The sequence below is a fragment of the Mitsuaria sp. GD03876 genome, assembly GCF_029840635.1.
Lineage (GTDB): Bacteria > Pseudomonadota > Gammaproteobacteria > Burkholderiales > Burkholderiaceae_C > Roseateles.
In genome coordinates, this window is sequence record NZ_JAOCCU010000045.1 from 1 (window position 1) to 50,662 (window position 50,662).

Annotated in this window: 46 protein-coding genes; 24 read left to right on the forward strand and 22 right to left on the reverse strand. The window is 70.9% G+C overall.

Annotation, left to right across the window (positions count from 1 at the left end):
• Positions 1-56 precede the first annotated feature (56 nt).
• The 4 genes from N5D62_RS22595 to N5D62_RS22610 all read left to right on the forward strand — a co-directional run bounded on the left by N5D62_RS22595 (position 57) and on the right by N5D62_RS22610 (position 5,039).
• A complete protein-coding gene (locus N5D62_RS22595; RefSeq protein WP_279760154.1) occupies positions 57-923 on the forward strand; it encodes a LysR substrate-binding domain-containing protein in 867 nt (288 codons plus the stop codon).
• Positions 924-1,066: 143 nt separating this feature from the next.
• Entirely contained in the window at positions 1,067-2,794 is a 1,728-nt protein-coding gene (locus N5D62_RS22600) for an ABC transporter permease subunit (RefSeq protein WP_279760155.1), read from the forward strand.
• Positions 2,795-2,804: 10 nt separating this feature from the next.
• Entirely contained in the window at positions 2,805-4,130 is a 1,326-nt protein-coding gene (locus N5D62_RS22605) for a nitrate/sulfonate/bicarbonate ABC transporter ATP-binding protein (RefSeq protein ID WP_279760156.1), read from the forward strand.
• A gap of 75 nt (positions 4,131-4,205) precedes the next feature.
• A complete protein-coding gene (locus N5D62_RS22610; RefSeq protein ID WP_279760157.1) occupies positions 4,206-5,039 on the forward strand; it encodes a HEAT repeat domain-containing protein in 834 nt (277 codons plus the stop codon).
• Here the strand turns inward: N5D62_RS22610 and N5D62_RS22615 are convergent.
• The gene (locus N5D62_RS22615) at positions 4,997-5,587 is read right to left on the reverse strand and encodes a DUF4411 family protein (RefSeq protein WP_279760158.1); all 591 of its coding nucleotides are present in this window, start codon (positions 5,585-5,587) and stop codon (positions 4,997-4,999) included. The two genes, N5D62_RS22610 and N5D62_RS22615, sit on opposite strands and share 43 nt — an antisense overlap.
• Before the next feature lies 1 nt (position 5,588).
• Positions 5,589-6,410: a hypothetical protein gene (locus N5D62_RS22620; RefSeq protein ID WP_279760159.1), complete on the reverse strand. Its 822-nt coding sequence runs from the start codon at positions 6,408-6,410 to the stop codon at positions 5,589-5,591.
• A gap of 291 nt (positions 6,411-6,701) precedes the next feature.
• On the opposite strand from N5D62_RS22620, the gene N5D62_RS22625 reads away from it, so the two are divergent.
• The 9 genes from N5D62_RS22625 (at position 6,702) to N5D62_RS22665 (ending at position 15,947) form a co-directional block, all read left to right on the forward strand.
• The gene (locus N5D62_RS22625; protein WP_279760160.1) at positions 6,702-7,616 is read left to right on the forward strand and encodes a LysR substrate-binding domain-containing protein; all 915 of its coding nucleotides are present in this window, start codon (positions 6,702-6,704) and stop codon (positions 7,614-7,616) included.
• A gap of 169 nt (positions 7,617-7,785) precedes the next feature.
• On the forward strand, positions 7,786-9,465 hold the full coding sequence (gene mdcA, locus N5D62_RS22630) for a malonate decarboxylase subunit alpha (RefSeq protein WP_279760161.1): 1,680 nt from the start codon (positions 7,786-7,788) through the stop codon (positions 9,463-9,465).
• Between the two features lie 76 nt (positions 9,466-9,541).
• Positions 9,542-9,865 (forward strand): malonate decarboxylase acyl carrier protein, encoded by a 324-nt coding sequence (gene mdcC / locus N5D62_RS22635; RefSeq protein ID WP_279760162.1) that lies wholly within the window; start codon positions 9,542-9,544, stop codon positions 9,863-9,865.
• Positions 9,862-10,890, forward strand: a complete 1,029-nt coding sequence (locus N5D62_RS22640) for a biotin-independent malonate decarboxylase subunit beta (RefSeq protein WP_279760163.1) — start codon at positions 9,862-9,864, stop codon at positions 10,888-10,890. The genes mdcC and N5D62_RS22640 overlap by 4 nt, the downstream gene beginning before the upstream one ends.
• 93 nt (positions 10,891-10,983) lie before the next feature.
• Positions 10,984-11,685 carry a biotin-independent malonate decarboxylase subunit gamma gene (locus N5D62_RS22645; RefSeq protein ID WP_279760165.1) on the forward strand — a complete coding sequence of 234 codons (702 nt, stop codon included), beginning with the start codon at positions 10,984-10,986 and terminating at the stop codon, positions 11,683-11,685.
• 12 nt (positions 11,686-11,697) lie between these two features.
• Entirely contained in the window at positions 11,698-12,378 is a 681-nt protein-coding gene (mdcG, locus tag N5D62_RS22650) for a malonate decarboxylase holo-[acyl-carrier-protein] synthase (RefSeq protein ID WP_279760166.1), read from the forward strand.
• 23 nt (positions 12,379-12,401) lie between these two features.
• Positions 12,402-13,370, forward strand: coding sequence for a triphosphoribosyl-dephospho-CoA synthase MdcB (gene mdcB / locus N5D62_RS22655; RefSeq protein WP_279760167.1), 969 nt, complete (start codon positions 12,402-12,404; stop codon positions 13,368-13,370).
• A gap of 56 nt (positions 13,371-13,426) precedes the next feature.
• Positions 13,427-14,356, forward strand: a complete 930-nt coding sequence (locus tag N5D62_RS22660; RefSeq protein WP_279760169.1) for an acyltransferase domain-containing protein — start codon at positions 13,427-13,429, stop codon at positions 14,354-14,356.
• Positions 14,357-14,573: 217 nt separating this feature from the next.
• A complete protein-coding gene (locus N5D62_RS22665; protein ID WP_279760170.1) occupies positions 14,574-15,947 on the forward strand; it encodes an SLC13 family permease in 1,374 nt (457 codons plus the stop codon).
• A gap of 180 nt (positions 15,948-16,127) precedes the next feature.
• Here the strand turns inward: N5D62_RS22665 and N5D62_RS22670 are convergent, their stop codons facing one another.
• Entirely contained in the window at positions 16,128-16,493 is a 366-nt protein-coding gene (locus N5D62_RS22670) for a DUF3331 domain-containing protein (protein ID WP_279760171.1), read from the reverse strand.
• Positions 16,494-16,584: 91 nt separating this feature from the next.
• Here N5D62_RS22670 and N5D62_RS22675 point away from each other — a divergent pair, with 91 nt between their 5' ends.
• Positions 16,585-17,289 (forward strand): helix-turn-helix domain containing protein, encoded by a 705-nt coding sequence (locus N5D62_RS22675; protein ID WP_279760173.1) that lies wholly within the window; start codon positions 16,585-16,587, stop codon positions 17,287-17,289.
• Here N5D62_RS22675 and N5D62_RS22680 read toward each other — a convergent pair.
• Entirely contained in the window at positions 17,264-18,268 is a 1,005-nt protein-coding gene (locus N5D62_RS22680) for an MBL fold metallo-hydrolase (protein WP_279760175.1), read from the reverse strand. The two genes, N5D62_RS22675 and N5D62_RS22680, sit on opposite strands and share 26 nt — an antisense overlap.
• Positions 18,269-18,513: 245 nt before the next feature.
• Between N5D62_RS22680 and N5D62_RS22685 the strand changes: the two genes are divergently transcribed.
• Together N5D62_RS22685 and N5D62_RS22690 are read left to right on the forward strand one after the other, a co-directional pair.
• Positions 18,514-19,503 carry a LysR family transcriptional regulator gene (locus N5D62_RS22685; protein ID WP_279760177.1) on the forward strand — a complete coding sequence of 330 codons (990 nt, stop codon included), beginning with the start codon at positions 18,514-18,516 and terminating at the stop codon, positions 19,501-19,503.
• Between the two features lie 227 nt (positions 19,504-19,730).
• Positions 19,731-20,222, forward strand: a complete 492-nt coding sequence (locus N5D62_RS22690) for a thioredoxin family protein (protein WP_279760217.1) — start codon at positions 19,731-19,733, stop codon at positions 20,220-20,222.
• Positions 20,223-20,332: 110 nt separating this feature from the next.
• On the opposite strand, the gene N5D62_RS22695 is transcribed toward N5D62_RS22690, so the two are convergent.
• Positions 20,333-21,079 carry a response regulator gene (locus N5D62_RS22695; protein WP_279760179.1) on the reverse strand — a complete coding sequence of 249 codons (747 nt, stop codon included), beginning with the start codon at positions 21,077-21,079 and terminating at the stop codon, positions 20,333-20,335.
• A gap of 205 nt (positions 21,080-21,284) precedes the next feature.
• Here N5D62_RS22695 and N5D62_RS22700 point away from each other — a divergent pair, with 205 nt between their 5' ends.
• Together N5D62_RS22700 and N5D62_RS22705 are read left to right on the forward strand one after the other, a co-directional pair.
• Positions 21,285-21,893 carry a 2-hydroxychromene-2-carboxylate isomerase gene (locus tag N5D62_RS22700; RefSeq protein ID WP_279760181.1) on the forward strand — a complete coding sequence of 203 codons (609 nt, stop codon included), beginning with the start codon at positions 21,285-21,287 and terminating at the stop codon, positions 21,891-21,893.
• Positions 21,890-23,269, forward strand: coding sequence for an ATP-binding protein (locus N5D62_RS22705; RefSeq protein WP_279760183.1), 1,380 nt, complete (start codon positions 21,890-21,892; stop codon positions 23,267-23,269). The genes N5D62_RS22700 and N5D62_RS22705 overlap by 4 nt, the downstream gene beginning before the upstream one ends.
• 495 nt (positions 23,270-23,764) lie before the next feature.
• Here the strand turns inward: N5D62_RS22705 and N5D62_RS22710 are convergent, their stop codons facing one another.
• The 8 genes from N5D62_RS22710 to N5D62_RS22745 all read right to left on the reverse strand — a co-directional run bounded on the left by N5D62_RS22710 (position 23,765) and on the right by N5D62_RS22745 (position 34,845).
• A complete protein-coding gene (locus tag N5D62_RS22710) occupies positions 23,765-24,250 on the reverse strand; it encodes a RidA family protein (RefSeq protein WP_279760185.1) in 486 nt (161 codons plus the stop codon).
• Between the two features lie 134 nt (positions 24,251-24,384).
• Positions 24,385-25,242 (reverse strand): PAS domain-containing protein, encoded by an 858-nt coding sequence (locus tag N5D62_RS22715; RefSeq protein ID WP_279760186.1) that lies wholly within the window; start codon positions 25,240-25,242, stop codon positions 24,385-24,387.
• A 61-nt stretch (positions 25,243-25,303) separates the two neighbouring features.
• Positions 25,304-26,632 (reverse strand): MFS transporter, encoded by a 1,329-nt coding sequence (locus tag N5D62_RS22720; protein ID WP_279760187.1) that lies wholly within the window; start codon positions 26,630-26,632, stop codon positions 25,304-25,306.
• Positions 26,629-28,170: a hypothetical protein gene (locus N5D62_RS22725; protein WP_279760189.1), complete on the reverse strand. Its 1,542-nt coding sequence runs from the start codon at positions 28,168-28,170 to the stop codon at positions 26,629-26,631. Before N5D62_RS22725 ends, N5D62_RS22720 begins: the two co-directional genes overlap by 4 nt.
• A 17-nt stretch (positions 28,171-28,187) precedes the next feature.
• Positions 28,188-30,488 (reverse strand): TonB-dependent receptor, encoded by a 2,301-nt coding sequence (locus N5D62_RS22730; protein ID WP_279760190.1) that lies wholly within the window; start codon positions 30,486-30,488, stop codon positions 28,188-28,190.
• A 225-nt stretch (positions 30,489-30,713) separates the two neighbouring features.
• Positions 30,714-32,306, reverse strand: coding sequence for a hypothetical protein (locus tag N5D62_RS22735; protein WP_279760192.1), 1,593 nt, complete (start codon positions 32,304-32,306; stop codon positions 30,714-30,716).
• Positions 32,303-34,012, reverse strand: a complete 1,710-nt coding sequence (locus tag N5D62_RS22740) for a hypothetical protein (protein ID WP_279760193.1) — start codon at positions 34,010-34,012, stop codon at positions 32,303-32,305. Before N5D62_RS22740 ends, N5D62_RS22735 begins: the two co-directional genes overlap by 4 nt.
• Before the next feature lie 245 nt (positions 34,013-34,257).
• On the reverse strand, positions 34,258-34,845 hold the full coding sequence (locus N5D62_RS22745) for a MarR family winged helix-turn-helix transcriptional regulator (protein WP_279760195.1): 588 nt from the start codon (positions 34,843-34,845) through the stop codon (positions 34,258-34,260).
• Positions 34,846-34,996: 151 nt separating this feature from the next.
• Between N5D62_RS22745 and N5D62_RS22750 the strand changes: the two genes are divergently transcribed.
• Both N5D62_RS22750 and N5D62_RS22755 read left to right on the forward strand, forming a co-directional pair.
• Positions 34,997-36,175, forward strand: a complete 1,179-nt coding sequence (locus tag N5D62_RS22750; protein ID WP_279760197.1) for a mandelate racemase/muconate lactonizing enzyme family protein — start codon at positions 34,997-34,999, stop codon at positions 36,173-36,175.
• On the forward strand, positions 36,172-37,161 hold the full coding sequence (locus N5D62_RS22755) for a D-2-hydroxyacid dehydrogenase (RefSeq protein ID WP_279760198.1): 990 nt from the start codon (positions 36,172-36,174) through the stop codon (positions 37,159-37,161). Before N5D62_RS22750 ends, N5D62_RS22755 begins: the two co-directional genes overlap by 4 nt.
• Before the next feature lie 91 nt (positions 37,162-37,252).
• Here the strand turns inward: N5D62_RS22755 and N5D62_RS22760 are convergent, their stop codons facing one another.
• The gene (locus tag N5D62_RS22760; protein WP_279760199.1) at positions 37,253-38,482 is read right to left on the reverse strand and encodes an aminotransferase class V-fold PLP-dependent enzyme; all 1,230 of its coding nucleotides are present in this window, start codon (positions 38,480-38,482) and stop codon (positions 37,253-37,255) included.
• A 296-nt stretch (positions 38,483-38,778) separates the two neighbouring features.
• Here N5D62_RS22760 and N5D62_RS22765 point away from each other — a divergent pair, with 296 nt between their 5' ends.
• The gene (locus N5D62_RS22765) at positions 38,779-40,002 is read left to right on the forward strand and encodes an NAD(P)/FAD-dependent oxidoreductase (RefSeq protein WP_279760200.1); all 1,224 of its coding nucleotides are present in this window, start codon (positions 38,779-38,781) and stop codon (positions 40,000-40,002) included.
• Between the two features lie 112 nt (positions 40,003-40,114).
• Here N5D62_RS22765 and N5D62_RS22770 read toward each other — a convergent pair whose 3' ends face one another.
• The 4 genes from N5D62_RS22770 to N5D62_RS22785 form a co-directional block, all read right to left on the reverse strand.
• A complete protein-coding gene (locus N5D62_RS22770; RefSeq protein ID WP_279760201.1) occupies positions 40,115-40,630 on the reverse strand; it encodes an Rrf2 family transcriptional regulator in 516 nt (171 codons plus the stop codon).
• 29 nt (positions 40,631-40,659) lie between these two features.
• A complete protein-coding gene (locus N5D62_RS22775) occupies positions 40,660-41,385 on the reverse strand; it encodes an NAD(P)-dependent oxidoreductase (RefSeq protein WP_279760203.1) in 726 nt (241 codons plus the stop codon).
• Between the two features lie 72 nt (positions 41,386-41,457).
• Positions 41,458-42,087: an NAD(P)H-dependent oxidoreductase gene (locus N5D62_RS22780; protein WP_279760205.1), complete on the reverse strand. Its 630-nt coding sequence runs from the start codon at positions 42,085-42,087 to the stop codon at positions 41,458-41,460.
• The gene (locus N5D62_RS22785) at positions 42,084-42,611 is read right to left on the reverse strand and encodes a GNAT family N-acetyltransferase (RefSeq protein WP_347881831.1); all 528 of its coding nucleotides are present in this window, start codon (positions 42,609-42,611) and stop codon (positions 42,084-42,086) included. The genes N5D62_RS22780 and N5D62_RS22785 overlap by 4 nt, the downstream gene beginning before the upstream one ends.
• A gap of 149 nt (positions 42,612-42,760) precedes the next feature.
• Between N5D62_RS22785 and N5D62_RS22790 the strand changes: the two genes are divergently transcribed.
• Positions 42,761-44,317 carry a PLP-dependent aminotransferase family protein gene (locus N5D62_RS22790; RefSeq protein ID WP_279760207.1) on the forward strand — a complete coding sequence of 519 codons (1,557 nt, stop codon included), beginning with the start codon at positions 42,761-42,763 and terminating at the stop codon, positions 44,315-44,317.
• On the opposite strand, the gene N5D62_RS22795 is transcribed toward N5D62_RS22790, so the two are convergent.
• On the reverse strand, positions 44,301-44,891 hold the full coding sequence (locus N5D62_RS22795) for a helix-turn-helix domain containing protein (RefSeq protein WP_279760209.1): 591 nt from the start codon (positions 44,889-44,891) through the stop codon (positions 44,301-44,303). The two genes, N5D62_RS22790 and N5D62_RS22795, sit on opposite strands and share 17 nt — an antisense overlap.
• A gap of 91 nt (positions 44,892-44,982) precedes the next feature.
• On the opposite strand from N5D62_RS22795, the gene N5D62_RS22800 reads away from it, so the two are divergent.
• Positions 44,983-45,450, forward strand: coding sequence for a nuclear transport factor 2 family protein (locus N5D62_RS22800; protein WP_279760211.1), 468 nt, complete (start codon positions 44,983-44,985; stop codon positions 45,448-45,450).
• Positions 45,451-45,493: 43 nt separating this feature from the next.
• On the opposite strand, the gene N5D62_RS22805 is transcribed toward N5D62_RS22800, so the two are convergent.
• The gene (locus tag N5D62_RS22805; protein WP_279760212.1) at positions 45,494-46,423 is read right to left on the reverse strand and encodes a helix-turn-helix domain-containing protein; all 930 of its coding nucleotides are present in this window, start codon (positions 46,421-46,423) and stop codon (positions 45,494-45,496) included.
• Positions 46,424-46,546: 123 nt separating this feature from the next.
• Between N5D62_RS22805 and N5D62_RS22810 the strand changes: the two genes are divergently transcribed.
• On the forward strand, positions 46,547-47,836 hold the full coding sequence (locus tag N5D62_RS22810) for a 4-hydroxybenzoate 3-monooxygenase (protein ID WP_279760220.1): 1,290 nt from the start codon (positions 46,547-46,549) through the stop codon (positions 47,834-47,836).
• 27 nt (positions 47,837-47,863) lie between these two features.
• Here N5D62_RS22810 and N5D62_RS22815 read toward each other — a convergent pair whose 3' ends face one another.
• Positions 47,864-48,889: an NUDIX domain-containing protein gene (locus N5D62_RS22815; RefSeq protein ID WP_279760213.1), complete on the reverse strand. Its 1,026-nt coding sequence runs from the start codon at positions 48,887-48,889 to the stop codon at positions 47,864-47,866.
• A gap of 73 nt (positions 48,890-48,962) precedes the next feature.
• Positions 48,963-50,660, reverse strand: a complete 1,698-nt coding sequence (locus N5D62_RS22820; RefSeq protein WP_279760215.1) for an NAD+ synthase — start codon at positions 50,658-50,660, stop codon at positions 48,963-48,965.
• Positions 50,661-50,662 lie beyond the last annotated feature (2 nt).

Genomic DNA, 50,662 nt, shown 5'->3' on the forward strand with positions numbered 1-50,662 from the left:
CCGCACCATGGCTTCCTCCCGGAATTTCCACGCCGATCCATCGACGGCGTCTATATATGTCGGCCGCCAAGCTCCGCGCCTTCCTCGCCGTCGCCCGCCATGGCAGCTTCAGCGCCGCCGCGCGGGCCTTGGGCCTGTCGCAGCCCACGCTGACGACGCAGGTCCAGGCGCTGGAGCTGCAGCACAAGGTCGCGTTGTTCCATCGGCGCGGCCACCGCATCGAACTGACCAGCGTCGGCCATCAGCTGCTGCCGATCGCGCGGCAACTGGCCGCGCTGGAGGTCGAGGCCTACAACCTGCTGCATGACTGCGGCGAACTGACGCGGGGCCAGTTGAAGCTGGGCGCGGTCGGCCCCTTCCACGTGATCGAGATGGTCGACGCCTACCGCCAGCGCTATCCGAAGGTGGACGTGTCGATCCGGCTGGGCAACTCCGCGCAGGTCTTCGGCGACCTGGAGAACTACGTCATCGACGTCGGCGTGCTGGCGCGTTTCCACGACGCGCCCGGCTTCGAGACCATGGCCTACGCGCGGCACGCGATCATCCTGTTCGTGCACCTGGGCCACCCGTTCGCGACGCGCGAGACGGTGACGCTGCAGGACCTGGCCGACCAGCCGCTGCTGCAGCGCGAGGACGGGTCGAGCACGCGGCGCGCGCTCGAGTCCGCACTGCGCCAGGCCGGCGTGACGCCGCGCGTGGCGATGGAGATCGGCAGCCGCGAGGCGCTGCGCGAGGCGGCCGCGCGGGGCATCGGCATCGGCGTCGTGTCGGAGGCGGAGTTCATCCCCGACGCCCGCTTCCGCCCGGTCCGCATCCAGGGCGATCCGGCCTACACCGAGACCCATCTCTATTGCCTGAAGGAACGCCGGGACAGCCTGCTGCTGACCTCGTTCTTCGACGTGGCGCAACAGCTGCGGCGCTGACAGACTCGGGCCAGACACCGGACAGGTTTCTGAAGGGCCGCCCAGGCATCCTGCGCAGCTTCGCCGGGGGGCCTGGGAGGCCGTCTGTTTCCAGGGGAGCGATGTCCTGCCCCCCCGAATCCATGCACGACAAGAGAGCAGCCATGGATCGCCGCCACTACTTTCCTCGTCCGTCCATCGAGGCCGGCACCAACCGCTGGGACTGGGCGCTGCTGCCGCTGGTGCTGGGCCTGCTCGTGCTGCTGGCCTACGGCGCCGCGCAGATGGCCCGGCCGTTCGCGCTGGGCGACCCGCTGCCGCTGTCGCTGGACCCGTCCCACCTGCCCTACTACCTGCTGCGCACCAACCTGCGCATGCTGGCGGCGATGGCGCTGGCGCTGCTGTTCAGCGCGGTCTTCGCGGTGCTCGCGGCCAAGGTCCGCGCCGCGGAGAAGGTGCTGGTGCCGATGCTGGACATCCTGCAGTCCATCCCGATCCTGGGCTTCCTGTCGATCACGGTGACCGGCTTCATCGCGCTGTTCCCCGGCAACCTGCTGGGCGTGGAATGCGCGGCGATCTTCGCGATCTTCACCTCGCAGGCCTGGAACATGGCCTTCAGCCTGTACCAGTCGCTGCGCACGGTGCCGTCGGAGCTGGACGAGGCCGCGCGCGTGTTCCAGCTCTCGGGCTGGCAGCGCTTCTGGCGGCTGGAGCTGCCGTTCGCGATGCCCGGGCTGCTGTGGAACATGATGATGTCGATGTCGGGCGGCTGGTTCTTCGTCGTCGCGTCGGAGGCGATCTCGGTGTCCGACCAGAGCATCAAGCTGCCGGGCGTGGGCTCGTACATCGCCATGGCGATCGAGGCGCGCGACCTCGGCGCGATCGGCTGGGCGATCGTGGCGATGCTGGTGGGCATCCTGATGTACGACCAGCTGGTGTTCCGCCCGCTGGTGGCCTGGGCGGACAAGTTCCGCTTCGAGGACAGCGGCACCGACACCGCCCCCAACTCGTGGATGCTGAACTGGCTGCGCCGCACCGCGCTGACGCGGCGCGTGGCGGCCTGGATCGTGGACCGGCTCGAGGGCAGCCTGGTCTGGTTCCGCCGCCACCATGACGGCACCTCGATCCGCGCCCGGCCGCGCATCGCCGGCGCGACCTGGCAGCGCGCCTGGGATGCCGTCATCGCCGCGGCGGTGATGGTGGCGCTGTACCACCTGATCCGTTTCGTCCACACCGAGGTCGGCTGGGGCGAGGCCGGCCATGTGTTCGGCCTGGGCCTGCTGACGCTGGTCCGCGTGCTGGTGCTGATCGCGCTGGCGGCGCTGGTCTGGGTGCCGGTGGGCATCTGGATCGGCCTGAACCCGCGCTGGTCGGGCCGGCTGCAGGCGGTGGCGCAGTTCCTGGCGGCGTTCCCCGCCAACTTGCTGTTCCCGGTGGTGGTGGTGCTGATCGTGCGCTGGAAGCTGAATCCGGACGTGTGGCTGTCGCCGCTGATGATCTTCGGCACGCAGTGGTACCTGCTGTTCAACGTGATCGCCGGCGCCTCGAGCATCCCGGCCGAGCTGCGCCACGCGGCGCGCAACCTGGGCCTGAGCGGCTGGCTGAAGTGGCGACGCTACCTGCTGCCGGCGGTGTTCCCGAGCTTCGTGACCGGCGCGATCACCGCCAGCGGCGGGTCGTGGAACGCGAGCATCGTCGCCGAGTACGTGTCCTGGGGCGACACCACGCTGAAGGCCCACGGGCTGGGCAGCTACATCGCGGAGATGACGGCGAGGGGCGACTTCCCGCGGATCGCGCTGGGCATCGGCGTGATGTGCATCTTCGTGATGGGCCTGAATCACTTCGTCTGGCGCCGCCTGTACCGGCTGGCCGAGGACCGCATGCACCTGTGAGGAGACCGGCATGACCGCATCCATCATCGAACTCCATGGCGTCGGCAAGCGCTTCCGCTCGGCCGACGGCCATCCGCGGCCCGTGCTGGAGGACGTGGACTTCCACCTGCGCCAGGGCGAGATCGTCGCGCTGCTGGGGCAGTCGGGCTCGGGCAAGAGCACGCTGCTGCGCATCATGGCCGGGCTGGTGCCGGCCGACGCCGGCCAGGTGCGGTACCGCGGCCAGCCGCTGTCGGGACCGGCGCGCGGCGTGAGCATGGTGTTCCAGTCGTTCGCGCTGTTCCCGTGGCTGACGGTGCAGCAGAACGTCGAGCTGGGGCTGGAGGCGCGCGGCGTGCCCAAGGCCGAACGCGAGGCCAAGGCCGAGGCGGCGATCGCGCTGATCGGGCTGGGCGGCTTCGAGGGCGCGCTGCCGCGCGAGCTGTCGGGCGGCATGCGCCAGCGGGTGGGCATCGCCCGGGCGCTGGTCACCGATCCGGACGTGCTGCTGATGGACGAGGCGTTCTCGGCGCTGGACGTGCTGACCGGCGAGCGGCTGCGCGAGGACATCCTGGAGCTGTGGGACGGCGGGCACATGCCGACGCAGGCGATGCTGGTGGTGTCGCACAACATCGAGGAGGCCGTCATGATGGCCGACCGGGTGCTGATCTTCGCCAGCGATCCGGGAAGGATCCGCTGCCAGCTGTCGGTGCAGCTGCCGCGGCCGCGCGATCCGGAAAGCGCCGACGTGCGGGCGCTGATCGACGAGGTCTACGCGCTGATGACGGCCGGCGCGACGCGGCCGGCGCGCGCCGCGGGCACGGCGGACGCGGCGGCGGCCCCGGCCCCGCTGGCGGAACGGCTGCCGGCGGCCGACGTCGCGCGGATGGACGGCTTGCTGGAGCTGCTCGCCGAGCCGCCTTTCGACGGCCGGGCCGACCTGCCGCAACTGTGCGAGGAGGCGGGGCTGCCGGACTCGGAACTGCTGCCGGTGGCGCACGCGCTGGCGCTGCTGGGGCTGGCCCAGCTCGATCACGGCGACCTGCAGCTGACGCCGCTGGGACGGCGCTACGTCGAGGGTCCGCACGGACTGCGGCGCGACCTGTTCGGGCAGCAGCTGATGACGCATGTGCCGTTGATCGCGCACATCCGCCACAGCCTGGAGCAGGAACCCAACGGCGTGATGCCGGACAAGCCGGTGCTGCGCCTGCTGAGCGAGCACCTGGACGACACCGAGGCCGATGCGGTGCTGCAGACCGCGGTGACGTGGGCGCGGCATGGCGAGGTGTTCGAGTACGACTACAACACCGGCGCGCTGCGGCTGCCGACCGGCGAGGACGAGGCGGCGACGCGCTGAGGTGGGTAGAGTCGGGGCTTCGCGTCTGCGAGGTCGCCTCCGATGAAACGCTTCGTCCGTCACCGGCTGAGGTCCGTGAGCACCGATCAGTTGCTGCGCCACGCGCTGCGGCATTGGCATGCCGATGCCGGATGGCGCGCGGTGCAGGAGCTGCAGATGCGCGGCTCGCCGGCGCTGCTGGCGACGATCACCGCGATGTGCGCGAGCCCGCGGGCGCGGCGACGCGCGGTCGGGCTGTCGGTCGCGGGCCAGCTGATGCATCACGCGGACGGCGAGTGCGCGATGTACGCCGAGGAGGCGACGCAGCAGCTGTTGCTCCATGGATTGGCGGATCCGCATCACGACGTGGTCCGGGCGGCGGTGAGCGGCCTGGGCCACCGCCCGCATGCGGCGAGCGTGCAGGCGCTGCTGCGCTTGTCGACGAGCGGCGACAGCCAGATGCGCTGGCAGGTGGCGGTGGCGCTCGGGTCCTACGAGGAGCCCGAGGCGATCGAGGGCTTGATCCGGCTCTCCTCCGATCCATCGAACGAGGTGCGGGACTGGGCCACCTTCGGCCTGGGCACGCTGCGCGACGACGACTCGCCGGAGATCCGGGCGGCGCTGCGCCGCAACCTGAGCGATACCGACCAGGACGTGCGCGGGGAGGCGCTGGTCGGGCTCGCCCGACGTGGCGACGACGGCATCGTCGAGACGCTGATCACGCTGCTGACGCCGGATTGCCACGTCTACGAACTGGATGCGGCGGAGGCGTTGGCGGATGCGCGCCTGGTCGCACCGCTGCAGGCGCTGTCGAAGACCGCTGGGCCGTCGTCCGGGAACGCGTACTGGCAGGCGAGGCTGGATGAAGCGTTGGAGGCGTGTGTGACTCAGGCCGTGCCCGTCGGAATCCAGCAGAGCAACGCCTCCTGACTGTCCGCCGCCGTCTGTTGTTCCGGATCGACATGCGCCCAGCCAGAACCTTCATAGGGCTCATGGACGGGGCCGAGGACGAAGCGGGCTTGCAGTTCGCGCAGCATCACATGAGGTTTGATGCAACGGACATTGAAGTCCTCGCAGGCATCCGGGATCTTCACCTTCTTCTTCGACCCGGACGAACGCTCCATCGTCACCACGACATGCCCGTGCGCCATGGCATAGGCGACCAAGGCGATGTCGGCTGACTTCAGGAACTCTCGCATGGCCTCTGGCGTGTACTGCATGTCGCGGGCCCATAGCTCAATGGCCTGACGTGCGCCGACAGCCTCTGGATCCGCTGCCAAGAAGAAGTCCGGCGACTGGACCGCCACCCAAGGGGAAATCTCGGGATCGGTCAGTTCATTTCGAACCTCGACGACGCTGAATACCCTGCCGCCCGCGTGGCTCTCGCTCAGCCATCGCCAGAAGGCAGGACAGAAGTCCATGCCGTAGTGCTGGTTCTTCGCTTCCAGAAGTACGTTGGCGTCCAGGAGATAGGCCATGTCAGATCTCGATATCCAGTGATCGACCGATCGCGTTGAAGGCGTCGGTGGAGTTGATGCCCAGCAAGCGGAAGGCCTCTGTGAAGGTCGTCCGCCCCTCCAGCGTGTGGTTGATCAGTGACCAGGTGAATCGGCGGCTCGCCCGCGAGACAACGCGCGCGCAGAAGTCCACCTCGGGTGGCCGCTCCAGGAGCAGTTCCCTCTTGTCCACCAGCCTGCTCAGCAAGTCGATCGCCTCGTCAGCCACGCTGTCGCACCAGCGGCCGACTGCATTGCCGGCCTCGGCCGCGCCGCCGGACCGGCCGACCGCGGAGACACCCAGCCACAGGAGAGCGAGGTGCCTCGCCAGGACACGCAGTCGCACGGCAGAGGGCAGCCCTTCATTGACAAGGATCGTGGGCGCCCATCCGTCAGCCAAGGTGATGCCGTGGACAGAGCGCGCGTCAGGCATCTCTCGCACGTCGTCCGACATCACGGGGCCGACCATCACCAGGATGCCGGCGGACTCAGCCAGTTCTACAACGGCCTCGAACAGGTTTCCACGCCGCTGCGGGCCGTACAACGAGCGTCCGGACGCGCTCAGCAAGGCCCGGATCGATCCGGCCGCGAGGCCAGGCCGGGCACCCAGCGTCACGCTCCCCACGAATCCGAGTCGATCCTCGTCCGTCTCGGCCAGATAGTCCCGATACCACTCCTGACGCACCTCGCAGCGATGCAAGGTGGCTTCCAGCCTTCGTTCCAGACTCGGTCGAACACTCGCTGGCGTCGCGACGGCGTGACCGAAGGTCCAATGCGAAGGGGCTGCTTGTTGAATGCGCTGCATGACGCCCATTGCACAGCGCCATCGTCCGCGAGGCGATCCTCTATCCATTGAGACTTTCGCTTCGGGCACCGAATGCAGATTCGAGTGGAAGACGACAGCCGCCATCCCCGATCGGAGCGGTGTCGACTGGCTTGGTCCCGCCATGGCTTCGCCCCCCGGACCGGTTTCGGCGAACACTCTTGATCGCCGACACGCCACCGCCGTCCCGGCGCCCCTCCTCAGAACCTGCACCCCGCCTTCGCTGCCCGCACAATGGACGGCTTCCGCCACCGCGCGCCCGCCGCACCGCCCATGCTCCCCCGCATCAGCGAAGAGATCACCTTCCGCAAGCTCGAGATCCTGATCACCTTCCTCGAGAGCGGCAGCCTCGCCCGCGCCGCGGAGCGGCTGGGCACCAGCGCCGTCAGCGTGCACCGCGCGCTGCATTCGCTGGAGGCCGGCACGCGCTGCGCGCTGTTCCGGCTCGAGGGCCGCAACCTGCAGCCCACCGACGCCGCCCACGCCCTGGCCGACGTCGCCCGCGAGATCCTCCAGCGCATGGACGAAGGCATCAACGCCACCCGCGCCATCGCCGGCTACGGCGCCGAACGCATCCGCATCGGCTCGCTCTACTCGCTCACCAGCGGCACCGTCCCGTCGATGATCATGGCGCTCAAGGCCCGCAAGCCCGACGTGCAGGCCGAACTGATCCTGGGCTCCAACTCCGACCTCACCCAGCGGCTGCGCGACGGCACCCTCGACGCCGCCGTCATGGGCCAGCCCGAGTCCGCCACCGACCTCGAGACCCACGCCCTGTTCGAGGACACGATCTACTTCGCCGCCCCCGCCCAGTCGCCCTACGCCAGCCGCGAGGCGATCGACCTGCGGGACTGCGCCGAGGAACGCTTCGTCAGCCTCCAGGAAGGCTTCGTCACCTACAGCCGCTTCGTCGACGCGTTCCGCATCGCCGGCTTCGAACCGCAGATCGTGATGAAGACCAACGACATCTTCTCGCTCATGAACCTGGTCGGCGGCGGCATCGGCTGCACCCTGCTCCCCGGCCGCGTCCGCGGCGTCCTGCCGCCCAGCGTCCGGCTCATCCCGCTCGAGGACCGCTACGCCGTGCGCCAGACCATCGCCCTGTGCTTCCTGCGCGCCCGCGAGCGCGACCCCAACCTGCTCGCCCTGCTCGCCGCCAGCCGCACGCTGCGCCTGGGCGGCGGTTGACCCGTCGACGACCGCCCATCGTCGTCCTGGCGCCCTCGCCTTCGCCTTCGCCTTGGCCATCACCGCGGCGCGCGCTGTCGCCGCCATGACGCGACCGTTCCGCCACGCGTAAGCGTCGGACGCCCGGGTTGATTGATCCGCCCCGGGCGGGCCCGTACCGTCCACGTCCATGGACCGCATGAACATGGACACCAAGGCCCGCGACCGCGCCGACCGGCTCGCCGCGGCGCGCGAGGCGCTCGGCGCGCGCCTGTCCGGCAAGCGCGTGGACACCGACGCGATCGTCGACCTGCTGCACGCCGTGCTGCACCCTGGCGACCGCGTCTGCCTGGAGGGCAACAACCAGAAGCAGGCCGACTTCCTGGCCAAGGCGCTGGTGCGGCTCGACCCCGCACGCATCCACGACCTGCACATGGTCCAGTCGGTCATCGCCCTGCCCGAGCACCTGGACGTCTTCGAGCGCGGCATCGCCAGCCGCCTGGACTTCAGCTTCTCCGGCCCGCAGGGCGCCAGGCTCGCGAAGCTGCTCTCCGCCGGGCAGTTGCGCATCGGCGCCATCCACACCTACCTCGAGCTGTTCGCCCGCTACTTCGTCGACCTGACGCCCAAGGTCTCGCTGATCGCGGCGCAGGCGGCCGACATCCACGGCAACCTCTACACCGGCCCCAACACCGAGGACACGCCCGCGATCGTCGAGGCCACCGCGTTCTCCGGCGGCCTGGTCATCGCGCAGGTCAACGAGCTCGTGCCCGAAGGCACCGCCCTGCCCCGCGTGGACGTGCCGGCGGACTGGGTCGACGTGGTCGTGCTGGCGCCGACGCCGCATTTCATCGAGCCGCTCTTCACCCGCGACCCCGCCCAGATCAGCGAGATCCAGGTGCTGATGGCGATGATGGCCATCAAGGGCATCTACGCCGAGTACGGCGTGCAGCGCCTGAACCACGGCATCGGCTTCGACACCGCCGCGATCGAGCTGCTGTTGCCGACCTACGGCGAATCGCTGGGCCTCAAGGGGAAGATCTGCCGCCACTGGGCGCTCAACCCGCATCCGGCGCTGATCCCGGCGATCGAGGCGGGATGGGTCGAATCGGTGCATTCGTTCGGCTCCGAGCTCGGCATGGAGGACTACCTCCGCGCGCGCTCCGACATCTTCTTCACCGGCCCCGACGGCAGCCTGCGCAGCAACCGCGCGTTCTGCCAGGCGGCGGGGCATTACGCCTGCGACCTGTTCATCGGCTCCACGCTGCAGATGGACCTGCAGGGCAACAGCTCGACAGCGACGCTGGGCCGGATCGCCGGCTTCGGCGGCGCGCCCAACATGGGCGCCGACGCCCGTGGCCGGCGCCACGCCAGCCCCGCCTGGCTCAAGGCCGGCGAGGAGGCGCGGCGCCACCAGACCGGAAGCGCGGCAACGCCGCGCGGCCGCAAGCTGGTCGTGCAAATGGTGGAGACCTTCCGCGAGCACATGCAGCCGGCGTTCGTCGAACGCCTGGACGCCTGGGAGCTGCAGCGCCAGGCCGGCCTGGAACTGCCGCCGATCATGATCTACGGCGACGACGTCACCCACGTCCTCACCGAGGAAGGCATCGCCAACCTGCTGCTGTGCCGCGACGACGAGGAACGCGAGCAGGCGATCCGCGGCGTGGCGGGCTACACGGCAGTGGGACTGGCGCGCGACCGGCGCGCCGTGGAGGACCTGCGCGACCGCGGCGTCATCCGGCGTCCCGAGGACCTGGGCATCGACCCGCGCGACGCCACCCGCAACCTGCTGGCCGCGCGCTCGATGCGCGACCTGGTGCGCCTGTCCGGCGGCCGCTATCGGCCACCGAAGCGCTTCCGCAACTGGTGACGCGACGAGCCGAGACACCCCGCGACGCCATCGCCATCGCCAGAGCCAACGCCCACGACAACGCCCGAGACAGCCCATGACGCCCATTCCTCCGGGTCTCGAGACCCTCGACTTCCGATTCGCCGGCACCGCGGCGGTGCCGCCATTCGCGCCGGTGCTCGTCGGCGTGGTCGGCTCCGGCAACCTCGAGGTGATGCTCGAGCCCGAGACCGGCGGCGACTGCGCCGTCCGCGTCCAGACCTCCGCGCGCGGCTTCGCGCCGATCTGGCGCGCGGTGCTCGACGACTTCCATCGCCGCCACGGCCTGGCCGGCGTGCGCGTCTCCATCAACGACATGGGCGCGACGCCGGCCGTGGTCAGCCTGCGCCTCGACCAGGCCGTGCAGGAGCTGCGTCCATGACGACGTCCCACACGAGTGCCCACGCGGTGTCGTACGCCGAATGCGCCGCGCGCGAGCGCGTGGCGCGCTTGCTCGATCCGGGCAGCTTCCATGAATGGCTGCCGCCGGCGGAGCGATTGACCAGCCCCCACCTGGCGCAGCTGGGCGTGCCGTCGGCCTTCGACGATGGCGTGGCGATCGGCCGCGCCACGTTGGCCGGCCGACCGGTGTTCGTCGCCGCGCAGGAAGGCGCCTTCATGGGCGGCGGCGTCGGCGAGGTGCATGGCGCCAAGCTCACCGGACTGCTGCGGCGCGCCGCGCGCGACAAGCCGGCGGCGGTGCTGTTGCTGCTCGACTCCGGGGGCGTTCGACTGCATGAGGCCAACGCCGGGCTGATCGCGGTGTCCGAAGTGATGCGCGCCGTGCTCGACGCGCGCGCCGCCGGCGTGCCAGTGATCGCGCTGATCGGCGCGGACAACGGCTGCTTCGGCGGCATGGGCATCGTCGCGCGCTGCACCGACCTCGTGGTCATGAGCGATGTCGGGCGGCTGGCGATGTCCGGGCCCGAGGTCATCGAGGCGTCCCACGGTGTCGAGGAGTTCGACGCCCGCGACCGCGCGTTGGTCTGGCGCACCACCGGCGGGAAGCATCGCTGGCTCACCGGCGACTGCGACGCGCTGGTCGAGGACGACGTGGCCGCCTTCCGCCAGGCGGCGATCGATGCGATGACCGCGTTGCCGGCGGCACGGTCCGTCAGCGTCGAGGCGCTGGAGGCGGAACACGCGTTGCTGGCGCGGCGCCTCGCGCTGCTTGAAGCGCCCGACGACAGCCCAGTTGCGGGACCGGCCAACGGCGGCGGCGGCAGCAGCGGCAGCAGCGGCAGCAGCGGCAGCAGCGGCAGTAGTGGCAGCGGAGGCGGAGGCGGCGGCGACGGTCGTGGCGATGACGCGATCGCGCTGTGGACGCGGATGGGCGTGGCGGACGCGGCACGCGTTCCGGACCTCGACGTGGCTGAGGTCGTGCCGCTGCGCGCATTGGCGCGCTGACGCCTGGCGATCGGGCCGCGCGCCGAAGCACGCGAACGACACGAGCATTTGCCAAAGGCATCGACCACACGAGGACATCTCGGAGAACGGACCATGGACTGGAAGACCCTCGCCACGACGCTGTTCGGCACGGCCGACACCCTGACGCTGGACGGCGATTTCCTGCACGGCAGCGCCGAGCTCGACGGCCAGGCGATCGCGGTGATCGGCACGACGAACCACGCACCGATCGGCGTCGCGCTCGCGCTGGCGCAGGCGCGCGTCGTGCTCGACACCGTCACCACCCATCCGGGCCGGCCGATCTTGCTGCTCATCGACACGCAGGGCCAGCAGCTGCGCCGCCGCGACGAGCTGCTCGGCATCAACCGCGCGATGGCGCACCTGGGCATGACGATCGACTTGGCGCGCCGGCGCGGTCATCGCGTGCTGGGGCTGGTTTACGACCAGGCGCTGTCCGGCGGCTTCATCACCTCGGGCCTGATCGCCGATGCCTGCGACGCGCTGCCCGAGGCGGAAATCCGCGTCATGCGCATTCCGGCGATGTCGCGCGTGACCAAGCTGCCCGAGGAGATGCTCACCGCGCTGTCGGCGTCGAACCCGGTGTTCGCGCCGGGAGTCGAGAACTACGTCGCCATGGGCGGGGTGCGGCGGCTGTGGACCGGTGACTTGCGCCAGGCCTTGCGGGAGGCGCTGGCCGATGCGCCGGTCGACGACCGTCGGGCGCTGGATGGCGCGGAGCGTGGCGGGCGGCGTCTGGCGGCGTCGGTCATGCAGCGCGTGCTCGACGCGGCCTGATGGAACGACGACATGACCCGCCTTCATCGCCATCAACTGGTCCATCCGACGCCGGCCGCCTGGGACCGGTTGCGCGCGATCGCGCGTGACGCCACCGAGCGCGACTGCCTGACGCTGTGGGCGGCGCGTGGGCTACCGCTGGTGGTGACGCAGCAGCGTTGCGACGCGAGCGCGCAGCCGGAGTGGATCGCGATGGGGCTGTCCGCGCCGCTGCGTTGGGAAAGCCGCCGCATCGGCGTCAGCGTCGCGCGGCGCGAGGTGATGTTCTTCGACGAGTTCCCGGCCGCGCGTGCGATCACGAAGCTGATTCCCGCCGCGTCGCGCGTGGCGTGGGACACGCTGTGTCGCGATGCGGGCGCCAGCGGCGTCCAGCCACGCGTGTACGGCAGCTACGGGTGGCAGGCCCTGTCGGCGATGGCGCATGTTCGGGCGGACTCCGACGCGGATCTCTGGATGGGGGTGAGCGGCGCAGAGCAGGCGGACGAAATCGCCGCGCTGTTGGCCAACGCCGACATCCCGGGAATGCGGCTCGACGGCGAGCTGGTCTTCGATGGCGACAGCGCGGTGTCGTGGCGCGAGTGGCTGACCTGGCGCGCGGGCGGAACGCGCTCGATCCTGGTGAAGTCGATCGGCGGCAGCCGGCTCGCGAGCGAGCTCGGCGAGATCGTGCGCGACGTCAGGGCGGCGGCCTGAAGACGTGGCATGAAGGGGATCGCATGAACAACGCGGCGGTTGCTTCGCGATCAATGACCCCGTCGGCCACCGACATCGGCCGCGCGGCTGCCGTCGCGCTGCACGACGAGCTGGTGCTGTCGCCGAAGCCGGGCCTGGTGACGCTGACCAGCACCGGCAGCCATCGCGACATGGACGCGCGCACCTTCATCCGCAGCATCTCGTCGCTGCGCGGCTACTTCGTGCGCATCGCCCATCTCGGGATGGGCGATGCCGCGTTCCCAGCGCTCGAGCGCGCCGGCATCGAGGCCGAGGCACGCATGCTCGAGGCCACCGGCGGCGTCAACACGCATCGCGGCGCGATCTTCCAGTTGGGGCTGCTCTGCGCGGCCGCGGGCGCGGTCGTCGCATCGGGCCGAACGATGACACCGGCCGCGATCCGGTCCGCGCTGATCGCGCACTGGGGTGAGGCGCTCAGGCACAGGGCGCAACGGCCATCGACGCTTCCGGGTGGCATCGCGGCGCGCCGGCTCGGACTGCGCAGCGCGTCCGAAGAGGCGGCGCTCGGCTTCCCGGCCGTCTTCGAGGTCGGCGTGCCGGCGATGCGCGCGGCGATCGCTCGTGGGCTGACACGCGAGCGGGCGCAACTCGACACGCTCTTCCACCTGATGGCCGCGCTCGACGACAGCAACCTTGCGCATCGCGGCGGACTCGAAGGCTTGCGCTTCGCGCAGCGTGCCGCGAAGGCGTTCCTCGAAGGAGGCGGCGCGGCGCATCCGGCAGCGATCCATCGCGCCGAGGCAATCGCACGCGACTTCGAGGCGCGAAGGCTCTCGCCGGGCGGGTCCGCCGACATGCTCGCGGCGGTTTGCTGGATGCAGCGACTCGGCGCGATCGAGATGAACTCGGACGGCACGGCCGAAGCACGCGCACCCGCACCCGCACCCGCATCCGCATCGGCATTCGCATCGGCATCGGCACCCGCATCCGCATCGGCATCGGCATCGGCATGAGCGTCGCCATCGTCTTCAGCGGCCAAGGGAACCAGCATGCCGCGATGCTGCCTTGGTTGCTCGACGACCCGTTGATCCACCAGATGACCATCCTGCTCGGCTTGGTCACCAGCGCCGAGAACGGCGGCTCCGCAGGTGCAAGTGCAGGTGCAGGTACAGGAGTTGGAGCCAACGGTGGCGACTGGCGCGAGGCGCTTGGCGATGCGGCCTGGGCGCGCGCGAATGCGCATGCGCAGGTGGTGATCACCGCGACCGGGCTCGCCGCGTGGGCGCAGCTGTCCCGCGCGTTGAGCGCCGCGGCGGTGGAGGTCGACGCGGTCGCCGGCTACAGCGTCGGCGAAGTCGCGGCCTGCGCCGCGGCGGGCGTCTTCTCCGCGGACGACGCGATCGCCCTCGCGCGACGTCGCGCCGCGCTCATGGACGAGGCGGGCCGGCAGGCGGCAGGCGGGCTCTGCGGCGTGACCGGCCTCTCCTCCGCGGCGTTGGAGCCGTTGTTGACCGGATCGCCGGTGAGCATCGCCATCCGCAATGGCGAGGACAGCGTCGTCCTCGGCGGACCGCTGGAGGCACTCGATCGCGTCGAGGCCATCGCGGCGGCGCGTGGGGCGCGATGCACGCGGCTCGCCGTCGCGGTGGCTTCCCATACGCCCTTGATGCGCGACGCCGCGGAGGGCTTCGACGCGGCGTTGGCATGCGTGCCGATGCAGGCGCCATCGCGGGTGCTCATCGACAGCCGCGGCAATCGCGTCTGGCGCGCGCAGGATGCTCGCGCGGGCCTCGCGCGACAGATCGCGAGCACGGTGCGCTGGGACGAGGTGATGGACCAACTCGCCGCGCGCGGGCCGTCGTGCGTGCTGGAGATCGGCGGCGGCCAGGCGCTCGCGCGGCTGTGGCAGTCGCGCCATCCGGCAATCCCCGCGCGCTCGGCGGACGAGTTCCGCACCCTCGACGGCGTGGTGGACTGGATCGCGCGATCGACGGCGTGAGCGCCAGCGCCGCAATGGCATGTCCGGCGACGGGTGCGGGCGCATCCGCGTCGCGCGCGCGGTGGCGCGCCCGGGTTCACCCTCGATCGTTGCGGCGCGCGTAACGGTCCGCGCGACTGCTTGATTGAAGCGCTCCGTCTCCCCCGATACCGTGCGCCCCAACCGATAACGAGGCGGCCGACGCTCGACAGCCGGACCGCCGCAACAGGAGACAACGATGACCGTTCACTGGATGTCGATCCTTCCGCTCGCCGCCATGTTCGTCGTGGCGACGGCGCTGCCGATCAACATGGGCGTGCTGGCCTTCGTCGGCGCGTTCCTCGTGGGCACGCTGGTGGCCGGCATGAGCGCCAAGGCGATCATGGCGGGCTTCCCGGCGGAACTGTTCCTGACGCTGGCCGGCATCACCTACCTGTTCGCCTTGGCGCAGAACAACGGCACGATCGACTGGCTGGTGCGGCTCGCGGTGCGCGGCGTGCGCGGCCGGATCGCGGCGATCCCGTGGATCATGTTCCTCGTGGCGGCGTTGCTGACCTCGGTGGGCGCGGTCAGTCCCGCCGCGGTCGCGATCATCGCGCCCATCGCGCTGGGCTTCGCCGCGCGGCACGGCATCAACCCGTTGATGATGGGCTTGATGGTCATCCATGGCGCGCAGGCGGGCGGCTTCTCGCCGATGAGCATCTATGGGGGCATCACGAACCGGATCGTCGCCAAGGCGGGGCTGCCGCTGAGCGAGGTGACGACGATGCTGGCGAGCTTCGGCGTGAACTTCGCGGTGGCGCTGGGCTTGTTCGTGGCGCTCGGCGGCGTGCAGCTGCTGCGCCGCGGCCGGGTGCGGGAGGACGAGGCGGACATCGCGCCGATTCCGCCGGTCGCGCGGCCGCAGGGCGGTCCGCAGGTCTTCGGCGGCGCGGAGGCGGAGTCGTACGGCGAGGGTCGGCGCGTGGCGGCGAGCAGGAGCTCGATGCTGGGCCAGGTGCAGACGCAGACCTTCCCGCGGACGGATTTCCATCAGGTGGTGACGGCGCTGGGCTTGTTGCTGCTGGCGGTGCTGACGCTGGGCTACAAGTTGGATATCGGGTTCGTGTCGATCACGATCGGGCTGGTGCTGAGCCTGATGCAGCCGCGGTTGCAGAAGAGCGCGCTGGGTCAGGTGTCGTGGCCGGAGATCATGTTGATCGTGGGCGTGAGCACGTACGTGGGGGTGATGGAGAAGATGGGGACGATCGACTACGTGGGGCACAGCGTGGCGAACCTGACGTCGCCGTTGATGGCTGCGCTGCTGCTGTGTTTCGTTGGTGCGGTGGTGTCGGCCTTCGCGTCGTCGACCGCGGTGCTCGGATCGCTGATTCCGCTGGGTGTGCCGTTCCTGACGGGTGACAACGCCGGCATGGCGATTGGTTTCATTGCTGCGATGGCGGTGTCATCGACGATTGTCGACGTGAGTCCGTTCTCGACGAATGGGGCCTTGGTCCTGGCGAATGCGAAGGGCATGGACCGCGACCGTTTCTTCCGACTGTTGTTGCTCTACGGAGCTGCCGTGACGGTGATTGCGCCGGTGGTGGTCTGGTTCCTCTTCGTAGTCCTCTAACGGAGGACCCTAGCGATCTGCTTCGAGGGCGAGGCCGGGGCCGGCGGCGAAGCCGAAGCCTCCAGGACTGACCAGGCGCGTTCTGTTTGAACGGAGCGAGCCGGAGGTGAGCGGAGTGAGTTGAGCGCCGAGGGCTTCGGCTTCGCCGCCGGCCCCGGCCTGGCCCGGTGATCGCAGACGTCAAGCGTCCACGTACGCCACCGCGATCATTTCCCCGGCGTTGATGGGCGAGGGTTCATCCACCCGAGGCGTGTAGATCATGTCCCCGACGCGGATGGTGCTGCCGCTGAGCACGCAGGTCCCATCGCGTTTGGAGGGGAGCATGTCCCAGATTTGGTAGCCGTAGTGGCAGGCGCCGGGGTCGGACCAGGAGATGGCGGCGGTGCGTGGCGTGGGCCGGTCGAGCACGTGGATGGTTGGGGCGATGCGTCGGGCGGAGTTGGAGGCTGGTTGGGGTTGGGGTTCGGGAATGCCGCCGTTGCCGAGCCAAGAGACTGTGCGGAGCCAACCGTCGCGGGTTGGGTCGCTTGCGAGATCCGAGTGCATTTGCCGCACCGCCTTTCACGTCCGCCGACAATCCGGCGTCGAAGCCTGAAATAATTCAACGGGTGATGAATATAGCAAAGGCGACCGTCGGATGAACAAGACCCCGAAGGCTACCGGGGCGCCTCGGCGGCGCGGGCGGCCGAGCGCGGACTGTGCACCGGGCGCGGACCATTTGCTGCGGACGGCGCGACGGATCTTCGCGCTGCGCGGCTATGAGGCGACCAGCGTGCGGGAGATCGCGCGGGAGGCGGATGTCGACGCGGCGCTGATCGCGCATCACTTCGGATCTAAGGAGGCGCTGTGGCTGGCGGTGGTCGAGCAGATCAAGGTGCTGCTGGATCCGATGCTGGCGACGGCGGTCGCGCTGCGGGCCGATGCGTCGCTGGGTCCGCGGGAGCGGGTCGAGCAAGGCTTGCTCGCGTTCATCGACCGGGTCTTCGAGCACCCGGACATCGGGATCTTCTTTTCGACCGCCGCGACCGAGGAAGGAGAGCGGCTGAACGTGCTGGTGACGTCGATCGTCCGGCCGTTCCACGAGGTCTACCTGCCGCTGTTCAACGACGCGATGGACGCGGGCGAGCTGCACCGGTGCGACCCGGCGCTGCTGTTCTCGGTGCTGATGCAGGGCATCAGCAAGACGGTGGCCTACGGCCACGTGCTGCGCGCGGTGTCGACGCTGCCAGACGAGCCGGAACGCTTCAAGCGCGAGCTCACGGACGTGGCGCTGCACCTGCTGCGCGCCGCCGCGCCGGAGCCACCGCCCCCGCCTGTCACTTCGCGACGTAGAAGTCGTTGACGTAGGGCATCGGGATCCAGCGGTAGCCCTTGCCGTCGGCCTGCAGGTGACCCACCCCCGGGAAGGTGACGTGGTCGCCGGCGACCCAGTAGCCACCCTTGAGCGCGTCCGCGAAGACCCGCTTGCGCATCGCCATCGCGGCCTTCGGGTCGACGTCGAAGACGACCGTCACCTCCGGATGCGGGAGCTGCACGTCGGCCACGTGCACCAGGTCGCCGAGGAACACGAGCTTCTCGCCTTTGCTCTCGAGCACGTAGGAGGTGTGGCCCGGCGTGTGGCCCGGCGTCGGCCACGAGCGGATGCCGGGGAACAGCGCCGTCTCGCCATGGAAGGTCTTCACCTTGCCGGCGTCGACATACGGCTTGACCTTCGCGACGGCCTGGTCGAAGTAGACCTTCAGACCTTCGGGCGCCTTGGCGCGCTGCTCGGCGCTCAGCCAGAAGTCGACTTCCTTCTGCTCGAGATGGAGGGTGGCGTTGGGGAAGACCATCCGCGAGCCGTCCATCAGGCCCCCGGTGTGGTCCGTGTGGATGTGCGTCACCAGGATGTCGGTGATCTGCTCGGGCGAGGTGCCGGCGGCCTTCAGGCTGGCGGAGAGCTTGTCGAGCTTGGGGCCGTAGAGCTCGCCGGTGCCCGCGTCGATCATCACCAGGCGATTGCCGGCCTTGACGAGGAAGGCATTGATCGAGGCCTCGACCTGCGGGGTCTGGAAGGCGCGCGCCAGGCTCGACGCGACCTGGCCGGGCTTGGCGCCGGTCAGGACCTGCTCGGCGGGAATCGGCAGCGTGCCGTCGGACAGCGCGATCACCTCGACGTCGCCGATCTTGAAGTGCTGGTAGCCGGCCTGGATGCGGCTGAGCTTGGGCGCGTTGTCCTGCGCCAGCGCCGGCGCGACGGGCCCGGCGAAGGCGGCGGCGACGGCCACCGTGAGCGTGAGGAGCGTGGGGGTCAACGAGAAACGGGAGTTCTTGGCGGTCATGGATGGAGGTCGGTGTTGAGGTCGATGTTGATGGCGGGATTCGAGGGAAATGACGTCACAGCCATCCGGATTCACGATGCCTTGATCGACAATCGCCACCATTCATCGTGGCGGGAGTCGTCGATGAAACGGCGTCGTGACCGAGGCCACTCGGCGCATGGCGCCTTCGACGGACCGAAGCGTAGGTCGGACCGGGCCGCGAGCGTGAGTCGCTTGTTTCAATGGGAGGTATCGGAATCGTGGATATGAAACGCTCGGAACTGCCGCTGCTCATCTCGCTGGACACCTTGCTGGACGAGCTCAACGTGACGCGCGCCGCGCAGCGCCTGCACATCAGCCAGCCCACGCTGTCCGGCCATCTGGCGCGCTTGCGCGAGCTGTTCCAGGACCCGTTGCTGGTGCCATCGGAAACCGGTCGGGGCATGGTGGCGACGGAACGCGCGCTGGCGTTGCATCCCAAGCTCGCGCAGGCCTTGGGGCAGCTGCGCGAGGCGGTGACGAACCCGGAGGGATTCGATCCGGCGACCTCGGCGCGCAGCTTCGTCGTCGCGGCCAACGACAGCGTGTTCACCATCCTCGCGCTGGACGTGATGGCCGAGTTGATGGGCTACGGCAATCCGGCATTGCGCATGGCCGTCGTACCGGCCCATGACGACGCGCTGGTCGAGCGGATGGCCAAGGGCGAGGTGGACCTGTTCCTCGGCGACATCCACAAGATCCCGCAGACGCTGAAGGCGCGATTCCTGCTCAGCGCCGAGTTCGCGCTGGCGCAGCGGCGCGGGCATCCGCGCGGGAAGGCGCCGCCCAGCCTGGACGAGTACTGCGCGCTCGCGCACGTGGTGGTGTCGTCGCGGGCGGAGTTCTCGACGCCGGTGGACGGGATGCTCGCCACGCTCGGCCGCGCGCGGCACGTCGTCAGCGCGGTGCCGAGCTACAACCAGGTCGGGCTGGTGCTGTCCGGCACCGACGGCGTGGCGACGCTGCCGCGGCAGCTGCTCGAGCGCTACGCGTCGCTCGTGGACCTGCTGCCCCTGCCCTTCGAGGTGCCGCCGTTCCAGCTGGCGATGGCCTGGCATCCGCGCGCGCATGGCGACGCGGCCGGGATGTGGCTGCGGGAGCGGTTCCTGCGGCGGTCGGAGGGACGGTCGGAGGGACGGCCGGACAAGGCGCCGAAGGGGCGCTCGCCGGCGCGCGCGAAGGCCGTGACGGCCAGGAAGAAGCCCGCGGGGCGTTGACCGGCCCGCGCCGAGCATCGAATCGTCTTTCCTTCCCCCGCTGGATACACAGGCATACGCAACCCGTATCGCGAATCGGCGCGGACTCGAAGAATCCACTCCATCGCAGCTTGCGCTGCTCGACTGGAAAGGACTTCCCCATGCGATCGATCCTCAAGCGTTCCCTGTTCCCGCTGGCGCTCGCCGGCGCCGCCACCGTGGCGACGGTGCTGTTCTCGCTGCCGCCGATGTCGACCGACGCGGCCGCGGCGTCGCTGCTCGGCGGCGCGGGCATGGACGGCAAGCCCGCGCCGGCCTTCACCGGCATCAACACGTGGATCAACAGCCCGCCGCTGACGGTCGACGGGTTGAAGGGCAAGGTGGTGCTGGTGGACTTCTGGACCTACACCTGCATCAACTGCCTGAACCAGCTGCCCTACGTGAAGGCCTGGCATGAGAAGTACAAGGACCAGGGGCTGGTCGTGGTCGGCGTGCATTCGCCGGAGTACGACGAGGAGCGCTCCACCGCCGGTCTCAAGGATGCGATCGCGCGCCTGGGCATCCACCACGCGGTGGCGCAGGACAACGACTTCAAGACGTGGAAGGCCTACAGCAACCGCTACTGGCCAGCGCTGTACCTGATCGACAAGCAGGGCAAGGTCGTCTACTCGCACTTCGGCGAGGGCTCGTACCAGCAGACCGAAGCGAGGATCCAGGCCCTCCTCCAACAACCCGGCTAAGCGCCGTCGCGCGGTGCCGGAAGGTGGCCAATCCAGGCGCAAAGCACAGCCGTAGCAGCGCTACGGCGAGCATTTGCAACGACGAGTGGTCGCCTTCTGGCGCCGCGCGCTCAGTCGCGCCCTTCAACGCCCATTGAGAGCACATAGCCCTCGCTGCGGACCGTCTTGATGTAGCGCGGCTCCCGCGCCCCGTCCCGCAGGCGCTGGCGCAGCCGGCTCACCAGCAGGTCGATCGAGCGCTCGAAGAGCTCCGCCTCGCGCCCCTGCGTCAGGCTCAGCAGCTGGTCCCGGCTCAGCACCCGTTGCGGGTGGTCCAGGAACACGCGCAGCAACCGGTACTCCGCGCCGCTGAGCGGCACCACCGTGCCCTCCTGGTCGACCAGGTGGCGCTCGACCGTGTCCAGCACCCATTCCCCGAAGGCCAGCCGCGGCGACTCCTCGGTCGAGCGCATGTTGGGCGGCAGCATCCGCGCGCGGCGCAGCACCGACTTGATCCGCGCCAGCAGCTCGCGCGCCGCGAACGGCTTGGCGAGGTAATCGTCGGCGCCCATCTCCAGCCCGAGGATCCGGTCCGCCTCGTCGCCCCGGGCGGTCAGCATGATCACCGGCGTCGCCTTGTGCTTGCCCGCGCGCAGGTCGCGGCACAGCGACAGCCCGTCCTCGCCCGGCAGCATCAGGTCCAGGATCACCAGGTCGAAGGGCCCGGCGGTCTCCATCGCGACGCGCATGTGGCGGCCGGTCGGCACCGCGGTCGCCCGCAGGCCGTTGCGGGTCAGGTAGGTGGTGAGCAACTCGCGGATCTCGCGGTCGTCGTCGACGATCAGGACGTGATCCAGGGTGGGCGCGGTCGTCTGCATGGCTGGGGCGGAGGGCTTCAACGGGATGACGCGCAATGTACCGGCCCAAGCCCGGCCCCGGGCCGCGCGAGGCAATGTTGTGTCTCCGCCCCGCGCCGCGGATACACGCGAATACAAAGCCGCCCACAAGCGCGCCGCGCCCGCCTATAAACCTGCCTGCGGCGTCCGATGCCGCCCCTCCCCCTCGCTTCCCCCGGAGATTCCCGTGAGCCGCGTCATCGACTACTTCCTCGCCCCGCACAGCCCCTGGACCTACCTCGGCCATGAGCGCTTCGCCGCCATCGCCCGCGAGGCCGGCGCCACCGTGCGGCTGATCCCGATCGACCTGCTCAAGCTGTTCGAGGTCTCCGGCGGCCTGCCGCTGGCCCAGCGCCCGCCGCAACGCCAGGCCTACCGGCTGCTGGAGCTGCGGCGCTTCTCCACGCACCTGGGCATGCCGATGCATGTCGAGCCGACCCACTTCCCGGTGGTGCCGCACAAGGCCGCGCGGCTGGTCATCGCGGTCGACCAGGCCGACGGCGCGGACGCCGCGATGCGGCTCACCGGCGCGCTGCTGCGCGCGGTCTGGGAGCAGCAGCGCGACATCGCCGACGACGCGACGCTGACCGCGATCCTGGCCGAGCACGACCTGCCGGCCGCGCGCCTCGCCCGCGCGGCGGAGGACGACATCGGCGCCCGGTACGAGGCCAACACGCGGCGCGCGATCGAGGCCGGCCTGTTCGGTGCGCCGAGCTACGTCATCGACGGCGAGCTGTTCTGGGGCCAGGACCGGCTGGACTTCGTGCAACGCGCGCTGAAGGACGCACGCGCATGAACCAGGCCGTCCTGCCGGCGCCCAAGCCGCGCCGCTTCCCGCCGCGCACGCTGTTCGCGCGCGTGTTCTGGCTGATGGTGCTGGGCATCGCGATCGCGCAGGCGCTGGCCTATGTCGCCATCCGGCAGGAGCGCTCGATGGCGCTGCGCGCGCTGATGATGTCGGGCGTCGAGCGCGACATCGCCACCGGCGTCGCGGTGCTGGACCGGCTGCCCGCGGCCGAGCGCGCCGCCTGGCTGGACCGGCTCGAGCGGCCGAACTACCGCTTCGCGCTCGGCGACGAGATCGACCGGTCCGCCGGCCCGGTGGACGAGGCCGAGTTCAGTGGCATGTTCGTCGACGCGCTCAAGCAGGCGATGCAGCCGTTCCGGATCGAGCGCACCGCCCAGATCACCGCGCGCCGCTACCAGCTTCTGGTGCGGCTGGGCGACGGCTCGCCGCTGACCGTCAACGCGCGCCGCGTCGACATGCCGATCCCCGAATGGGTGACGTGGGTGCTGGGCGCGCAGCTGATCGTGCTGGCCCTGTGCACCTGGACCGTGGTGCGGCTGGTGACGCGGCCGCTGCATGCGCTGGCGACCGCGGCCGACGACCTGGGCCCGGACCTGACGCCGCGCCTGATCCCCGAGGACGGCCCGGCCGAGGTGTCCCGCGCGGCCCGCGCGTTCAACGCGATGCAGCAGCGCATCGCCGGCTACACGGCCGAGCGGGTCGAGATCCTGGCCGCGATCTCGCACGACCTGCAGACGCCGATCACCCGGATGCGCCTGCGGGCCGACCTGATGGCGGACGAGGCGCTGCGCGACAAGTTCCGCGGGGACCTGGACGCGATGCATGCGCTGGTGCGCGAGGGCGTGACCTACGCGCGCACGCTGCACGGCACGTCGGAGCCGGCCGCCCGTCTCGACGCCGACGCGCTGCTCGCGAGCATCGTCGGCGACTACGAGGACGCCGGCGAACAGGTCAGCCTGAGCGGCGAGGTCGGCGCGCCGATCGCGGCGCCGCCACAGGCGCTGCGGCGCATCCTGGTCAACCTGATCGACAACGCGCTGGCCTTCGGCGACCACGCCGAGATCCGCGTCGACCGCGATCCCGCGCAAGACCCGGCCCCGCGGATCAGCATCACCGTGCTGGATCGCGGCCCCGGCATCCCCGAGGACCAGTTGCAGGAGGTCTTCAAGCCCTTCCACCGGCTGGAGACCTCGCGCAACCGGGACACCGGCGGCACCGGGCTCGGGTTGGCCATCGCCCAGCAGCTTGCCACCGCGATGGGGGGCACGCTCACGCTGCGGAACCGTCCCGACGGGGGCCTCGAAGCCCGCCTGAGCCTGCCGGCCACGCTTTCCACGACTTCTGTGGACAAGTCTGTTGGCTGAGCGGGCAGGGATGCCGCAAGCCGTTGATTCGTCACGGAATTCATTGCAGTGCCGCGAAATGAGGCAGTGATCCGGACGGGCCATCCCGCGGCGATTTCCACGGCGGCCGGGCTATCCCCGCCCGCTGTGGACAAGTCTGTTGGCTGCCTCTGCAGGGGGACGGCAACCCATTGTTTTCACAGGGGAAACCTTGCCATGCCTCAAAAGAAGGCATCGGGAAAAGCGGGGCGAGGACCGCGCGCCAGGTCTTGACACCCCCTCCCCGATCCGACAGGCAAGCGGCGTTCCCTGGCTGGAGTTGCTCACAGTGCCCACCGGTTGTGCACCGAGGGTCCGGACTGTCCACGGCCTCTGTGGACAAGTCTGTTGGCTGCCCGGGCAAGGATGCGGCAAGTGCTTGTCACGGCAAGGAAATGATTGAGATGCCACGGAATGAGGCACACCCCCTCGCCGGAACGCGTCCGCGCGGTGGATCGCGCGCGGTGTCGACGAGCGCTAGGCGTCGCGCAGCAGCAGTTCGCCCTCGATTTCCACCGGGATGTTGAAGGGGAGTTCCGCCATGCCGACGGCGCTGCGCGCATGGCTGCCGCGTTCCGGGCCGAAGAGTTCGAGGATCAAGTGGGAGAAGCCGTTGATCACCGCCGGCTGCTGATGGAAGCCCGGCGCGGAATTCACCATGCCGAACACCCGCGACCAGGCCTGGATGCGGTCCAGGTCCCCCAGCGCCCGCTTCAGGCTGCCCAGGATCGCCAGGCCGGCCAGCTCGGCGGCGCGGTAACCCTGCGCCACCGTCAGCTCCGCGCCGACCTTGCCCAGCGGCCCCGCCACCGTGCCGTCCGGCTGCAGCGGTCCGTGGCCGGAGATCAGCACCCGCGATCCCTGCACCCGCACGAACGGGAACGGCAGCGCGCCGGGCGGCGACTGGATCGGGGCGGGAAGCGACAGGCCGCGTTCGGCCAGACGTTGTTCGATCAGGGACATGTCCGCGCGCCGCCGGACGGCGCCTCCGTTTTCAACACATTGTCATTGTATGAACAGAGTGTTGAACATAGACGCGCCCGCAGGCGCTTCGACGTGCAGACAAACCCTCGGGCGGCGCGATCCGCCGCGCGGGATCAGGAGGACTTGCGGCGCGCCGCCGGCGCGGGGCCGGCCTTGGCCGCGCGGGGCTTGGCTTTCGACGCGGCGGGCGCGGGCTCCGGCGTCGACGGGGCGGTCTCGGCGCCATCGCCGTCGCGCTGGCGGATCGCCTCGAGGTAGTTGTAGACCGTGAAGCGCGACACCCCGAGCGCCGCGGCCGCGCGCTCCACGCCGCCCTTCACGATGAACAGGCCGCGCTTGAGCATCGCCTGCACCGCTTGCGTCTTCTCTTCCTTGTTCATCAGGCTGACCGGCTTGCCCAGCCGCCGGACCGCCTCGTCGATGATCTCGGCCATCAGCGTGTCCATCGCCGGGCGCGGCGCGGCGACGCCTTCGTCCTGCTGCGCCAGCGGCGCCAGGAACTGCCCCAGCCAGTGATGCGCCGCCTGGAACATCGTCATGTCCGCGTTCAGGCACAGCGCCGCGAACGGATCGCCGTTGGCGTCGCGGAACACCACCGTCGACGAGCGCAGCCGCAGTCCGCCGTCGGTCTCGGTGGCGTAGTTGTCGATGATCGAGTGCTCCGCCTCGCCGCGCTCGGTCAGCTGCTTCTTGGTCTCGACGAAGGCCTTGTCGCCCTTCGGGCCCGCGATGATGGAGCTGCCCACCGTCCGGTTGGAGATGTGCCCGTTGGCGATCGCCACGATCGAGTGCTCCGGCCTCATCAGGTCGTGCAGCACGATCTCGATGTTGGGCCCGACGATGGTGCCCAGCATCCGGACCACCGGCGGCAGCGCCTTCATCACCGTGTCGCGCTCCGCGACGATCTCGCGCGACAGCGAGTCGGGCTGGATGTGGTCGACCGTCGGCAGGGCCTTGCGCTTCTTCGTCATCGGTTCCGGTGTCCCTAGGGTGGCGAGCGGCGATTCTGCCTGAGCCCTCCCGCCACGGACCTCAGGCGGAACCCCGCGCGTCGTGCCGGCCGGCGCGCGCGATGTCGGCCAGCAGGAAACGCGACGCGCCCATCAGGCAGGCCCCCGCGGCCAGCGCCGCCGGCACCAGCACCCACAGCGAGGACTGCAGCGCCAGCGCGCCGCGGGCGGCGAAGAGCGACTCGTTGAGCGTGCCCACGATCAGCGGACCGCAGCCCAGGCCGAGGCTGGCCACCAGCACGTGCAGCGCGCAGACCTGCGAGCGCAGCAGCGACGGCGCGGTGCACTGGTAGATCGCGTAGATCGGCCCCAGCGTCGCCGACAGCAGGAACATGCCGATGCCCAGAGCGGCGAAGGCCACCGTCGCCTGCGTCGCGGTCAGGAACAGCGCGAAGACCGGCCCCAGCAACAGCAGCGCCGCCGCCGGCGTCCACGACTGCCAGCGGTCGTCGCGGCGCGCCAGGCGCGAGGTCAGCCAACCGCCGGCCAGCGCGCCGCCGACGCCGGCGAATCCCTTGATCAGCCCGAGCGTGTAGCCGATGCGGGACAGCTCCACGCCGTGCACGCGGGCGAAGTAGCTCGGCGACCAGGCGATCAGCGCCATCAGGATCAGGCCGACGAACACGCTGCCCGCCAGCGTCAGCAGGATCGAGCGCTGCCGCGCCACGAAACGCGCCGACTCCCAGGCCGAAGGCATCGCCGCCGGCCGCGCCGGCGCGGCGGCCGCCAGCACGCCGCCTTCGCCGAGCCGGCGCTCGCGCAGCGTCGCCACGATCAGCAGGCCCAGCAGCAGGCCCGGCACGCCGGCGCAGATGAAGGCGGTGCGCCAGCCATGCAGGTGGGCGATCCATCCGCCCAGCGCCAGGCCCAGCGAGGTGCCGAGCGACGCGCCGGCGTTGACCAGGCCCAGGATGAAGGGCCGGCGCGCCTTCGGGTACTGGTCGCCGACCAGCGCCAGCGCCGGCGCGGTGCCGGCGGCCTCGCCGATGCCGACGCCGATCCGCGCCATCAGCAGCGGCGCGAACGCGCCGGCGAAGCCGCAGGCGACGGTCGCGGCGCTCCAGACCACCATGCCGGAGCCGACCACCAGCGGCCGCCCGACCCGGTCGGCCAGCCGCGCCAGCGGGATGCCGAGCACCGCGTACACCAGCGCGAATCCGAAGCCCAGCAGCCAGCCGATGTCGGTGTCGGTCAGCTGCAGCTCGGGCTTCATCGGAATGATCAGCACCGAGAGGATGGAGCGGTCCAGGTAGTTCAGCGTCATCGCGCCGAAGATCAGCGCGGCGTAGAAGGCCGGCGCGTCGGTCAGGCGGCGGACGGGAGGCGCGCTCGCATGGACGATCGGGGTCATGGGGACGGGTCCTTGTCGGCGGCATCGAGCATCGCGCGCACGTCCGTCATCAGCGCGCGCAGGCTGCGTTCGATCGAGTAGGCCATGTGCCCGCCCTCGTAGTAATGCTGCGTCAGGCGGTCCCTGGGCCAGCCGGCCTGCGCCACCGCCTGCTCGGCGGCGCCCACCGTCGTCAGCGTGTCCGCGTAGCCGTTGCCCAGCACCAGGCGCAGCCGCGGGTTCTTCTCCATCGCTTCCCGCATCCAGGCCATGAAGGGCCAGTCGTCGAAAGGCGCGCTGCCGCCCCATTGCCAGTCGCTGAAGGACTTGACCGCCGAGTCCGTGATGTAGGGCTCCGTCAGGTCCAGCCCGAGCGACTGCTTCGCGTGCTCGGCGAAGGCGGCGTGCGCGGCCTTGAACAGCACCTCGGAGCCGTCCGGCAGCGGCCCCGAGGCCGCGGCGGGCGCGGTGTAGCGGCCGTCGTACATGCCCAGCACCAGGCCCCGGTCCGCGAGCAGCTCGGCGCGATAACGCATCTTGGACACGCGCAGGTCGAGCGCCTCGAAACGCGCGGCCGGCAAGCCGGTGAGCGCCTCCAGCCGCCGCGCCAGCGCCTGGCGGCGCGACGCCGGCAGCGCCTGGCCGAGGTAGAGCGCCGGCAGGTACTCGTCGCGCGCGAAGCGCCGGGCCTCGTCCACGAAGGCCTCGAACGAGCGCCCTTCCCGACGCACCTTGCCGTGGTGCCAGCCCAGCGCCGCCAGCGTCGGCAGCGAGACGACGTAGCTCATCAGGTTGGCCGGCCGCTGCACGGTCTCGACGATGTTCAGCCCCTGCCCGAACAGGAACACGCCGTCCAGCCGCAGCGCCGGCGTGCCGGTGGCCAGCCGGCGCGCGACCGCGGCCGCGCGCACGGTGCCGTAGCTCTCGCCGAAGAGGAACTTCGGCGACGCCTCGCGCCCATGCGCCGCCGCCCACTGCCGCGCGAAGGCGACGAACTCCTGCGCGTCGGCGTCGACCGAGAAGAAGTCCCGCGGAGTGCTCGGCGGCGTCGCGCGGCTGTAGCCGGTCCCGACCGGATCGAAGAACACCAGGTCGGCCCGGTCGAGCACGGTGTCCGGGTTGTCGACCAGGCGGAAGCCGGCCGGGTCGGCGCCCAGGTCGTCGGGCACCGCCACGCGCCGCGGCCCGAAGGCCATCATGTGCAGGTAGACCGACGGCACGATCGGACCGCCGTTGAACAGGAACAGCACCGGGCGGCGCGCCGGATCGCCGGCGGCGCCGTCGACGCGGTCGGCCAGGTAGGCGGTCGACACGACCTGCCCCGACGGCCCCGGCGACGGCAGCGCGATCGCGGTGCGCTCGACCAGCGCGGTGTAGCGCACGGCGCGGCCGCCGAAGCGGCCTTCGTGCTGGGTGCGGCTGATCACCTCGGGCCCGGCCGCGAAGGCCGGCGACGAGGCCGCGGCGAGCAGCATCGCCAGCACACCGGCGATCGCGCCGGCCAGCACGCCCTCGGCGGCCAGCATCGGCAGGCGTCGTTTCAGGAGACGTCGGAACATGGTGGGCGGGTCCTCGCTCAAAGATCCCAGGTCAGCGTCACGCCGACGGTGCGGGGCTGCACCGGCGTCGCGCCCAGCGTCGCGGACGTGCCGCTGGCCAGCGACGGCGCGCGGCGCGCGGCGGTCAGCCAGGCGGCTTCGTTGGTCAGGTTGCGCACATACATGGTCAGCGTCCAGTGCGACCCCTGCAAGCCCGCGTTGAGCCCCCACAGCGTGTAGCCCGGCAGGTGGATGCGCGGCAGCGTGCTGGACTGGACGAATTCCATCTCCCGCGCGCCGACGCGGTTCACGTTGGCGCCGACGAACAGGTCCATCCCGTCGCTCAGGCTGAAGAAGCGGGTCGCGGTCGCGCCCAGGGTCTGGCGCGCCGAATACGGCAGGCGCGCGCCGCGGGGCCCGTAGGCGGCCTGCCCCTCGACGAAGCCGGGGATGTCGGTGGTCAGCTTGGCGTCGTTGAAGGCGTAGGTCGCCGTCAGCTTCCAGTCCGCGTCGGGCACCCAGGCGGCGCTCAGCTCCAGGCCCTGCGCGCGCGCCTTGCCCGCGTTGGTCGTGTAGGAGCCGCCGAAGGTCGTGTCCACCTGGCTGACCTGCAGGTCGCTCCAGTCGATGCGGTACAGCGCGCCGTCCAGGCTCAGGCGCTGGTCGAGGAAGGTGCCCTTGAGGCCCAACTCGTAGCTGTTGAGCTTGTCGGACTTGAAGGTCGGCGGGATGTTGGAGCCCGGGATCACGCCGTTGCTGCCGCCGGCGCGGAAGCCCGAGGCCGCGCGGAAGTAGGTCATCAGGTTCTTGTCGATCCGGTAGCGCGGCGAGAACAGGTAGGTCGTGTCCTTGTCGTCGTTGCCGCTGAGCGTCGTGGCCGCCGGCGTCAGCGCGCCGCCGTTGTTGGCGGTGTTGCGGTTGCGGCCGCGGGCCAGCCGCGCGCCGAACTGCAGGTCGAAGCGGTCGGTGAAGCGGTAGGTGGCGTCGCCGAACAGCGCCCGAGAGCGGTACCGGCTCTCGTTCATCGCGATCAGCAGCGCGGGGTTCTCGATGATCCGCGGCACCAGCTTCTCGGCCAGGAAGAAGTTCTGGGTGCTGTTCACGTGCTCCAGGCTGTAGAAGGCGCCCACCAGCCACTGCAGCCGCGCGTCGTCGCGCGAGGCCAGCCGGACTTCCTGCGTCTTGGTGTTGCTCTCGAACTCGTTGCGGATGGCCACGCCGGGATTGGCCAGGCCCAGCTTCAGGCCGGCGTTGATGCCGGGCGCCACCGCGCCGATGGCGGTGTACGACGCGTCCTGCACCGCCGCCTGGCGGCTCTGGTTGTAGCCGGTGATCGCGTCGAGCGTGCCGAAGCCGAGGTCCGCCGTCACCTTGATCGAGCTGACGCGGCTGCGGCCGTGGAAGCTGTCGGCGCCCACCATCCGGTCGTGGGTGCCCTCGCCGATCCGGGGCTGCAGGTCGTAGCCGACATCGACCGAGGTGCCGCCGTCGCTGCGCGTGTCCTGCAGCAGCGACGAGGCGCGCACCGTCAGCGCCGGCGTGATCTTCCAGATCGCGGCGATCCGGCCACCGAAGACGTCGGCGGCGTTGTCCTCGTCGGAATGCAGGTTGTGCACGTAGCGCGGATCGCGGCGCTTGAAGGCGCTCAGCCGCACCGCGATCTCGTCGGTGACCGGCTGGTTGATCGCGAAGCGCGTGGTGAAGCCGTTGCCGCCGTCCGCGACGCTGCTCAGCCCGGCCTCGACACGGCGCGTCGCGCGGCGCGTGTCGGGATCGGTCATGTTGTACTTGAGCAGGCCGCCCATGCTGCTGGCGCCATACAGCGTGCCCTGCGGGCCGCGCAGCACCTCGATCTGGCGCACGTCCGACGGATCGAGGTCGGGCACGACGCCGGTGTTGGTCGCGGAGCCGAAGGGCACGTCGTCGATGACCACGCCGGAGGTCGGCCGCACGTTGATGCCGCTGTTGGTGGCGATGCCCCGCATCACGATCACGCTGCTCATGCTGCCGGGGCTGTAGCTCAGGCCCGGCACCTGCGAGAAGAAGTCCGACAGCTTGACCATGCCCTGCGCGCTGAGCTTCTCGGCGTCGATCGCCTCGACCGACATCGGCACCTCCTTCAGGCTCTCGCTGCGCTTCTGCGCGGTCACGACGATGGTGTCGAGCTTGCGGGTCTCGGCCTCGGGCTTCGCGTCCTCGGCGGCGTAGGCGCCGCCGCCCAGCGCGGCCAGGCCGCCCAGCGCGACCCAGCGGGCGGCACCGGCCAGGCGGGAGAGGCGGAGGCCCGAGCTCGCGGGGCGCGAGGGGGCGGCGGAAGGAGCGCGATTCGATGGCTGCATGATTTGTCCCGGTGGGTCGCTCGTGCGGACCCTGTCACTGGTGTGGAGGAGGCCGACCGTTCATTCAACATTCAGTTGATCGATATGACGATCTGTTGACATTCTGGTCGGCGCCCTGGACGAAAACAAGCGGGGACCACTAGGAAGAAACCAGAACTTTGTTGTTTGATTCAACAGTCTGTTGACAACCAGCCACGCGCCGGCGGTCACCCGCCGTCCACGCGGTCAGCGCTCCTGCAGGAAGCGGCGCACCTCCTTCGAGAACCGCGCCAGGTTCGCGTCGTCGTCGTAGGTCGAGTGGGCCGAGGCGAAGCGCTCCATCCGCACCCGCGCCATCGGCAGGCCGGCGTGGTCGAGCGCGTACTCCGCCGCCCCGACGGTGGTGGCCATGTCGAAGTAGCCGCCGGTGTAGAGCAGCCGCACCGCGGGCCGCTCCCGCATCACGTCGGCGATGTGGCGCGTCGGGTTCAGGTAGAGCGTCTCCTGCCCGCCGACGTCGTGCCAGTTCCAGCGTCCGTTGACGTCGAAGGACAGCGTCACGTACTTGCGGTCGACCGGCACCCGCAGCGTCTGCCGGAAGTACGCGTCCAGCGGCCCGAGCCCCGCGCCGCCGGCCTGCAGCGACGGGTCGTTGGTCGGCTTGCCCGGCGGCGGCGGCAGGCTGGAGCCGGTCACCCGCGTGTCCAGCCGCCCGAGCCGGCGTCCGGGCTCGTTCAGCACATGGGTCAGGAAGTATTCGCTGTCCACGCGCAGGCGCCGCGCCTTCAGGTCCTCGACGTCCAGGCCGATCAGCGCGCTCATCCGCGCCGCCAGCGCGTCGCGGCGCTCCGGCGCCAGGCGCGAGCCGTCCATCAGGGCGGGCAGGTAGTCGCTCCGGACGAAGTCCCGCGCCCGGTCGAAGACCTCGCCGACGCTCTCGCCCTGCGCGCGGCGATCGCCGCGGCCATGCCGCCAGGCGGCCACCGCCATCGACGGCAGGTCCATCGCGTACAGCAGCTCGTTGCCCGGCGCCGGCGTGGACAGGCTCATGTCCAGCAGCGGCGACACCAGCAACAGCCCGTCCAGGCGCGGCAGCTCCTTGGCGTGGCGCATCAGCGAGGCGACGCGGAAGCCGCCGTAGCTCTGGCCGCCGATGAACAACGGCGAGTCCTCCCGCCCCTGCGCCTTCAGCCAGTGGCGGATCATCGCCAGCGCCGCGCGCGCATCGCCGTCGATGCCCAGGTAGGGGCTCGGCGCGTCGGTCTTGAGCACGCGGCTGTAGCCGGTGCCGACGGGGTCGACGAACACCAGGTCGGCCGCGTCGAGCAGCGTGTCCGGATTGGGTTCGAGCTGGCGCGCCGGCTCGCGGCCGGTCCGCTCGATCAGGCGCACCGGGCCCAGCGCATTGAAGTGCAGCGGCGACGAGGACGCGCCCGGTCCGCCGTTGAACAGCACCAGCACCGGCCGCCGCGACGGCGCGTCCGACGGCACGACGTAGGAGGTCGCGGCGATCGTCGCCAGCGGCGACGCCGAGCCTTCGGGCAACGGCAGCTCGGTGAATGTCGCCACGTAGGCCAGCGTGCGGCCGTGCAGCGTCATCTCGTGGCGCGTCACGATCGGCCCCGGCAGCAGCGGCGCGGCCTTGAGTGGAGCGGACGCGCCCGCCGCGAACGGGGCCGATGGGCCAGGCGCCGATGGGGCCGCCGTCGACGCCGCGGGAGCAACGGTCGCCCCCGGCGAGGCGGCCTGGGCCGGCACCGCGCCCGCGATGACGAACGACAGGCTCAAGGCCGCGGCCGCGGCGGCCACTTCGGAGCGAAGGAGGACGGCGCGCGTCACAGCTTGCACTCCGCGTCCGCCACGCCCTCGACGCGACGCCATTCGGTGGACGGCACGCCCGCCGAGCGCGGCAGGAAGGACACCGTGCGTTCCTCGCCGCCACGGCGGTAGGTCACCGAGATCGTCTTCGCCGGATCGTTCTTGACCTCCCGGATCGGCGTCATCCGCACGATCTCGTCGCCGTCGGCCAGCCCGGCGCGGGCAGCGCCGCTGTCGGACCGCAGCCCGTTCACCGACGCCAGCCGCATCTCGTCGAAGCCGAGGTCGAACGGCACCTCCCGCTTCGCCGCCGGCGCGAAGCACGGCCCGAAGCTGTTGGGCGGAATCTCCAGCCGCTCGCCGGCCACCATCGCGTCGAAGTCCTTGCGCGCGTCATCGCCGAGGATCGCCGTCACCATCGCGACCCACTCCGGGTTGCCGACCTTCTCGCCGGCGCGCTGGCGCCGCAGCACCTGGCGCACCAGGTCGTCCAGGCTCTGCCGTCCGGCGGTCTTCGCGCGCAGCAGGGCGTCGACGCGCGCCAGGTACATGAAGCCGCGCCCGTAGGGCACGCGCTGCGCGCGCGCGTCCTGCCAGAAGCGCTTGCCGACCTCGACGTTGCTGAGCGCCAGGAACGGGTTGGTGTAGTAGCCGGCCGCATGCTCGTTGATCACGCGCTGGAACTTGGCCAGGTCGATCACGCCGGCGCGGCGCGCCAGCAGGACCGAGTAGTACTCGGCCGTTCCCTCGGAGTACCAGGCCGTCTCCCCGTGCTCGCCGACGTTCATCCGCGGCCAGTTGTGCGTGATCTCGTGGGCCAGCAGCATCTGCAGGTCGTCCCCGCTGCTGGTCTGCCCGCCGACGCCGTAGCCGAACATGAACGAGCGGTTGCCGGCGGTGCCGCCGCCGGCCGGATACGGATTGCCGCGCACGAAGATCCGGTACGGCGCGCCGCTGTCGTCGAAGAAGCGCGCCATGTGGTCGTAGAGCTGGCGGATGTCGCGGGCTAGGCCGGCCGTGTCGAACGGCGGTGTCGCCAGCCAGTACAGCGCGAAGGCGGTGTCGACCTCGGCGGGCTCGCTGCGCACCGGGCCGGCCGCGAAGTAGCTGAAGCCCAGCATCTCCGAGGTGGCCTCGGCGGTGCGCGGGCCTTCGCCGAAGCTCGACACGCCGCGCCAGCCCGTCGGCACCCGGTCCAGGTTCCAGCGCAGCGACAGGCGGTAGCGCTGCTCGCCCGCGGGAGGCGCGAGGAAGTAGATCCCCGCGCCGACCACGCCGCCGGCCTCCGAGCGCAGGTCGAAGAGCGGCCCGTTGCGGGTCTTCGCGTCGACGACGCGCGGCGCCGTGCCGTAGCGCAGGCGCACATCGCCCGAGGTGGCGCGCGCCGGCAGCCAGCGGCGGTAGTGGCCGGTGGGGGTGGGCGGCTCGTCCTCGATGGTCAGCGGCAGCTCGCCCTGGTCGTCCCGCGCCGAGATCGCCCGGGCGTCGTAGGCCGCCGTCGGCACGCCGACGACGAAGGTCGGCATCCGCAGCAGCGGCTGCCCGGCGGCCACGCGCGGCGCCTGCACCGTCATGTCGACCTCGAGCCGCTCGATCCGCCCGCCGGCGGCCACCGGCGTCAGCACGACCGTCATCGCCGGCAAGGGCTCCGCGGCGCGCGCGGCGCCTCCCGTCCACAGCGCCATCACCGCGCCCAGCGCGGCGAGCGCCGCGCGCATCGTTTCCATGCGAGTCCGCATCTTCATCCTCGATTCCGATTCAACGAGCAAGCTCGATCACTGAACAACAACACTAAGTTGCCACGTTCAACTTGTTGTTGAATCTATGCGAGGTGGCGCCTCCCCCGTACTGGGGTTCACCCGAAAAGCGTTGATATGTCTACGGTATCGTAGTGCAGATCGCCCGGAATGTCCGCCCCTTGCCTGAGGTGGGCGGTCCACGGCGGCGGCGCGAACGCCGGCACGACTCCGCGCTAAGCGGCGCTCTTGCGCCGGCGGCCCTTGGGCGCGGGCGCCTCGTCCTCGTCGGGCAGGCCGGCGCCGGCGGCCTCCGCGAAGGCCTGCAGCTTCTTCAACGCGGTGTAGAGCCCCTTGCGCTCGGACAGCGTCAGCGCGGCGAGCAGTTCGGACTGCTTGCGCCGCGTGGCCTCGAAGGCCAGCGCATGCACCTTGCGGCCCTTGGCCGTCAGCTCGACCAGCAGCCGCTGGCGATGCTGCGGATCCGCCTCGCGCCGCGCCAGGCCGCGCGCCACCAGCGCATCCAGCACGCGACTGATCTGGGCCTTGTCCATCCAGGTCCGGCTGGCGATCTCGCCGGCCACGCTGCGGCCGTTCTCATGCAGGAAGGCCAGCAGCCGCCATTCCGGCACGCCGAGCTCGTGCGGCTCCAGCGCCGGCCGGGTCAGGTGCCGCTGGATCAGCGTCGTGGCGCCGACCAGCAGCACGCCGGGGAAGTCCACCATCGCCAGCGTCTGGCCGTCGGGCGTCGGGTCGCGCCAGCTGTCCGGCACGGTGATCGGGCCGGATTCGGGGGATTGGGGGGTGTCGGAGGCGGTCGTCATGCGGGAAGTAAAGCACGACCTCCCGCCTTTCCGCTCCCTGGCAATCACCGATGACGTGACAACGGTGCGACACCTGGGCGGACGTGTCGATCCAGCGCCATGCTCGCCATTACCGTTGACATCACAACGGTTATGCGAAAGCATCCGCGCCATGAAGATCGTCCAAGTCGAGCAATTCCGCGCGGAGGGCGGCCTCAGGCCGCTCTGCTTCCTGAAGGTCACCGGGGACGGCGGGCTCGCCGGCTGGTCGGAGTACAGCGAGCTGCTGGGCGGCGCCGGCGTCGGCGAGCTGATCGCGCGGATGGCGGCTGGCCTGGTCGGCACGGATCCACGCGACACGGCGCGGCTGTCGCAGCGGCTCGAAGCGCAAACCCGGAGCGCCAGCGGTGGGCTCAATGCCCAGGCGGCGGCGGCGATCGAGAACGCCTGCCTCGACCTGAAGGCCAAGGCGCTGGACGTGCCGGTGCATGAGCTGTTCGGCGGCGCCGTCCGCGACCGGCTGCCGGCGTACTGGTCGCACTTCGGCATGCACCGGGTCCGGGCCGCGCACCAACTGGGGCGGGAGCCGCTGCGCACGCTCGACGACCTGGCCGCGATGCTCGACGAGGCGCGGGACCGCGGCTACCGGACCTTGAAGACCAACGTGATGCTGTTCGGCGACGCGGCGCCGCGGCTGTACATGCCGGGCTTCGGCCGCGACGCCGGCGGGCCGGGACTGAACCTGGACGGCGCCTTGCTCCAGGCCATCGCGGCCCAGATGGGCGCGCTGCGGGCGGCGGCGGGACCGGCGTTCGGGCTGGCGCTGGATCTCAACTTCAACTTCAAGCCGTCGGGCGTGCGGCGCATCGCGCAGGCGCTGGAGCCGATGGCGCTCGCCTGGCTGGAGACGGACCTGCCCGATCCCGCCGCGCTGGCCGCGCTGCGCCAGGCGACGCGCACGCCGATCGCCTCGCTGGAGACGCTGGTCCACCGGCGCCAGGTGCTGCCCTACCTGACGGCGCAGGCGGTGGACTACGCGATCGTCGACGTCATGTGGGCGGGCCTGGGCGAGGCGGTCCGCATCGCGGCGCTGGCCGGCGCGCACGACGTCAACCTCAACACCCATGTGTTCAGCAGCCCGCTGGCGACCGCGATGGCGGCGCACCTGGGGGCGATCGCGCCGAACTTCCACCTGATGGAGCTGGACGTCGACACGCCGCCGTGGGTGGCGGCGATGTTCCATCAGCGGCTGCAGGTCGTCGATGGCGAGCTGCTGGTGCCCGCCGGCCCCGGCTGGGGCATCGAGCCCGACGAATCCGCGCTGCGCGTGCACGCGGTGGAGGTCGCATGATCTCGCTGCTGCTGAGCGCCGCCCGGGCCCGCGAGCACGCGGACGCGCTGCGCTTCGCGGCGCATGCCGAGGGCGAGACGCTGCGCCTGGTGACGCCGGAGGACGTGGCGCACGTGCCCACGCTGCTGGAGGACGTCCAGGTGGCCTGGTACACGCTGGACCTGCTCGAAGGCGGCTCGCCGACGGGCCCGGCCTCGCGGCGCTTCTTCGCGCTGCTGCAGGACTGCCCCGCGCTGCGCTGGCTGCATGTCATGTCGGCCGGCACCGAGCTGCCGATGTACGAGCCGGTGCGCCGGCGCGGCGTGCTCTTCACCACCGGCTCGGGCATCGCGGCGCAGCCGGTGGCGCACAGCGCGGTCGCCGCGGTGATGGCGCTGTCGCGCGGCTTCGGCCACTGGACCGCGGCCCAGCAGCGGCGCGAATGGTCGCGGATCCCGCCGGACCGGCTGCCCCGCGACCTCCCCGGCCAGCATGCGGTGGTGATCGGGCTGGGGCCGATCGGGCTGGAGATCGCGCGGCTGCTGCGCGCGGTCGGCCTGCATGTCACCGGCGTGCGCAGCCGGGCCCAGCCCGCGGACGGCGTCGACCGGACGATCGCGTTCGGCGAGCTGGCCGGCGTCATCGGCACCGCGGACTGGCTGATCGTGTGCTGCCCGCTGTCGGACCTCACCCGCGGCCTGGTGGACCGGACGATGCTGGCCTCGCTGCCGATGGGCGCGGGCATCGTCAACGTCAGCCGCGGCGCGGTCATCGACGAGCCGGCCCTGCGCGACGCGCTGACGACCGGCCGCGTCGGCGCGGCCTACCTCGACGTGTTCGAGCAGGAGCCGCTCGCGGCGGATTCGCCGTTCTGGTCGCTGCCCAACGTGTGGATCTCGCCGCACAACGCCGCCGCGTCGCGCGGCAACGCCGCCCGGGAGCTGCGGCTGTTCGTCCGCAACCTGGGGAACTTCCTGGCGGGACGGTCGCTCGAGAACGCCCGCTGAGGCGCCAGGCGGACGGGCGGACGGGTGGACCGGCGGACGAGCAACCGAGTATTCGCGCAGTGACGGCGAGCGGCCCCGCCGCCACCGGCCTTCAGCGCCGCGGCAGCGCGGCCAGCAGGCGGTCGATGTCGTCCTGGTCGTTGAACACCGACACGGAGACCCGGAAGCGATTCGCCGAGAGCGTGATGCGGACCTTCGCCTCGCTCAACACCGGCCCCAGCGCCTGCCGCGCGTTGGGCAGCAGGCCGGCGACCATCGGCGTGCGAGCCTCCTGCGGCGTGAAGACCGGATACCCGCGCCGCGGCAGTTCCTGCTTGAGCCGATCGGTGAGCGTCTGCGCGTGCGCCTGGATGGCCGGCACCCCGATCGCCTGCAGGTAGTCGAGCGAGTGGTTGAGCATCGCCGCGACGCCGAACGAGAACGTGCCCTGGCCGAAGAGGCCGATGGCGCCGTCGAAGCGCGTGTACTCGACCACGCCCGGCCCGGGCGGATCGAACGGCAGGTAGTGCGGCGTGAACGACCGGATCTGGTGATACCCCATGGACGGCGGACGCAGCATCGCCTGCCGGTCCTTGCGGACGTACAGGAAGCCCAGCCCGAAGTCGCCCATCAGCCACTTGTAGCTGGCGCAGGCGGCGAAGTCGACGCCGCTGGCATGCACGTCGACCGGGATGCAGCCGGCCGCGTGCACGATGTCCGCATACACGAGCGCGCCCTGGGCATGCGCGATCTCGCAGACGCGCCGCAGGTCGTGCTCGAAGCCGTTGATCGTCGAGACCTGCGACAGCGCCACCAGCCGCGTGCCCTTGCGCACGGCGCGCTCGATGTCGTCCAGCGCGATGCGTCCGTCGCGGGGCGCGATCCAGGTGACCTCGACGCCGGCCTTCTCCAGCTCGGCGTAGATCGGCAGGGAGCCGAAGAAGTGCAGCGTGTCGGTGACGACGTGGGCGCCCTTGGCCGGCAGACCGAGCGCCTGCAGGATCAGGTTCTCTCCGGCGGTGGTGCTCTGGACGAAGGCGATCTCGTCCGCGTCTGCATTGATGAGGCGCGCGAACTTGGCGCGCACCTCGTCCTCGTCGAAGCCCTTGCGCGGCGGCGCGTCCGAGCCGAAGCCGCGGTAGCGCTGGTAGCGCTCGAGCGCCTCGCGCGCGCCGCAGCCGATCGGGTGCATCGAGCCGGCATCCAGGTAGCAGGCCGTGCCGAGCGGGAACTCCGCCTTCGCCGGCAGGCCGGGGCGGGGCGCCTCGACGGCCGCGCGAGCGCCCTCCGCCATCGCCCCGGGCAGCACCGCGGCCGCCGCCAACATCTCGCGTCTGTTCATCGGACCCGCTCCTCGCGTCCGTCGGGCGGCCGTCGCGCATGATTGATGCACAATTCGTTTCCACCATCAACGTATCGTTGAACTCTATCAGAACCAGGCCGCGTTCACGCACGCGCTGGGACAGTTTCCGGCTTTCCCGCTGAGCCAGTGCCTCCCGGCGTTCGATCGCTCAACTACGACTCATAGACTCCGAGTCAGGCGTACGAACCGTCAATCGGCGCGCCCTGCCCCCCACCCTCGCGGCGTTCGCGAGCGGTCCCTTCTTTGCATCCCTGAAGTACGAGGAGTTTCTCGACATGCGCAAACGCATTCTTGTGATCGGCGCCGGCTTTGCCGGCATGTGGAGCGCGCTGGCCTCGGCGCGGCTGCTGGCCGAAGTCGGCCGCGACGACGTGGAACTGGTGCTGATCGCCCCCGCGCCGGAACTGCATGTCCGGCCCCGGCTTTACGAGAAGCACCCGGAAGGCATGAAGGCGCCGCTGCAGGACATCTTCGCGGCGGTCGATGTCCGCTTCGTCCACGGCCTGGTGCGGCACATCGATGTGGATGCCCACGAGGTCACCTACGTCGGCACCGGCGAAGGTGCCGGCAGCGACGCGCCGGTCCACACGCTCGGCTACGACCGCCTGGTGCTCGCCACCGGCAGCCGGCTGTTCGCGCCGCCGATTCCCGGCCTGGACGAATACGCCTTCAACGTCGACCAGATCGCCGACGCGGCGATGCTGGAGGTCCATCTGAACGGCCTGGCCATGCGGCCGGCGACGCGGGCGCGGAACACGGTGATCGTCGCGGGCGGCGGTTTCACCGGCATCGAGACGGCCGCCGAGATGCCCGCGCGCCTGCGCGAGGCGCTGGGCGAGGACGCCGAGGTCTCGGTCATCGTGGTTGAGCGCAACGCCGAGATCGGCCCGGACCTCGGCCCGGGACCGCGGCCGGTGATCGCGCAGGCGCTGGCCGAGCTCGGCGTCACCTGGCAGCTGGGCGTCGGCGTCGCCGCCATCGACGAACACGGCGTGACGCTGGACAACGGCGAGCGCCTCGAGGCCGGCACCGTCATCTGGACCGCCGGCGCGCGCGCCAGCAGGCTGACCGAGCAGATTCCCGGCGAACGCTGCGCCCTCGGACGCCTCCATGTGGACGCGACCCTGAAGGTCATCGGCGTCGAGGACGTCTATGCCACCGGCGACGTGGCCTACGCCGCCACCGACGACGACGGCAACTTCGCCAAGATGTCCTGCCAGCATGCGATGAACCTCGGCCGCTCCGCCGGCCATAACGTCGCGGCGGACCTGCTCGGCGAGCCGACGATCCCGTACCGCCAGCCGAAGTACGTCACCTGCCTGGACCTCGGTCCTTGGGGGGCCGTCTACACCGAAGGCTGGGACCGCGAGGTGAAGCTGTCCGGCGCGGAAGCCAAGGCGCTGAAAACGAAGATCAACACCGAGTGGATCTATCCGCCACGCGCCGATCGCGCGGAGATCCTGGCACTGGCGGATCCCCGCCGCATCGTCGTCGCCTGATCGGACAGGCAGGAAGCATTCGGCCCCGGAGGACCTCGCGGTCGTCCGGGGCCGAGTCGCTTCCGGCTCCTGGCTTCCGGCTGCGCTGCCGGTGCCGGAGATGGAATCGGGCTCAGGAGCGCCGCGAGGCGGCGCGATCGGACAGCCAAGCCACGACCTGGCCCTTGTAGGCGGCAGGCGCCTTCTTGTCGGTGCGTTCGGCCAGGTCGGCCAGCGTGTGGCGCTTGAGTTCGTCCCGCATCGCCTTCTCGGCGGTCTGCATCACGGCATGGATCGAGCACACGCCCCGCGTGGCCCAGCCGGGCGGGCGGTCGTCGAAGACGGCGCAGCGCGAGCGGATCTCGCGGCAATCGAAGAACGACTTGTCGCCTTCGATCGCCACGACGACGTCATGCACCGTGATCCGGTCCGCCGGCCGCGCGAGGCGGTAACCGCCGCCGGCACCTTCCGCCGCGACCACCAGTTCCGCCTTCGCCAGCTTGGTGAACAGCTTGGCCAGGTACTCGCCGGAGACGCCCTGCAGCTCCGCCAGCGCGCGCACGCCGGCGTGGGCGCCCTCGTCGGACTCGTCGACCAGGTGCAGGAGGCAATGAAGGCCGTACTCGACGCCGGTGCCGATGAAGGACATGTCAGGACTCGGAGTGGGGAAGGCGCAGTTTAGAGCCGTAGGTCAGGCGACCAGCCCAGCGCGCGGATGCGTTCCACCACCAGGGAGGGATTGGGCTCGGCCACGTTGAACGCCCCCGTGCCGCCCTGCCGCACCGCCAGCAGCGCGGCCCAGGCCGCCGCCTCGACGTGCAGCGGCATGGCCTTGTCCCGCGGGGATTCGCTGCCGGTTCCCGGCCCGTAGAGCTGGCCGTAGCGCAGCACGCAACCCGCGCCCGCCGTGTCCTTGAGCACGCAGCGCTCCAGCGCGATCACGCCGCCCACGCTGATCGAGCGCGCGCCCTGCGCGTGCGCGTCGAGCGGCGCCTCCTCGTCCCACGGCTCGCCGCCCGGCGCATAGGCCCAGGCGATGCTCTGCGCGACGAGGTGCCGCACGCCCGCCGCGTTGGCCGCGGCAACGAGGTGGGCGGAGCCCTCGCGGCGGATGCGGGCGTTGCGCTGGACGGCCTCGGCCATCGCCGACGGATCGAGGTTGGCGGGCAGGTCGGTGAGCTGATGCACGACGACGTCGGGCTTGATCGCCCGCATCGCGGCGGTGAGCGCCGCCGCGTCGAAGACATCCGCGATCACCGGAATCGCGCCGGCGCGCCACAGGTCGGCCGCGCGATCTGGAGATCGCGTGAGGCCGAAGACCCGGCAGCCGTCGCGGACCAGCAGTCGCACGAGCGGACGGCCGATGGCGCCGGTCGCGCCGGCCAGGAAAACGTTCTTCGTCATCTGGAGTCGTGGAAGGGCCGGACTCGCCGGCAATAGGGAGGCACCGGGCCCGGCGTCAGAGGAGCGCGCCGCTCATGCCGGCATCGCCCCGGCCAGCATCGGTGCCGCCGCGTCGGCGGCGGCATCGATCGCCGCCAGCGGATCGGCATCGAAGGCCAGCCCCGTGGCGGGGACGAAGGTCAGATCGGTGATCCCGATGACGCCGAACGCCGCCTTCAGGTAGGGACGGAAGAAATCGGGCTGCCGCCCTTCCTCGACGAACATCCTTCCGCCCGAGGTCACGGCCACCAGCACCGGACGGTCCTTCAGCAGGCCGACCTTGCCCGTCGGGGTCGCGCGGAACGTGGCGTCGCGCCGAACGACCCAGTCGATCCAGCACTTGAGCGCCGCCGGGATGCCGAAGTTGTGCACCGGCGATGCGATCAGCACCAGGTCCGCCCGTACCAGTTCGGCGATCAACTCGTCCGAGATCGCCAGGGCCTCCCCGAAACGGCGCGCCGCGTCCTCGCCGGGGTGCAGCACCGATTCCGCATAAGCGGCTGAGATCGGCGGCGGCGGCTCGACGCCGATCGGACGCCGGGTCACCGTCAGCGCGTCGCCATGGCGCTCGCGCAGCGCGGCGAGCAGGTGGGCACCGAGTCGCGCGCTCGCGCCGTCGGCGCGCGGACTGCATTCGAGGAACAGGACTTCAAACGGCTTCATGTCAGATCCATGGAGAAATGGAGGCCTCGCGCCAACAGGCCCGAGCGGAAATAGAAACGCTGCGCCAGGCAGTTGGCCAGCGCGGTGTCGAGGACCAGCCGCGCGCAGCCCTCTTCGACGGCGATCCGGCGCAGCGCGACCAGGAGTTGCTCCCCGATGCCCTGCCCGCGTCCGTCGCTCGACGTCACCAGGTCGTCGACATAGAGGAAGTGGCCGTGGATGAGGTTGTCCAGGCCGCGATACCCGGCGAGCGCGACGGGCACCCCGTCGGCCACGGCCATCAGGAGCCGGTATCCCTGCTCGCGCTGCTTCACGACCAGCCGGACGAACTCGTCGACGCTGGTCAGCAGCGGGCGCAACTGCAGCATGACGGGATGGCAGGCGCGGATCTCGTCGATCGTTTCCGCGTGCAGGAACTCGAGCGGCGCCCGGGGGTGGCGACGAGCCGGATCACTCGGCGTCGAGGCAGTCGTGGGCGGCAGGGAGGCGGTGGCGGTCGATGGCATGCGGCGCAGTGTGCGCATCCGCTGGCCTATTCGACAGGTCCACTTTTCGACCAAATCATTGGGACAGTTCGCGCGGCCTGGAGCGCGCCGTCCTGGGCGTCCCCACCCGGGATCGGCGGTGCCAGAATCCCGCTCGTTCGGCGCCGGAGCCGTCCCGTTCGAGGTCCATGACACGCGCCACCGACACCCGCAAAGACATCGCCGCGCAGACGCTGCACGACCAGATCTGCGCGCGGTTCCGCGCCCTGATCGCCGACGGCCGGATGGCGCCCGGCTCGCGCGCGCCGTCGTTGCGGGCGCTGGCCGTGGAGCTCGGCGTGGCCCGCGGCACCGTCGAGGCCGCCTATGACCGCCTCATCGGCGAGGGCTACCTGCACGCGCGCGGGACGGCGGGGACCTTCGTCGCGGACCGTCTGCCGCAACCCTCCGCGAGCACGGTTCCGGCACCGGCCGCCGGCATCGCGGCGGAGAAGGCCTCACCCGATGTCACCGCCGTGTCGGCTTCGGCGCGCCGCGCCCGTCCGGCCACCTCGCCATCGACCTCGGGAACCACGTCGCCGGAGCAGCCCGCCGTCCAGCTCGATGGCGCCGGTCCCGCACCGCTGCCCTTCCAACTGGGCGTGCCCGCACTGGATGCCTTTCCACGCAAGGTCTGGGCGCGCCTCGTCGCGCATCACGCGCGGCGCATGGACAGCCTGATGAAGCCCGATCCGTTCGGACTGCCTCGCCTGCGCGAGGCGCTGGTGGTCTACCTGCATCGCTCGCGCGGCGTCGAGGCGACGGCCCGCCAAGTGTTCGTCGTTCCGGGCTACGAGCCCGGCCTCGCGCTCGCCGTCGACGCGTTGCTGGCGCGCGGCGACACCGCGATCGTCGAGGACCCCGGCTATCCGCCCACCGCTCACCTGCTGCGACGCCAGGGCATCTCGCCGGTGCCGGTTCTGATCGACGGCGAGGGCCTCGACATCGCCACGCTGGCGCCGACCGCGTCCGCCGCCCGGCTGGCCGTCGTGACACCGTCCCACCAGAGCCCCACCGGCGTGTCGCTCGGCCTGCAGCGTCGGCTGGCGCTGCTGGACTGGGCCGCGGCGCGGGACGCGTGGATCTTCGAGGACGACTACGACGGCGAGTACCGCTATCACGGCCATCCGCTGCCGGCGCTCAAGAGCCTGGACCGGCAGGGGCGCGTCCTGTACGCCGGCACGCTGAGCAAGGTGCTCTATCCGGGGCTGCGGCTCGCCTATGTCGTGGTGCCGCCGGCGCTGGTGGAGACCTTCGAACGCGCCGCGCGTCGCGCGCCGGCCGGCGGCTGCCCGTCGCTGATGCAGGAGGTCGTCGCCGACTTCATCGAGCAGGGCCATTTCGCGCGCCACATCAAGCGCATGCGCGCGCTCTACGGTCATCGACGCGACTGGCTCCTGGAAGCGCTAAAGCCGCATGCGCGCCTCGGGCTGTCCTGCCAGCAGCATCGCGGCGGCATGCACGTCACGATCGCGCTGCCCGCCGGTGCCGACGACACCGCCCTCGCCCGCCAGGCGCGCGACGCTGGCCTCGCCGTGCACGCACTGTCGGACTGGAGCCAGCTCGGACGCCATGCGCCGGCGCTGCTGGCCAGCTTCACCAACCTCGAGTCGCCGGAGGCGGCCACCGACGCGGTGAGGCGCCTGGTGGCGGCGCTCAAGCTCAAGCCGCTCAAGCCCGTCAGGCCGGTCAGGCCGTCTCGGTGAGCCGCTCGGCGATCAGCTGAAGACCCTTCACCACCGGCGCCGGATCGTCCGCGAACTGCGCCTGGACGATCGCGCCATCGACGGCGACCGCCAATGCGGCGGCCACCTTGCGCCGTTGCCGCGACGCCGGCAGCAGCGCCGCGATCGCCTCGGTCATGTCCTCCTTGTGGCGCCGCGTGACGGCGATCACCTCCGGCAGCGCCGGCCCCATCTCGCCGACGCCGTTGAGGAACGCGCAGCCGCGGAACTCGCCGAGCGCCTGGCCGTCGAACCACTCCGCCAACGCCGGTGCCAGCGCCCCGGCGCCCTGCGCCGCGCCGCCGTGGCGCTCGAGCGCGCCGGTGAACCACGTCATCCACCGCTCATGCCGCAGCGCCAGGTAGGCCAGGATCAGGTCGTTCTTGCTCGGGAAGTGCCGGTAGAAGGTGACCTTGGTGACGCCGGACGCGGCGATCACGCGATCGATGCCCGTCGCGCGGATGCCCTCGGCGTAGAACAGGTCGTGCGCGGTGCGCAGGATGCGGTCGCGGGCAGGCAGCTCGCCGATGTCCATGCTGGCGTCGGTGTCGTTCATGCGGTCATTGTAGACAGACCTGTCTACCTTCGCCAGAATGCGGCACGTAGACAGACCTGTCTACATTCACCGACCGACAAGGACCGACCCCATGGACACCCGCCCGCCCCTGCCCCCGTTCACCCGCGAGACCGCGATCCAGAAGATCCGCCTGGCCGAGGACGCCTGGAACAGCCGCGACCCCGCGCGCATCGTGCTGGCCTACAGCGTCGACACGCAGTGGCGCAACCGGGCCGAGTTCCCGCGCGGCCGGGCCGAGGCGCAGGCCTTCCTGGAGCGCAAGTGGGTGCGGGAACTGGACTACCGGCTGATCAAGGAGCTGTGGGCCTTCGACGGCAACCGCATCGCCGTGCGCTTCGCCTACGAATGGCATGACGACGCCGGCAACTGGTACCGCAGCCACGGCAACGAGAACTGGCAGTTCGACGAGCACGGCCTGATGACGCATCGCCACGCGAGCATCAACGACCAGCCGATCAAGGCCGCGGACCGCAAGTTCCACTGGCCGCAGGGCCGCCGGCCGGACGACCATCCGGGGTTGAGCGACCTGGGTTTGTGAGCCACGGGGGCGGGACGTCGGCGAATGGCCGGTGTCCCGCGGCTCAGCGGCCGGCGCCCTGCTCGCGCCACGCGCTCGGCGACTGGCCGGTGTGCCGCAGGAAGAAGCGCGTGAAGTAGGCCGGATCGGCGAAGCCGAGGCCATCCGCGATCTGGCGGACCATCAGGTTGGTGTAGCCGAGCTCGCGCTTGGCCTCGAGCAGCACCCGCTGGTGCAGCACCGCCAGCGCGGAGCACTGCAGGTGGCGGCGGCAGAGCCGGTTCAGCTGCGTCGGCGTGATGCCCAGCGGCGCGGCCAGCTCCGCCACCGGCGGCTGGTGGCGGTAGTGGCGCTCGACCTGCTCGCGGTAGCGCGCGAGGTGCTGCAGCGATCGGCCCTCGCCGGCGGGATGGTGGGCGGGTTCAGCGGCGCCGAAGCGCGCTGCCTGCGTCGCCAGCAAGGCCACCGCGTGATCGAGCGCCGGACCGCGCCAGGCGCCGGCACTCGCGTAGTCCTCCCTCAGCGCATGGCCGACGGCGAACAGCGCGCGCGTGACCGTCGCGCCGCGATCGAGGACGACCAGCCTCGGCTCGGCCAGGCTCTCCAGCAGATCGGGCAGGTGGTCCAGCAGGGCGCACAGCCGCGCCTGGTCCAGCGTGACGACCAGTCCCTCGGTTTCCGGCGCGAAGCGGAAACCGTGCACCGCCAGCGCCGGCACCCAGACCAGCGCAGGGGCGCGCAGCACGCACTCGGTCTCGTCCATGCGGACGGTGACGCGGCCGCGCTCGATCAGCAGCAGCTGGACCAGCGCGCCGTGCCGGTGCGGCTGGATCTCCCAATTGTGCAAGCGGCTCCGGTCGGCGATCGACTCCAGGTGCAGGCCGTCCAGCGCCGGCGAGCGGCCGTCCTCGCCATAGAGCGCATAGACGGGCGTCGCTTCCTTGCGGCGACGGGATCGAGCTTCGGATCCGGCGGCGGGATCGTCTTGGGTCATGGGTTCGGATTGTGCAAGTCGAGGACGGACTCGTCCATTCACCGCGAGCGGGGCCAGCCGTAGCCTTCGGACCATCGGAGACAACACGAGTGCCTCGACCGAGGGCGGCCCCCCATGAAGAAACTGCGCACCCAGGTGCTCATCGTCGGCGCCGGACCGTCCGGCCTGCTGCTCGGCCAACTGCTGCATCGCCACGGGATCGACACCGTCATCGTCGAACGCCAGAGCGGCGAGCACGTGCTGTCGCGGATCCGCGCCGGCGTGCTCGAGCAGGGCACCGCGGACCTGATGGACGAAGCCGGCGTCGGTGCCCGGATGCATGCCGAGGGCCTGGTCCACGACGGCTTCGCGCTGACCGTCGATGGGGTGCGCCATCGCGTCGACCTGCGCGCGCTCGCCAGCGGCAAGACCGTGCTGGTCTACGGCCAGACCGAAGTCACGCGCGACTTGATGGCCGCTCGCGCGGCCGAGGGACTCACGACGCTCTACGAAGCCGCCGACGTGCGCATAGAGGGCTTCGACGGCACCGTCGGCCCTGGCGGCCCTGGCGGCGCCGGCGGCACTGGCGGGACCGACGGGACCGGTGGGACCGGTGGGACTAGCGGGACTAGCGGGACTAGCGGGACTAGCGGGACTAGCGGGAGGCTGCCGCGCGCCACCTGTACGGTGAACGGCGAGGCCGTCGAAATCCAGGCCGACTTCATCGCCGGCTGCGACGGCTTCCACGGCGTCTGCCGCGCCAGCGTCCCGGCCGGCGCGATCAGCGTCTTCGAGAAGGTCTATCCCTTCGGCTGGCTCGGCCTGCTGAGCGACACGCCGCCGGTCTCGCACGAGCTGATCTACACGCGGCACGCGCGCGGCTTCAGCCTGTGCAGCATGCGTTCGGCCACGCGCAGCCGCTACTACCTGCAGGTCCCGGCCGGCGAGCGCGTCGAGGACTGGAGCGACGCGCGCTTCTGGGACGAACTGCGGGCGCGCCTCGATCCCGAAGCCGCCGCCGCGCTGGTGACCGGCCCCTCCCTGGAGAAGAGCATCGCGCCGCTGCGCAGCTTCGTCGCGGAGCCGATGCGATTCGGGCGGCTGTTCCTGGCCGGCGATGCCGCGCACATCGTGCCGCCGACGGGCGCTAAGGGGCTCAACCTCGCGGCCTCCGACGTCCGCTACCTGTCGCAGGCGTTCATCGAGCACTACCGCGAGCGCAGCGACGCCGGCCTGGACCACTACTCCGCGCGCTGCCTGGCCCGGGTCTGGAAGGCCGAGCGCTTCTCCTGGTGGCTGACCAGCCTGATGCACAACTTCGACCAGGAGCCGGCCTTCCAGGCGCGGCTGCAGGCGGCCGAGCTCGATTACGTGCTCGGCTCGGACGCGGCCCGGCGCGTGCTGGCCGAGAACTACGTCGGGCTGCCGTTGTAATGGACGCCGCCCGGCGCCCTGCGACGCTCAGTCCTCGATCAACCCGAGGAAGTGATCGAGGATCACGAAGTGGTCCTCGAACATCGCCGACTCCATCGCCGCGAGCTCGTCCCGGTGGAACCAGCGGGCCTCCTTGACGTCGTCGCTGCCGACGACCTCCGGCAGCGTGGCCATGTCGCCGAACTTGAAGTGGTGCGCCATCGTGATCAGCCGCCCGCGCGCGCTGCGCAGCGGGTCCTCGAAGGTCGCCACGCCGTGCAGCGCCGCCAGGATCGACGCGGGCAGCAGCGGGAAGCGCGTCTCCTCGATCAGCTCGCGGATCGCGCAGGCCACCAGCTTCTCGCCGCGGTCCAGGTGGCCGCCGGGCACCGCCCACAAGTCCTCGCCGAACGGCCCCTTTCGCCGCACCAGCAGCACGTGGTCGCCGGCCGTGACCACCGCGTCGCCGGTCATGTAGGCGACTGCCGTGTACTTCTTCCGATAGTTCGCGATGGCGGCGTGCTCGGCCTTGCGCCGGCGGTACTCCGGCAGCCGGCTCCACGCCTGCAGCCACGCCCGCACCGGCGCGCTGACGTAGGGCGACATCACCGTCAGCGCCGCGTCCGGGTCGTCAGCCTCGAAGAACACCTGCCGCATCGCCGTCGCGTCGACGTCGGCCAGCCGGTTCACCAGCTGCTGGCGCCAGCGCGGGAAGTTGTTCAGGTAGTAGCTGGTGTGGTCCTTCTGATGTCCCACCAGCACGATGTCCGCGCCCTCGCCCGCCAGCGCGTTGACGCCCATCGTCACCGCGGCGTTCCAGCGCTTGTCGTCGAAGTAGTCCCGCACCGGCAGCACGTGCAGCCGCGCGCGCTGGTCCTCGGTCAGGTGGGCCATCAGCATCTGGCGGCGCTCCTCGTGCACGAACGGGTTGCGCGGGTCGCGCGCCTTGTGCGACGAGCCCAGCACCGCGATCACCTCGTCGGCCAGGCCGAAGGCCGCCTGGAACAGCGCCTCCTGGCCGAGGTGCACCAGTTGCCAACGGCCGACGACGACGGCGACGGTCTTGCGGGTCATGCGAGGTCCTTCCTGATCGAGGAGGCCGGCGGCGGCGCCGGCGAGTGCGTCGGCGACGGGGCCGACGATGGGGTCAGCCGTGCACGGCGGCGATCGGCAGTTGCCGCCCGCTGCCGAAGGCGCGGGCGCGCAGCCGCACGATCGGCGGGGCCTGGCGGCGCTTGTATTCGTTGCGCGCGATCATGCCCGTGATCCGCGCGATCAGCGCCTGACCTTCGTCGCTCGCGCGCAGCGCCGCCACCGCGGCCTCGGCGGCGACATGCTCGTCCGCGGCGAGCCGTTCGCCCTCGACCAGCACCTTCAGCACCTCGTCCAGCACCTCGTAGGGCGGCAGGCTGTCGGTGTCGCGCTGGTCCGGCGCGAGCTCGGCGCTCGGCGGCTTGTCGAGGATCGCGGCGGGGATGAGTTCGCGGCCGGCGGCCTCGTTGAGGTGGCGGCTCAGCGCGAAGACCTCGGTCTTGTAGAGGTCGCCGATCAGCCCGAGCCCGCCGTTGGTGTCGCCGTAGAGCGTGCAGTAGCCGACCGCGATCTCGCTCTTGTTGCCGGTCGTCAGCAGCAGGTGGCCGCGCGCGTTGGACACCGTCATCAGCAGCGTCCCGCGCACGCGGGCCTGCAGGTTCTCCAGCGCGAGGCCGGCCGGGCGCAAGGCCAGCGTGCTGGCCGCCATCGTGTCGCCGACCTGGCGGACGATGTCCTCGATCGGGCAGACGTCAAGCGCGATGCCCAGGTTGGCGCACAGCGCCTTCGAGTCCTCGACGCTGCCGGTCGAGGAGAAGCGCGACGGCATCGTGATCGCCGCGACCCGGTCGGCGCCGAGCGCCTCGACCGCCAGGGCCAGCGTCAGCGCCGAGTCGATGCCGCCGGAGCAGCCGACCACGACGCGGTCGAAACCGCAGCGGCGTGCGTAGTCGCGCAGGCCGAGCACGATCTGCCGGCGGTAGAAGGCCATCGTGTCCAGGCCCGGGCTGGCCGGCGGCAGCGGGCCGCCGTCGCGCGCGGCGAAGGTCCCGCGGTCGGTCTCGAAACGCAGCGTGACCACGTCCTGATCGAAGCGGCCGGCCTCGAAGACGACGCCCGGTTCCGGCTCGATCGCGAAGGAGGCGCCGTCGTAGACCAGCTGGTCGTGGCCGCCGACCTGGTTCACGAAGACCAGCGGCAGGCGGTGGCGCCAGCAGGCGGCGCGGAAGACCGCATGGCGTTGTTCCCGCTTGCCGACGTTGCTGGGGCTGGCGTTGATCGACACGACCAGGTCGGGCGCGGCATCGGCCAGGCGCTGGAAGGGGTTGACCAGGTAGTCCTTGCCGTCGTCGTTCCAGCCGTCCTCGCAGATCATGAAACCGACCTGCGCGCCGCCGATGCGCAGCACGCGGGCGACGTCCGGGCCGGGCTCGAAGTGGCGGCGCTCGTCGAAGACGTTGTAGGTGGGGAGGAGCTGCTTGTGATAGTCGAGCAGGATCTCGCCGTCGCGGATCACCAGCAGCGAGTTGCGGTAGGGCTTGCCGGGACCCGGGTTGCGGGTGGGGACGCCGACGACCCAGTGCAGGCCGGCGACCTCGCGGGTGGCGGCGAGCAGCGCGGACATCGCGCGATCGAGGCGGTCGCGGAAGCGTTCCTCGTCGAGCAGGTCGGCGGGGTAGTAGCCGGTCAGCGACAGCTCGGGGAAGACGACCAGGTCGGCGCCGTCGTGGCGGGCGCGACGCGCGGCGTCGAGGTGCAGCGCGAGGTTGCCGTCCAGGTCGCCGATGGTCGGGTTGATCTGGGCCAATGTGATCT

Bases quoted from the DNA above. Each gene is read 5' to 3' on its own strand.
- N5D62_RS22595 (WP_279760154.1), top strand. From the start codon at position 57: ATGTCGGCCGCCAAGCTCCGCGCCTTCCTCGCCGTCGCCCGCCATGGC.
- N5D62_RS22600 (WP_279760155.1), top strand. From the start codon at position 1,067: ATGGATCGCCGCCACTACTTTCCTCGTCCGTCCATCGAGGCCGGCACC.
- N5D62_RS22605 (WP_279760156.1), top strand. From the start codon at position 2,805: ATGACCGCATCCATCATCGAACTCCATGGCGTCGGCAAGCGCTTCCGC.
- N5D62_RS22615 (WP_279760158.1), bottom strand. From the start codon at position 5,587: ATGGCCTATCTCCTGGACGCCAACGTACTTCTGGAAGCGAAGAACCAG.
- N5D62_RS22620 (WP_279760159.1), bottom strand. From the start codon at position 6,410: ATGCAGCGCATTCAACAAGCAGCCCCTTCGCATTGGACCTTCGGTCAC.
- N5D62_RS22625 (WP_279760160.1), top strand. From the start codon at position 6,702: ATGCTCCCCCGCATCAGCGAAGAGATCACCTTCCGCAAGCTCGAGATC.
- mdcA (WP_279760161.1), top strand. From the start codon at position 7,786: ATGGACCGCATGAACATGGACACCAAGGCCCGCGACCGCGCCGACCGG.
- mdcC (WP_279760162.1), top strand. From the start codon at position 9,542: ATGACGCCCATTCCTCCGGGTCTCGAGACCCTCGACTTCCGATTCGCC.
- N5D62_RS22640 (WP_279760163.1), top strand. From the start codon at position 9,862: ATGACGACGTCCCACACGAGTGCCCACGCGGTGTCGTACGCCGAATGC.
- N5D62_RS22645 (WP_279760165.1), top strand. From the start codon at position 10,984: ATGGACTGGAAGACCCTCGCCACGACGCTGTTCGGCACGGCCGACACC.
- mdcG (WP_279760166.1), top strand. From the start codon at position 11,698: ATGACCCGCCTTCATCGCCATCAACTGGTCCATCCGACGCCGGCCGCC.
- mdcB (WP_279760167.1), top strand. From the start codon at position 12,402: ATGAACAACGCGGCGGTTGCTTCGCGATCAATGACCCCGTCGGCCACC.
- N5D62_RS22665 (WP_279760170.1), top strand. From the start codon at position 14,574: ATGACCGTTCACTGGATGTCGATCCTTCCGCTCGCCGCCATGTTCGTC.
- N5D62_RS22670 (WP_279760171.1), bottom strand. From the start codon at position 16,493: ATGCACTCGGATCTCGCAAGCGACCCAACCCGCGACGGTTGGCTCCGC.
- N5D62_RS22675 (WP_279760173.1), top strand. From the start codon at position 16,585: ATGAACAAGACCCCGAAGGCTACCGGGGCGCCTCGGCGGCGCGGGCGG.
- N5D62_RS22680 (WP_279760175.1), bottom strand. From the start codon at position 18,268: ATGACCGCCAAGAACTCCCGTTTCTCGTTGACCCCCACGCTCCTCACG.
- N5D62_RS22685 (WP_279760177.1), top strand. From the start codon at position 18,514: ATGAAACGCTCGGAACTGCCGCTGCTCATCTCGCTGGACACCTTGCTG.
- N5D62_RS22690 (WP_279760217.1), top strand. From the start codon at position 19,731: ATGTCGACCGACGCGGCCGCGGCGTCGCTGCTCGGCGGCGCGGGCATG.
- N5D62_RS22695 (WP_279760179.1), bottom strand. From the start codon at position 21,079: ATGCAGACGACCGCGCCCACCCTGGATCACGTCCTGATCGTCGACGAC.
- N5D62_RS22705 (WP_279760183.1), top strand. From the start codon at position 21,890: ATGAACCAGGCCGTCCTGCCGGCGCCCAAGCCGCGCCGCTTCCCGCCG.
- N5D62_RS22710 (WP_279760185.1), bottom strand. From the start codon at position 24,250: ATGTCCCTGATCGAACAACGTCTGGCCGAACGCGGCCTGTCGCTTCCC.
- N5D62_RS22715 (WP_279760186.1), bottom strand. From the start codon at position 25,242: ATGACGAAGAAGCGCAAGGCCCTGCCGACGGTCGACCACATCCAGCCC.
- N5D62_RS22720 (WP_279760187.1), bottom strand. From the start codon at position 26,632: ATGACCCCGATCGTCCATGCGAGCGCGCCTCCCGTCCGCCGCCTGACC.
- N5D62_RS22725 (WP_279760189.1), bottom strand. From the start codon at position 28,170: ATGTTCCGACGTCTCCTGAAACGACGCCTGCCGATGCTGGCCGCCGAG.
- N5D62_RS22730 (WP_279760190.1), bottom strand. From the start codon at position 30,488: ATGCAGCCATCGAATCGCGCTCCTTCCGCCGCCCCCTCGCGCCCCGCG.
- N5D62_RS22740 (WP_279760193.1), bottom strand. From the start codon at position 34,012: ATGGAAACGATGCGCGCGGCGCTCGCCGCGCTGGGCGCGGTGATGGCG.
- N5D62_RS22745 (WP_279760195.1), bottom strand. From the start codon at position 34,845: ATGACGACCGCCTCCGACACCCCCCAATCCCCCGAATCCGGCCCGATC.
- N5D62_RS22750 (WP_279760197.1), top strand. From the start codon at position 34,997: ATGAAGATCGTCCAAGTCGAGCAATTCCGCGCGGAGGGCGGCCTCAGG.
- N5D62_RS22755 (WP_279760198.1), top strand. From the start codon at position 36,172: ATGATCTCGCTGCTGCTGAGCGCCGCCCGGGCCCGCGAGCACGCGGAC.
- N5D62_RS22760 (WP_279760199.1), bottom strand. From the start codon at position 38,482: ATGAACAGACGCGAGATGTTGGCGGCGGCCGCGGTGCTGCCCGGGGCG.
- N5D62_RS22765 (WP_279760200.1), top strand. From the start codon at position 38,779: ATGCGCAAACGCATTCTTGTGATCGGCGCCGGCTTTGCCGGCATGTGG.
- N5D62_RS22770 (WP_279760201.1), bottom strand. From the start codon at position 40,630: ATGTCCTTCATCGGCACCGGCGTCGAGTACGGCCTTCATTGCCTCCTG.
- N5D62_RS22775 (WP_279760203.1), bottom strand. From the start codon at position 41,385: ATGACGAAGAACGTTTTCCTGGCCGGCGCGACCGGCGCCATCGGCCGT.
- N5D62_RS22780 (WP_279760205.1), bottom strand. From the start codon at position 42,087: ATGAAGCCGTTTGAAGTCCTGTTCCTCGAATGCAGTCCGCGCGCCGAC.
- N5D62_RS22785 (WP_347881831.1), bottom strand. From the start codon at position 42,611: ATGCGCACACTGCGCCGCATGCCATCGACCGCCACCGCCTCCCTGCCG.
- N5D62_RS22790 (WP_279760207.1), top strand. From the start codon at position 42,761: ATGACACGCGCCACCGACACCCGCAAAGACATCGCCGCGCAGACGCTG.
- N5D62_RS22795 (WP_279760209.1), bottom strand. From the start codon at position 44,891: ATGAACGACACCGACGCCAGCATGGACATCGGCGAGCTGCCTGCCCGC.
- N5D62_RS22800 (WP_279760211.1), top strand. From the start codon at position 44,983: ATGGACACCCGCCCGCCCCTGCCCCCGTTCACCCGCGAGACCGCGATC.
- N5D62_RS22805 (WP_279760212.1), bottom strand. From the start codon at position 46,423: ATGACCCAAGACGATCCCGCCGCCGGATCCGAAGCTCGATCCCGTCGC.
- N5D62_RS22815 (WP_279760213.1), bottom strand. From the start codon at position 48,889: ATGACCCGCAAGACCGTCGCCGTCGTCGTCGGCCGTTGGCAACTGGTG.